43 protein-coding genes, 1 tRNA gene and 1 pseudogene are annotated in these 41,018 nt (G+C 44.2%); 25 read left to right on the plus strand and 20 right to left on the minus strand.

Features of this window, described 5'->3' with window-relative positions; all coding sequences use genetic code 11:
- The 7 genes and pseudogenes from ACQEXT_RS19140 to ACQEXT_RS19170 all read left to right on the plus strand — a co-directional run.
- A pseudogene (locus ACQEXT_RS19140) lies at positions 1–441 on the plus strand (electron transport complex subunit RsxC); the annotation flags it as partial.
- On the plus strand, positions 441–1,487 hold the full coding sequence (gene rsxD, locus ACQEXT_RS19145) for an electron transport complex subunit RsxD (protein ID WP_426953227.1): 1,047 nt from the start codon (positions 441–443) through the stop codon (positions 1,485–1,487). The pseudogene ACQEXT_RS19140 and the gene rsxD, both read left to right, overlap by 1 nt.
- Positions 1,488–1,496: 9 nt before the next feature.
- A complete protein-coding gene (gene rsxG, locus ACQEXT_RS19150; RefSeq protein WP_426953228.1) occupies positions 1,497–2,132 on the plus strand; it encodes an electron transport complex subunit RsxG in 636 nt (211 codons plus the stop codon).
- Positions 2,125–2,817, plus strand: coding sequence for an electron transport complex subunit E (locus tag ACQEXT_RS19155; RefSeq protein ID WP_138973628.1), 693 nt, complete (start codon positions 2,125–2,127; stop codon positions 2,815–2,817). The genes rsxG and ACQEXT_RS19155 overlap by 8 nt, the downstream gene beginning before the upstream one ends.
- A 54-nt stretch (positions 2,818–2,871) precedes the next feature.
- A complete protein-coding gene (nth, locus tag ACQEXT_RS19160) occupies positions 2,872–3,513 on the plus strand; it encodes an endonuclease III (protein ID WP_426953229.1) in 642 nt (213 codons plus the stop codon).
- A 12-nt stretch (positions 3,514–3,525) separates the two neighbouring features.
- Positions 3,526–3,942 (plus strand): lactoylglutathione lyase, encoded by a 417-nt coding sequence (gene gloA, locus ACQEXT_RS19165; protein ID WP_269376200.1) that lies wholly within the window; start codon positions 3,526–3,528, stop codon positions 3,940–3,942.
- Between the two features lie 116 nt (positions 3,943–4,058).
- Positions 4,059–4,496 (plus strand): DUF2753 domain-containing protein, encoded by a 438-nt coding sequence (locus tag ACQEXT_RS19170; RefSeq protein WP_426953230.1) that lies wholly within the window; start codon positions 4,059–4,061, stop codon positions 4,494–4,496.
- A gap of 66 nt (positions 4,497–4,562) precedes the next feature.
- Here ACQEXT_RS19170 and motY read toward each other — a convergent pair whose 3' ends face one another.
- Positions 4,563–5,408, minus strand: coding sequence for a flagellar protein MotY (gene motY, locus ACQEXT_RS19175; RefSeq protein WP_426953240.1), 846 nt, complete (start codon positions 5,406–5,408; stop codon positions 4,563–4,565).
- A 236-nt stretch (positions 5,409–5,644) separates the two neighbouring features.
- Between motY and rnt the strand changes: the two genes are divergently transcribed.
- Both rnt and ACQEXT_RS19185 read left to right on the plus strand, forming a co-directional pair.
- Positions 5,645–6,304 (plus strand): ribonuclease T, encoded by a 660-nt coding sequence (rnt, locus tag ACQEXT_RS19180; protein WP_138972075.1) that lies wholly within the window; start codon positions 5,645–5,647, stop codon positions 6,302–6,304.
- Between the two features lie 28 nt (positions 6,305–6,332).
- Entirely contained in the window at positions 6,333–7,658 is a 1,326-nt protein-coding gene (locus tag ACQEXT_RS19185; protein ID WP_426953231.1) for a Na+/H+ antiporter family protein, read from the plus strand.
- Positions 7,659–7,722: 64 nt separating this feature from the next.
- On the opposite strand, the gene bamC is transcribed toward ACQEXT_RS19185, so the two are convergent.
- Positions 7,723–8,748, minus strand: a complete 1,026-nt coding sequence (gene bamC / locus ACQEXT_RS19190; RefSeq protein ID WP_426953232.1) for an outer membrane protein assembly factor BamC — start codon at positions 8,746–8,748, stop codon at positions 7,723–7,725.
- 55 nt (positions 8,749–8,803) lie between these two features.
- Positions 8,804–9,682 carry a 4-hydroxy-tetrahydrodipicolinate synthase gene (gene dapA, locus ACQEXT_RS19195; RefSeq protein WP_138972072.1) on the minus strand — a complete coding sequence of 293 codons (879 nt, stop codon included), beginning with the start codon at positions 9,680–9,682 and terminating at the stop codon, positions 8,804–8,806.
- Positions 9,683–9,982: 300 nt separating this feature from the next.
- Here dapA and ACQEXT_RS19200 point away from each other — a divergent pair, with 300 nt between their 5' ends.
- Together ACQEXT_RS19200 and bcp are read left to right on the plus strand one after the other, a co-directional pair.
- Positions 9,983–10,525, plus strand: coding sequence for a glycine cleavage system protein R (locus ACQEXT_RS19200; protein WP_138972071.1), 543 nt, complete (start codon positions 9,983–9,985; stop codon positions 10,523–10,525).
- A gap of 122 nt (positions 10,526–10,647) precedes the next feature.
- Positions 10,648–11,118, plus strand: a complete 471-nt coding sequence (gene bcp, locus ACQEXT_RS19205; protein ID WP_138972070.1) for a thioredoxin-dependent thiol peroxidase — start codon at positions 10,648–10,650, stop codon at positions 11,116–11,118.
- Positions 11,119–11,482: 364 nt separating this feature from the next.
- On the opposite strand, the gene ACQEXT_RS19210 is transcribed toward bcp, so the two are convergent.
- The 5 genes from ACQEXT_RS19210 to ACQEXT_RS19230 all read right to left on the minus strand — a co-directional run bounded on the left by ACQEXT_RS19210 (position 11,483) and on the right by ACQEXT_RS19230 (position 17,116).
- Positions 11,483–12,427: an OmpA family protein gene (locus ACQEXT_RS19210; protein WP_331418120.1), complete on the minus strand. Its 945-nt coding sequence runs from the start codon at positions 12,425–12,427 to the stop codon at positions 11,483–11,485.
- A gap of 6 nt (positions 12,428–12,433) precedes the next feature.
- A complete protein-coding gene (locus ACQEXT_RS19215; RefSeq protein ID WP_331418119.1) occupies positions 12,434–13,441 on the minus strand; it encodes a hypothetical protein in 1,008 nt (335 codons plus the stop codon).
- Position 13,442: 1 nt separating this feature from the next.
- On the minus strand, positions 13,443–14,147 hold the full coding sequence (locus ACQEXT_RS19220) for a fimbria/pilus periplasmic chaperone (RefSeq protein WP_331418118.1): 705 nt from the start codon (positions 14,145–14,147) through the stop codon (positions 13,443–13,445).
- Positions 14,147–16,483: a fimbria/pilus outer membrane usher protein gene (locus ACQEXT_RS19225; protein WP_331418117.1), complete on the minus strand. Its 2,337-nt coding sequence runs from the start codon at positions 16,481–16,483 to the stop codon at positions 14,147–14,149. The genes ACQEXT_RS19220 and ACQEXT_RS19225 overlap by 1 nt, the downstream gene beginning before the upstream one ends.
- A gap of 105 nt (positions 16,484–16,588) precedes the next feature.
- Positions 16,589–17,116 (minus strand): hypothetical protein, encoded by a 528-nt coding sequence (locus tag ACQEXT_RS19230; RefSeq protein ID WP_331418116.1) that lies wholly within the window; start codon positions 17,114–17,116, stop codon positions 16,589–16,591.
- A gap of 591 nt (positions 17,117–17,707) precedes the next feature.
- Here ACQEXT_RS19230 and ACQEXT_RS19235 point away from each other — a divergent pair.
- The 3 genes from ACQEXT_RS19235 (at position 17,708) to ACQEXT_RS19245 (ending at position 18,568) form a co-directional block, all read left to right on the plus strand.
- Positions 17,708–17,911, plus strand: coding sequence for a hypothetical protein (locus ACQEXT_RS19235; RefSeq protein WP_426953233.1), 204 nt, complete (start codon positions 17,708–17,710; stop codon positions 17,909–17,911).
- Positions 17,912–18,003: 92 nt separating this feature from the next.
- The gene (locus ACQEXT_RS19240) at positions 18,004–18,243 is read left to right on the plus strand and encodes a hypothetical protein (RefSeq protein ID WP_331418114.1); all 240 of its coding nucleotides are present in this window, start codon (positions 18,004–18,006) and stop codon (positions 18,241–18,243) included.
- Positions 18,244–18,262: 19 nt separating this feature from the next.
- On the plus strand, positions 18,263–18,568 hold the full coding sequence (locus ACQEXT_RS19245; protein ID WP_138973081.1) for a hypothetical protein: 306 nt from the start codon (positions 18,263–18,265) through the stop codon (positions 18,566–18,568).
- A 139-nt stretch (positions 18,569–18,707) separates the two neighbouring features.
- Here ACQEXT_RS19245 and ACQEXT_RS19250 read toward each other — a convergent pair whose 3' ends face one another.
- The 3 genes from ACQEXT_RS19250 to ACQEXT_RS19260 all read right to left on the minus strand — a co-directional run bounded on the left by ACQEXT_RS19250 (position 18,708) and on the right by ACQEXT_RS19260 (position 22,078).
- On the minus strand, positions 18,708–20,579 hold the full coding sequence (locus ACQEXT_RS19250; protein ID WP_331418112.1) for a methyl-accepting chemotaxis protein: 1,872 nt from the start codon (positions 20,577–20,579) through the stop codon (positions 18,708–18,710).
- Between the two features lie 206 nt (positions 20,580–20,785).
- A complete protein-coding gene (locus ACQEXT_RS19255; RefSeq protein WP_138973083.1) occupies positions 20,786–21,850 on the minus strand; it encodes an AI-2E family transporter in 1,065 nt (354 codons plus the stop codon).
- Positions 21,851–22,078: a sulfurtransferase TusA family protein gene (locus ACQEXT_RS19260; protein WP_138973084.1), complete on the minus strand. Its 228-nt coding sequence runs from the start codon at positions 22,076–22,078 to the stop codon at positions 21,851–21,853.
- A 235-nt stretch (positions 22,079–22,313) separates the two neighbouring features.
- On the opposite strand from ACQEXT_RS19260, the gene ACQEXT_RS19265 reads away from it, so the two are divergent.
- The 4 genes from ACQEXT_RS19265 to ACQEXT_RS19280 are packed head-to-tail and all read left to right on the plus strand — an operon-like array spanning position 22,314 to position 25,131.
- Positions 22,314–23,768, plus strand: coding sequence for a M48 family metalloprotease (locus ACQEXT_RS19265; RefSeq protein WP_426953234.1), 1,455 nt, complete (start codon positions 22,314–22,316; stop codon positions 23,766–23,768).
- Between the two features lie 18 nt (positions 23,769–23,786).
- The gene (arsC, locus tag ACQEXT_RS19270; protein WP_331428389.1) at positions 23,787–24,131 is read left to right on the plus strand and encodes an arsenate reductase (glutaredoxin); all 345 of its coding nucleotides are present in this window, start codon (positions 23,787–23,789) and stop codon (positions 24,129–24,131) included.
- Entirely contained in the window at positions 24,128–24,700 is a 573-nt protein-coding gene (gene wrbA / locus ACQEXT_RS19275) for an NAD(P)H:quinone oxidoreductase (protein ID WP_138973087.1), read from the plus strand. Before arsC ends, wrbA begins: the two co-directional genes overlap by 4 nt.
- Before the next feature lie 2 nt (positions 24,701–24,702).
- The gene (locus ACQEXT_RS19280; RefSeq protein WP_269376212.1) at positions 24,703–25,131 is read left to right on the plus strand and encodes a DUF2069 domain-containing protein; all 429 of its coding nucleotides are present in this window, start codon (positions 24,703–24,705) and stop codon (positions 25,129–25,131) included.
- A 41-nt stretch (positions 25,132–25,172) separates the two neighbouring features.
- Here the strand turns inward: ACQEXT_RS19280 and ACQEXT_RS19285 are convergent, their stop codons facing one another.
- On the minus strand, positions 25,173–26,450 hold the full coding sequence (locus tag ACQEXT_RS19285; RefSeq protein WP_426953235.1) for a DUF2066 domain-containing protein: 1,278 nt from the start codon (positions 26,448–26,450) through the stop codon (positions 25,173–25,175).
- A 261-nt stretch (positions 26,451–26,711) separates the two neighbouring features.
- On the opposite strand from ACQEXT_RS19285, the gene ACQEXT_RS19290 reads away from it, so the two are divergent.
- Complete coding sequence (locus ACQEXT_RS19290) at positions 26,712–27,956, plus strand: uracil-xanthine permease family protein (protein WP_269376214.1); 1,245 nt, start codon at positions 26,712–26,714, stop codon at positions 27,954–27,956.
- 151 nt (positions 27,957–28,107) lie between these two features.
- On the opposite strand, the gene ybaK is transcribed toward ACQEXT_RS19290, so the two are convergent.
- From ybaK to hemA, 8 genes are all read right to left on the minus strand, one after another.
- On the minus strand, positions 28,108–28,581 hold the full coding sequence (ybaK, locus tag ACQEXT_RS19295; RefSeq protein WP_269376215.1) for a Cys-tRNA(Pro) deacylase: 474 nt from the start codon (positions 28,579–28,581) through the stop codon (positions 28,108–28,110).
- Positions 28,582–28,668: 87 nt separating this feature from the next.
- A complete protein-coding gene (gene ushA, locus ACQEXT_RS19300) occupies positions 28,669–30,330 on the minus strand; it encodes a bifunctional UDP-sugar hydrolase/5'-nucleotidase UshA (RefSeq protein WP_331418107.1) in 1,662 nt (553 codons plus the stop codon).
- 386 nt (positions 30,331–30,716) lie between these two features.
- Positions 30,717–31,568, minus strand: a complete 852-nt coding sequence (gene kdsA / locus ACQEXT_RS19305; RefSeq protein ID WP_269376217.1) for a 3-deoxy-8-phosphooctulonate synthase — start codon at positions 31,566–31,568, stop codon at positions 30,717–30,719.
- 45 nt (positions 31,569–31,613) lie between these two features.
- Positions 31,614–32,423 (minus strand): SirB1 family protein, encoded by an 810-nt coding sequence (locus ACQEXT_RS19310; protein WP_331418124.1) that lies wholly within the window; start codon positions 32,421–32,423, stop codon positions 31,614–31,616.
- A gap of 35 nt (positions 32,424–32,458) precedes the next feature.
- On the minus strand, positions 32,459–32,842 hold the full coding sequence (locus ACQEXT_RS19315; protein ID WP_269376219.1) for a SirB2 family protein: 384 nt from the start codon (positions 32,840–32,842) through the stop codon (positions 32,459–32,461).
- A gap of 12 nt (positions 32,843–32,854) precedes the next feature.
- Positions 32,855–33,715 (minus strand): peptide chain release factor N(5)-glutamine methyltransferase, encoded by an 861-nt coding sequence (prmC, locus tag ACQEXT_RS19320; protein ID WP_426953236.1) that lies wholly within the window; start codon positions 33,713–33,715, stop codon positions 32,855–32,857.
- 4 nt (positions 33,716–33,719) lie between these two features.
- Entirely contained in the window at positions 33,720–34,808 is a 1,089-nt protein-coding gene (gene prfA, locus ACQEXT_RS19325; RefSeq protein WP_426953237.1) for a peptide chain release factor 1, read from the minus strand.
- 47 nt (positions 34,809–34,855) lie between these two features.
- Positions 34,856–36,112, minus strand: coding sequence for a glutamyl-tRNA reductase (hemA, locus tag ACQEXT_RS19330; protein ID WP_426953238.1), 1,257 nt, complete (start codon positions 36,110–36,112; stop codon positions 34,856–34,858).
- 160 nt (positions 36,113–36,272) lie between these two features.
- On the opposite strand from hemA, the gene lolB reads away from it, so the two are divergent.
- From lolB to ACQEXT_RS19360, 6 genes are all read left to right on the plus strand, one after another.
- Positions 36,273–36,887 carry a lipoprotein insertase outer membrane protein LolB gene (gene lolB / locus ACQEXT_RS19335; RefSeq protein ID WP_331418102.1) on the plus strand — a complete coding sequence of 205 codons (615 nt, stop codon included), beginning with the start codon at positions 36,273–36,275 and terminating at the stop codon, positions 36,885–36,887.
- Positions 36,884–37,756 (plus strand): 4-(cytidine 5'-diphospho)-2-C-methyl-D-erythritol kinase, encoded by an 873-nt coding sequence (ispE, locus tag ACQEXT_RS19340; protein ID WP_426953239.1) that lies wholly within the window; start codon positions 36,884–36,886, stop codon positions 37,754–37,756. Before lolB ends, ispE begins: the two co-directional genes overlap by 4 nt.
- Positions 37,757–37,785: 29 nt before the next feature.
- A complete protein-coding gene (locus ACQEXT_RS19345; protein ID WP_138973101.1) occupies positions 37,786–38,730 on the plus strand; it encodes a ribose-phosphate pyrophosphokinase in 945 nt (314 codons plus the stop codon).
- A 139-nt stretch (positions 38,731–38,869) separates the two neighbouring features.
- Positions 38,870–39,460: an aminoacyl-tRNA hydrolase gene (gene pth, locus ACQEXT_RS19350; protein WP_138973102.1), complete on the plus strand. Its 591-nt coding sequence runs from the start codon at positions 38,870–38,872 to the stop codon at positions 39,458–39,460.
- 10 nt (positions 39,461–39,470) lie between these two features.
- Positions 39,471–40,562 (plus strand): redox-regulated ATPase YchF, encoded by a 1,092-nt coding sequence (ychF, locus tag ACQEXT_RS19355; RefSeq protein WP_269376226.1) that lies wholly within the window; start codon positions 39,471–39,473, stop codon positions 40,560–40,562.
- A 268-nt stretch (positions 40,563–40,830) separates the two neighbouring features.
- A tRNA-Met gene (locus ACQEXT_RS19360) sits at positions 40,831–40,907 on the plus strand.
- Positions 40,908–41,018: the final 111 nt, after the last annotated feature.

Genomic DNA, 41,018 nt, shown 5'->3' on the forward strand with positions numbered 1-41,018 from the left:
GTTGCGGCCGCTATCGCTCGTGCTAAAGCACGTAAGGCGCAGCAAGACAGTGGCGAAGCTGACAAACCTGCACAAGATGAATCTGCTGATGCTGGCGATGCGAAGAAAGCCGCCGTTGCGGCCGCTATCGCTCGTGCTAAAGCACGTAAGGCGCAGCAAGACAGTGGCGAAGCTGACAAACCTGCACAAGATGAATCTGCCGATGCTGGCGATGCGAAGAAAGCCGCCGTTGCGGCCGCTATCGCTCGCGCTAAAGCACGTAAGGCGCAGCAAAATAGTGCTGAGACTGAGCTACCATCTGAAACACCTCCGGAACCATCTCAGGAAAGCACGACAACCGAGCAAGATCCTAAGAAGGCAGCGGTTGCCGCGGCTATTGCCCGAGCTAAAGCTCGTAAAGCACAGCAAGAACAACAAAAACAATTTGAGGAGAAAGAGTAGTGGCCTTTTTTATTGCCAGCTCACCCCATGCGCACAGTCGTAGAAGCACTCCTGATCTTATGAAATGGGTCGCGCTTTGCGCCCTACCCGGTTTGGCTGCCCAAACCTACTTCTTTGGTTGGGGAACCATCATCCAATTGATGATGGCAATTGTGATTGGTTTATCGTTAGAAGCCTTGGTGATGGTCGCTCGAAAGCGCCATCCTATGTCTGCCTTGAGAGACAACAGTGCGTTAGTCACGGCTTGGCTATTAGCCATCGCGATTCCACCTTTGTCTCCTTGGTGGGTGATTACCATTGGCCTTATCTTTGCCATCATCATTGCAAAACATTTGTACGGTGGTATCGGTCAAAACCTGTTTAACCCAGCTATGGTTGCTTACGTTGTACTGCTGATTTCATTCCCAGTACAGATGACCAGTTGGATCTCTCCAGCCGAGTTACAAGCCACACCAATCTCCAGTGGTGATGCATTATCGCTGATATTTACAGGCCTAAATTTAGAAGGGCTATCGCTGCAGCAAATTCGTAGTGGCATTGATGGTATTACCATGGCGACGCCACTTGATGCCTTTAAAACTTCACTTTTAGCCGGCCACACGAGCAGCGAAGCTTTGAGTCAACCTCAATTTAGTGGTCTGGCTGGCATTGGTTGGGAGTGGGTTAACCTCGCCTATCTCGCTGGTGGACTATTGCTAATTAAACTAAGAGTCATTAATTGGCACATCCCAGTAGGTTTTCTGATCGGTTTAACGCTAATCAGCAGCCTATTTGCGCTGTTTATGCCTGGCACAACCGCTTCGCCTATCGTACATCTGTTATCTGGTGCAACCATGGTTGGCGCCTTCTTTATCGCAACCGATCCCGTTTCAGCGTCTACAACACTTAAGGGGCGTCTCATCTTCGGTGCTTTTATCGGTGCTATGGTGTTTATTATTCGCAGTTGGGGTGGATTCCCTGATGGTGTGGCGTTCGCTGTACTGCTTGGCAACATGTGTGTACCTCTGATTGATTACTACACCAAACCAAGAACTTATGGGCATTAAGGTTACGTCATGTTAAACGCTATTCGAAAAAATGGTGCCGTACTGGCTATTTTTGCCTGCGCTTCTACAGGTGTGGTGGCACTGACAAACTATCTGACTAAAGATCAGATCAACTTGCAGCAACAGAAACAATTGCTATCAGTACTCAATCAGGTGATCCCTCACGATCTGCACGATAATGAGCTCTATAAGGCCTGTACTCTGGTCAATAGCCCACTTCTGGGCACTGATGCTGACATGCCTGTGTACATGGCGACACTAAATGGTCAACCTTCCGCTATGGCAATTGAAGCTATCGCACCAGATGGCTATAACGGAGCGATTAAAATCATCGTCGGTATCAAACAAGATGGTGCGATTTCTGGTACTCGTGTTCTTAGCCATCAAGAAACACCTGGGCTTGGTGATAAAATTGATCTACGCATCAGCGACTGGATTTTAGGGTTTGCGGGTAAGTCTTTGACTGATAGCAATCAAGCCGATTGGAAAGTTCGCAAAGATGGCGGTCAATTTGATCAGTTTACCGGTGCAACCATTACACCACGAGCCGTTGTGAAAGCGGTCAAAAAGACGGCTGAGTACGTCAATACTCACCGAGATCAAATACTGGCTCAGCCACTCACATGTGGAGGCAACAATGAGTGATCATAAAACACTGATTAAGAACGGCATGTGGGATAACAACCCTGCGTTAGTTCAACTTCTTGGTCTGTGCCCACTGTTAGCGGTCTCTTCTACCGTGACCAACGCACTTGGACTTGGAATCGCAACGCTATTGGTGCTGGTTGGCTCAAACGTCACCGTATCATTAGTCCGTGATTACGTGCCTAAAGAGGTACGTATTCCGGTGTTTGTGATGATCATTGCCGCATTGGTGACTTGCGTGCAGTTGTTGATGAACGCCTATGCTTACGGTTTATACCTATCACTAGGCATCTTCATCCCTTTAATTGTGACCAACTGTATCATCATTGGTCGCGCTGAAGCTTTTGCGTCGAAAAACGATGTTCTGCCCTCTGCACAAGATGGGTTTTGGATGGGCTTAGGCATGACGAGTGTACTGGTGGTGTTGGGTGCTATGCGTGAGATCATCGGTAACGGCACTCTATTTGATGGTGCAGATTTGCTATTGGGTGAATGGGCAACATCTTTGCGCATAGAAATTTTCCACTTCGATAACAGCTTCCTACTGGCGCTGTTACCACCGGGTGCCTTCATCGGCGTGGGACTACTGATCGCAGCGAAAAACGTCATCGACAAACAAGTCCAAGCTCGTCAGCCAAAACAACAAAAACAGACTATTGAACGAGCTCGCGTAACCAACCAATAAAAAACCGCGCATTCTTTTATTCGCGTGGCATAAAACACTGGAAAGCAGCCTCAAATGAACAAAGAGAAACGAATACTAATACTGGAACGCTTGAGGGAAGATAACCCGAACCCTCAAACAGAGCTGAACTGGAACACACCTTTTGAGCTTTTAATTGCCGTTCTGTTATCAGCACAAGCAACGGATGTCAGTGTCAACAAAGCCACAGACAAGCTCTATCCGGTTGCAAACACGCCACAAGGGCTGCTCGATCTCGGTGTTGATGGCGTCAAGGAGTACATTAAGACCATCGGTCTGTTCAACTCCAAAGCCGAAAATGTTATCAAGACTTGTAAGATCTTAATCGAACAGCACGGCGGCGAAGTACCTGAAAATAGAGAAGCGTTAGAAGCACTGCCAGGGGTGGGACGAAAGACCGCCAACGTCGTTCTCAATACCGCGTTTGGCTGGCCAACAATTGCTGTCGACACTCATATCTTCCGCGTTGCCAACCGCACCAAGCTTGCAATGGGGAAAAACGTTGACCAAGTGGAAGAGAAGCTACTCAAAGTTGTGCCTAAAGAATTCAAACTCGATGTTCATCATTGGTTAATCCTCCATGGTCGCTACACTTGTGTAGCACGCAAACCACGTTGTGGCAGCTGTATCATAGAAGACCTTTGTGAATTTAAAGAAAAAGTATATCCAGAAAACTAGGAGAGCATAACAATGTCAAATGGACGCATCTTACACACGATGCTTCGTGTTGGGGACTTAGATAAATCAATCAAGTTTTACACTGAAGTAATGGGAATGCAGCTACTTCGTACTAATGAAAATAAAGAGTACGAATACACGCTAGCCTTCATTGGCTTTGGTGACGAATCTCAAGGCGCTGTGATTGAGCTGACCTACAACTGGGGAACGACGGAATACGACCTAGGAACTGCATTTGGACACATCGCTATTGGCGTCGACGACATTTACTCAACTTGCGATGCGATCAAAGCTGCAGGAGGCAATGTGACTCGTGAACCTGGCCCTGTTAAAGGCGGTACAACGCATATCGCATTTGTTAAAGACCCAGATGGTTACATGATCGAGCTGATCCAAAACAAGCAAGCCTCTGCAGGTTTGGAAGGCTAAAACGCCCTAGCATCAATCCAACATTAGGACAGCAACTTACTGTCCTAATTTTTAGACTTTACTTGATAATGATTATCACTTAATCTCTAACTGTTCGCACCGAGGAGATTGATAACATGGGCATTACCGAATGGGAGAAGCATACCTTGCTGGCTGATCTAGCCATGAGTGATGATGACCATCTACGTGGCATACTTCATTACCAACAAGCGCTCACTCTGAGTGAACGTATTAGTGAGCAAGACGAGGTCGATGTAGAAGATCGTTTGATGATTTCAGTGATATCGTGCCACAACATGGCGATGTTCTGGCGCAATATTGGCGACGAGAAATATGAACTGAAGTATCTCCAACTAGCATCAGAAAAAGTACTGACTCTCGTCCCACAATGCCCAAATACCCAGTGCGATGCTTTCATTGACTCGATGGGATGCTGTAAGAAAGCCCTGATCGAATTTATGAAAAGACACCCTAATCCAAACATCGCTAGAATGGTGCAAGATATTGATACTGCTACCAATTGTAACCTGATTGCTAAATTCAGATTAAACTGATCTGGTGCCCTCAATAGCTAAAAGCCAGCAATATGCTGGCTTTTAGCTGTTGAATTGCTCAGCGGTTTAAACCTGAGTACGACCCAAGGATATAACGACACGGCGGTTTCTGTCTTTGCCAATTGGTGATGAGTTATCATCAATCGGTCGACGTTTACCATAACCTTGAACCCGGATACGATCTTCCGGCAAGCCTAACGACTTAAAGTATTCTTGCAACACTTCTGCACGTCGTTCCGATAAGTTTTGGCTCGAACTCTTACTATCATCGGCATCGGTATAGGTTGAGACAAGCACTAAATCGATATCTTGGTTGTGCTTAATATATTCAGCAATTTGCGCCAAGCGTTTCTGTGACTGTTTATTTAGCTCTACGCTAGTACGGTCATAGTGAAGAATAGTAAATGCGATATCTTCGAAGCTGTAAGGCAGTAAATTGGCAATACAATCACTAAAGACATTGTAAGAACGTTGGAAAAGCACCGATGAGAGTGCAACCTCTATTCTTTCGTCACGGCTGCGCCATTCTTGATAACTGAATGTCGGGTATCGCCCCTTCTCTAACTCACCCAGAATATTCCACGCAGTTTGTCCGCCAACATAGCCATCAAACTGTTGGAAAAAGCGGATACTGGTTATCCGGTCGGCACCTTCTCCTGGTCGCCATGCTGGAGGCATAGAGACAAGGCTAACATCACGAGTTTGCCCCATAGGGCGTTTCATCTTGAGCTCAAAGTCGAGATTGATTTTCTTACTGGCGTAAGAAGAAAACACCGCATCACCATAATTGGGGATAGGATGTACGAGCCGACATTCCAATGGTGTATTGGCAACCATTTGCCACGTCGATTGCTGAGGCTTTGCAACATACTGCTTATCCAACGCATACGCTTGGACAGTAAACGCTGTCATGGACAAGGCTAAACTGGTTGCAAACAACTTCTTCATACGATACTTCTTCTCTTAGCTGAACTCTGGCGAGGTGGCTTTTGCCGCTCGATCGCCCGCGACAAATACAATGCAAAAATCTAGCCAACACATTTGTATAGTACAAATTTCCAATGTTTCTTTTTCAATCAGCATTAACGGTTTTTCTTGCTGAAAGAATCTGCAATAATGCCTGCCCTGTCACATAATACGAAGCACACATGACTATAGAAAACGAAGCATTGACGCTAAAAAAACGATTCCGTGGTTACTTTCCCGTCGTTATTGACGTGGAAACTGCGGGATTCAACGCCAAAACAGATGCCCTACTGGAAATCTGTGCCATTACTCTAAAGATGGACGAAAACGGCGATCTTGTCCCCGCGTCAACCATTCATTTTCATGTCGAACCTTTTGAGGGCGCTAACATTGAAAAAGAAGCGCTCGACTTTAATGGGATTCGCGATCCATATAGTCCGCTGCGTGGTGCTGTGACAGAAGACCATGCTCTCAAGGAAATCTACAAGCTTGTGCGCAAGGAACAAAAAGCTGCAGATTGTAGCCGCGCCATCATGGTCGCTCACAACGCAACTTTCGATCACAATTTCGTGATGGAAGCGAGCGAGCGCTGCAAGCTAAAGCGTGTCCCATTTCACCCCTTCGCTACCTTTGATACTGCAACACTAAGTGGTTTGGCCTACGGTCAGACTGTTTTGGCTAAAGCGTGCAAAACGGCCGGGATGGAATTTGACAATAAAGAAGCCCACTCAGCTCTATACGATACTCAAAAAACGGCTGAGCTCTTTTGCGGCATTGTCAATAAATGGAAAGCTCTTGGTGGCTGGCCACTCGTTGCATCGGATGCCGAAACAATAAAATAAAAATGTAAACACAACTTACGAGTAAATTATGAACCCTGTTGTCATTTCTGTATGTGTCATGCTTGCTTTAGCACTGATGCGAGTCAATGTCGTGGTCGCACTGACATTCAGTGCTATCGTCGGTGGCTTGGTTTCAGGTATGGAACTGAATCAAGCTATCTCCGCATTTGAAAGTGGTCTAGGTGGTGGCGCTACCATCGCTCTAAGCTATGCAATGCTCGGTACTTTTGCTGTTGCTATCTCTCGCTCTGGAATCACAGACCTGCTAGCAAATAGCGTGATTAAACGTATTCACGGGAAAGAAAACGCATCGGCGTCAACTGGCCTGAAGTATGCGGTGCTGGTTGCATTAGTTTTGGTGACTATGTCATCACAAAACATTATTCCTGTTCACATCGCCTTTATCCCAATTCTTATTCCACCTCTACTAGGCGTGTTTGCCAAGCTAAACCTCGATCGTCGTATGATTGCTTGTGTACTGACGTTTGGTCTCGTTACACCCTACATGGTGCTACCGATTGGTTTTGGCGGTATCTTCCTCAACAACATTCTGCTGAAAAACTTGCACGAGAACGGCCTAGAAAGCGTCGTTGCAAGCCAAGTGCCTGTTGCTATGCTGCTTCCTGCTGCTGGTATGGTTTTTGGTCTTGTTACTGCGATTTTCTTTAGCTATCGCAAGCCTCGCCAGTATAAAGAAACTGAGCTGACTCATGTTGAAGAAGGTCCAAAGGAGATCAACAAGAAAAACGTATTGGTTGCCGCTGTCGGTATTGTTGCCGCTCTTAGCGTTCAGCTTTCAACTGGTTCTATGATTATTGGTGGCCTTGCTGGCTTTATGGTGTTTACTTTCGGCGGTGTGATTGCGTGGAAAGAAACCCATGACGTGTTCACTAAAGGTGTTCACATGATGGCAATGATCGGCTTTATCATGATTGCAGCGGCAGGTTTTGCCGCAGTGATGAAACAAACGGGTGGTGTTGAATCTCTCGTTGAAGCACTTTCAACCAGTATTGGTGATAACAAACCTATGGCGGCACTACTGATGCTGGTTGTTGGTCTGTTGGTAACAATGGGGATTGGTTCATCATTCTCAACCATTCCAATTCTTGCCACTATTTACGTACCACTCGCGGCGGCTTTCGGCTTCTCACCGATGGCCACTATCGCACTTGTTGGTACCGCAGCGGCTTTGGGTGATGCAGGTTCTCCGGCTTCTGATTCAACCTTAGGCCCAACATCTGGTCTAAATGCTGATGGTCAACACGAACATATCTGGGAAACCGTGGTACCAACCTTTATCCACTACAATATCCCACTGATTGTATTTGGTTGGATTGCAGCAATGGTGTTGTAATCACGACAAACACATACAAAAAAAGCTGACCTTAGGTCAGCTTTTTTATTGGGAACAATCGGGATTACCGCGCTTGTTTTTCAACAACCGCAGCCAACACTGGCACCATATCTTCAAGCAGTTTTGCTTCGACTGGCTTACCAGATGAATCGGTCACGTTAATTGAAGTACGGTTACCAAGATCACCAAATAGGAAGGTGTAAGTCCCAGAGTTTAGACCAATTGGTTTGACACCAATATCGTTCCAGAACTGATCATCAGGTGCCGCATACTTCGCTTTGACCGTACCTTGAGATTGGTTACGCTCTTCAAGAGTAAAGCCCATAGTCGGCAGAAGAGTCGGTAGACGGTTCCACAGTACGTTGTATTGAGTTCGAGCAATAATAACAGGGAAGCCACTGCGGTCTGAACCCATTGTGATCGGGATCTGCTTCACTAACTGTTCTGCTTTACGAGCTGCTTCTTCACGTAAGTCTAGGTCATAACGAGCCGTCACTAAGTTAGTCATCAGCGCGTTGTAACGTTCTTTGTTAGTAGCAGTAACAGGTAGCTTTTTACCTGCTTCACGCCAATCAATTAGAGAAATACGAAAGCCATGACGGCCATCAGCAACGACGCGCTCAATTTGGTAACGTGCGCCAAGCTCAACGTCCTCGTCTTCAGACATCCAGCTTACCCAATCCGTCTCTATACGTGTTGAAGTCTGTTCGCGAATCGCTATGTTTCGCTCTTGCAGCATCTTCTCTGCGGTTTGCCAAACTTTCTCAACTTCATCTTCACGGAGTAGCCAAAGTGTCGTTTCACCGCGCCTACGTTCAGCTCTTGCACCCGGAATCAATTCTAATACTTGCTGAGGAGGACGAATATCAACCTCTTTACCCACACCACCAGAAAACTCCCCCTGAGGAATTTGATAGTTAGTGTAAAACTGCGGAGTTGCCCCTTCAGCCAACTTCCACTCTTGCATCGGTGCCGTATTTAAGTATTCAAAGTCATCCTTAGCCTGACGACGTTGTGTCGCACTGCCTGAACATGCACTTAAAACAAAAACAGCTAGTGAACTGACGACTAGCTGGTGAGACAATTTCATTGAAACTCCTGATACTTGTAAGCCGGAGCATTGCTCCGGCCATCCATATTCAAATTTAGTAAATGCAAGCTTCCGTCATTGCTTGAGCCACAGTCGGGCGAGCACTTTCAGATAGCTCTGTCAGTGGCAGACGCAAACTACCATGTTCAATCAGGCCTAGTTTATGCGCTGCCCACTTGACTGGAATTGGGTTCGACTCGATAAACAGGTTTTTATGTAAAGGCATCAAGCGTTGGTTAATAATTTCCGCTTCTTCGTACTTACCTTCACGAGCCAGTTTGAACATTTTCGCCATGTCTGCGGCTGCAATGTTATTGGTTACCGAGATAACACCATTGCCACCCTGTTTAACGAATTCCAAACCTGTTAGGTCGTCACCACTTAGTAAGATAAAATCTTCGCCACAAAGTTCACGGTGAATTGCAATTCTGCTTAAATCGCCTGTCGCATCTTTAAGTGCAACAATATTTTCGATTTCAGACAAACGCGCCACTGTTTCTGGCAGTAAGTCTACCGCAGTACGGCCTGGTACGTTGTACAAAATTTGTGGTACATCGCTCTCTTCTGCGATGGCTTTGTAGTGCTGGTACAAACCTTCTTGCGTTGGTTTGTTGTAGTAAGGCGTAACACTTAAACAACCTGCAATCCCTGAGTTGTTTAGTAGACGGCTGAATGTGACAGACTCGTGCGTTGCATTTGCACCCGTTCCAGCAATAATAGGGATTCGCCCGTCAGCAAATTCGACCGACTTCGTCACGACCTTGACATGCTCTTCAATAGTCAGCGTTGCCGATTCACCGGTCGTACCGACTGCTACGATGCCATCGCTGCCCGCTGCAATATGGTACTCCACCAGCTTCTTCAGGCTCACGTAATCTACTTCGCCATCATGATTAAACGGTGTAATTAACGCTACAATACTTCCTGAAAACATGTCTTTCTCCCTAATTTAGATACTTATCGCATGGTACTGTAAGGCGATTGATAAAGACAAGCACTTAGATGCGCTTAAATCACCTAAATGAATGAATATTTATTGGATGTTAGAACTCTGGCAACATACTCCTTCTATTTTCCGCCGTGTCAGTACTAAGTGAAGAATTCGGTGCTCGTTGTCGATCCGATTAAAGCAGACTCAATTCGGTAACAAAAAGCGTTGTCTGGCGCATTTTTCTCACTCGCTTCTGTGCTAAGCTCTCTCATTAATAAAAACAACTTTGATAAAAGTGAACCTATGACTCAACATCTAGTGATTACTGCGGTAGGAACAGATCGCCCGGGTGTCTGCAACCAAGTTGTACACCTAGTCACTCAGTCTGGATGCAATATTGTTGACAGTCGTATCGCCCTATTCGGCAATGAATTTACTCTCATTATGTTACTTTCAGGTAACAATGCTGCCATCACTCGGGTAGAAACGACCCTTCCCCTGCTTGGTCAAGAGCATGATCTGATCACGATAATGAAACGCACATCTACTCACGCTTATCTAGAAAACGCCTACACGCTTGAAGTGTTTGTAGAATCGGCTGATAAGCCTGGACTGACGGAAAAATTTACTCACTTTTTTGCTCAAAAAGAGATCGGTTTATCCTCGCTCAGTGCTCAGACCATAGATAAAGCCAAAATCGATGCGGCGTCAGATCAATTTCACATTGCCATCACGGCTACCGTTGGGTCCGAGTGTAACCTGATGCAATTACAAGAAGAGTTCGACACGCTTTGCCGTGACCTAGAGGTACAAGGCTCACTTAATTTCATAAAAAATAGTCAATAAGGCGTGTCATGAACACTCGGCTTTGATGTGATGGACGCACACTAACAAAATAAAGGCTCAAAACACGGCGTAGGGGTTCACTCTACGGCGGATATAATATATTAGAAAATAAGGAAAAACCGATGGCAATTGAAACTGGACAAACAGCACCAGATTTTACCCTGAATGATCAGGACAATAACCCAGTGACACTATCTGAGCTTCAAGGAAAAAAAGTACTGCTCTACTTCTACCCACGCGCTTCAACACCAGGCTGCACCGTTCAGGCTCAAGGATTACGTGACAATAAAGCTGAACTGGATGATCACAATGTTGTGGTTCTTGGCGTCAGTCCTGACGCCCCAAAAAAGCTAACCAACTTTATCAATAAGCAAGAGCTGAACTTCACGTTGCTAGCCGATGAAGAACACGCTGTTTGTGAAAAGTACGGTGTTTGGCAACTTAAGAAGTTTATGGGTCGTGAAAATATGGGAGTTGTTAGAACCAGTTTCCTAATTGATGAAGCTGGTAACCTCGAACATGTATTCCAAAAATTCAAAACCAAAGATCACCATGAAGTGGTACTAGATTACCTAAACCAGAAGTCAAAATAGCTTTGTGGCAAGACAGACGCTAATGTGCATTAGTTCCGACTAGATCTGACACTTTAATTTGAAAAAGGGCCTTGCTGAGCTTATCTAACGTAACCGAGGCTTAAAGTACTTCGTTATTTGCTAACACGGTTTCATACAGTGAACGACTGTGGTCGGCATGAGACTGCAATGCCCTTAAATAAATGACTAACTAGCGAAAAACTGGCCTTGAAATATTATTATGCTCAGATGAACGGAATCATGGCGATTGTCAAAGCTATAAATAAGTTTATAGGATTAGATATAATCGTCGAAAGTTAACGGCTAGCAATATGTTGCATTTTTAATATTCTAGCTTTCTTGAGCAATAACGCATATTTTTCTACTAATCATTTGAGTAAATAATTTTGATTTCAACACGGCGATTAGTGGCCATACCTTCCTCAGTATCGTTTTCAACCAGAGGATTTTTCTCTCCTTCAAAGTTGACACTAGTCAATTCATCCTCTAAGCCTAGATTCACAATTAAATCTGCAACACGGTACGCTCTTTTTTTGCTCATAAGTAAATTGTAAGAGTCATCTCCATTAGAATCGGTATGCCCAGTCACAACTATATTAAGTATCTTACTTCTATCAACACTGTTTAAAAATTTTATTACCTTGCTGTTTTCTTCAGCACTGTAATATGATGAATTTTTAGGAAATAACACATAACCCGTTTGCTCGGAAAAAACATTTTCCTTCACATAACTTTCGTACTGGTGGTCATTTCCTTCGAAGGCGATGGTTTTTGACTCTTTAATTATCTCATTACTTTCCCTTTGTTTAGAGTTCAAATTATAACTGAATTCAATAAAAGATGAGAGGTAGTCCATCGTATGTCCATCCTCTCTAGGTTGATCGTATTGATAACCAAAAGAAATTCTGGAATTGCTGTCAAAGAAATACGTAAGGCCTAAGGTTAATTTAGGGTAAAAAGAGTCAAATCTATTGTTAGGGGAAGCATGGCCTATCCCCAACGATGTGTAAGCAGTGAGGTTTTCCCTAATATCAAACATATCAAACTTAAATGCTGCACCAATATCATATATATTATCTACGGCCACTGAAGGTAGCTTACTTAAAGTCAGATTGATATCCACACGGTCATATATTCTGGAACCATAAAGCAGCCCATAAGAGAATCCAGAATTCGAGACTAATGCCAAGTCATCATCTTTCGGAACAAATTTATTAAACTTTACGCCAATATAACCATCGCTTGCATATGCTGACGATAACATCATATATATCATCAACGATAAAGTAGTGTGGAATAGCTTATTCATGTTAGTTTACTTCACTGTTAAAGTCACAACAATCGTTGACCGCTTAATACCTGGTTGTGTACCAAAGAAATTTGTAGTAATTAGTAACGGAATATTCTCTTCACTATTTGCGGGGATTGAAGGAACCAATTCCGGTGGAAATTCAGTTCCATCTAGCGGCACATCTACATTAGCGGAAGTATGCTTAATGGCGTAAAATGCATCACCTAACCTACCTATGGTAGTAGAGAGAGTATTGTCAGCCGTGAAAGAAATAGAATACCTAGAGCTATCGATATCAACTATATTTGGGTTAAATATATTGAAAAAGTTGATTTCTTTAGTCTTAGGGTTGCTATCAGTAGTGGTACCAGAAAGAATAATATTTTCATTATTAAACGATAGCCTTGGCGTTTCAATAGAGTTATATATCTTAATAGTGCCTCCGGGCCACCGTCTGCTTGAACTAGTTCTAAGACTGCCACTACTAACACTTAATTTGAAAATATCTTTGTTTGGTATCACTTTGGTGAAAGTTTGGGGAGTATGGGCAGTTTTTATCAGTGTAGTAACTAAAGCTACAGGATGAATTGCTGAAACATCCCTTGCACATAAAGCGCCTCCTGGCGTGACATTACAAGTCACCAAGTTAATTCTTCCAAATCGGTAAGTTTTAAAGTCCACTCGTGTTTTTACTGCCAGATAATCGTTTATTTTATATACAACACTACCATCAAATCTTATGGGATAAAGTGAATATGGATGCCCAAGGGCTGAAGCATAAAAATTATCTCTAGTATTACAAGTTAATAAAAACTTGCTAGGATCACTCGTCTGAGATGCTTTTAATCGAGTTGTCATTAGTTCAGTTCCAATAGGTATGCTATTGAAAGTTGAAATATCAGCCTCATAGTTTAGATATTCATCTGCGATCCATATAATCTTATGAATTGTATCATCTGCATTTGCCCCACAAGTAGCGTAGCTAGGTAAAGATATAACTATCAAGAATGCAAGAGTAATCAATCGAATCATTTTATCGTCTTCCTGTTATCGTGTAGCTCTTGGTCGCACCCCAGTCATCTATTGCGTTAATAGTCAATGAATCTATCGACGTAACACCTTCTTGTGACCAAGTAACTTCGCTAAACGGTGGAAAGACAGCGAGGTCACTTACAACACTATCCGGAGCCAGTATGTCTTTATTACTGTCATGAATTGTCATCTTTGTAAGAGCAAAATGAAAAGGTGTAGGGTTGTATAGTGTTATAGAGTTTTTATTATTGATAAAATAAATTAATTGCTCTGCCAAGTACCTATTCTTAGAGATGGATGACGGTCTATAAAATAACTTTACCTTCGTATTCATACTTATCACCAGCGAGTTAGCTGAATAGTTCTGAATAATAGGAATTTCTTGCGCTTCAATCCAAAATAAGCTCTCTATATCCTTAGCTAAACTTTCTTTGTTTAAAATTTTCAATCTGACAGCTTGTGCCTTTCCACTATCTATTTTAAATACTGGAGGAGAAGCAACAATTACTGGACTATCTTGTCCATCACTTTTAATATCACTATTTATGCTAACCACGCCAGCGGTTCTTTGTTCGGATTTATTGATAATATTTAACCTCAACAACTTGTCACTTTCATCGAAAATATACCTAGTACTATCTAATACAAAAGCAGCTTGACTATACATAGAGATTGTGGAAATTATAAAAAATAATGATATACGCATCAATTTATGCACCTCGCATTTTGAATTTTATCTATGTTTACCTTCAACTGTGTCATGTCGATCTTGCAATTCTCACCTAAAGCCCCCTCAATATATACTACTTGATTGAGCTCCTTGGCTGTAATAATGATGAGGTTCCCATTACCATATCCAATTTGCTTGCCTTTACTATCTATTGCTTTGGCTCCATTTTTTAAAATACCATTCTCTCCAACTATATTAATGTAGTAGTTATAGACAGGTGTAACACTTGATTTTTTATATACTACCGCACCTCTTACAGGTTTAGATTCAAATGAACTATCTGATAGATCTACGTCAGTCTCTATATTTCGATAATCGAGGTCAATTCTATTTGTGGCATATGGTTGTAATGAGACAAGTGCAATGCCGTTTTTATTTGTAATCGTTCTTTTGATACGTACGTTTGGCAGATCCTCAACTTCGATGACAGCCAAGGTTTCTTGATTCGTTGATGATAGTCCTACCCCAGTTTTCTCGGTCCAGTATACGTTCCCTCTTACAGAACCACTAAAATGATAATCTGATTCACCATTTCCATGGTCCTCATAATAGGTGGATAGCGAATAATTCGATATATTATTTCGTGCTTGATGTCGCATTGAAAATCGCTTTGTATATTCATTATCAAAGTAGGATAGATTTGTAGAGTTCCTATCACCGTCGACAAAGGATGCAGAAACGGTTCGACTTATTCTATCTTCACTAAATGACGAGGATAAATTATACATCTGGTTTCCGTTATCATTTGTTAGTCCTAAATTTACTGTCAGGAGGAATGAGTCACCAATATTATCTTCGTAATAACTTGCATTGACCGATGTTTGAACGTCGTAAATTTTCATCGAACTTGAAATTGTGACCCCTTGTTTATTGTACTCTTGGCCCCAATAACTCTCGTTCCATAGCGATGCCGAAATATTTGATTCAAGTATTCTTGAAGATACTCTCCCCTCATAACGCGATTTTGGCTTGTCATACTTATTCAATATATAGCCATAATCAGAAAAGCTCAGGTAGTCCTCATCTTTGTAGTAGTAACTCAACAATTGAAGATTTGTTACGTCACCCAGCGATCTAGAATATTTTATATTAAAAGAGTTCCCTCTCTTTTTATTTTTATTTTCATCAACATAAATTGAGTGATTTATAAATGTAGAAACTGCTCCTACGCTACCGAATTGTGAAGAAAAAGAGAGTCCACCCGATAAGTATCCGTCACTCAATAAAATTTCACTTCCCCAAGTGATGTAGTCGCTACCTTGATAATATCCAGCACTTAAAAATAATGGTTCATCTTTAACATTAATATTTTCCAAACTTAGTGAGCTCTGTTTGTAGCCTAGCGAAATACTATAATCACTTGAATTTGGTCTCATTAGCTCAGGTATAATGGTTACAGGATATAATTCTGTACGTCTTCCCCCTTGCTCATCATATATTACGACCTCAATATCACCGGTAGATACAGGTCTAAGATTCGTGATAACATAAGGACCAGATGGATATTTATCTTGAAGTAGTAAAACTCCATTTTGGAAAACTTTAATTACTGAAGAACTATCTAAATTACCTGAAATAATTGGGGAGTAACCGACCCAACTAGAATTTTTCATGCTTTCTGAGCTCGACAGGTCCAAACCAAGGAAACTAAATGAGTTATTCATTTCACTTGTAGACTGTAATTGTCCGATTGACAAATATGATTGTATACTTGGAATTGCTTGGTATGCACTAGCCGAAGAAAAATACATCGAGTTCTTATCCATTGACACTTTAAGGCTAGCGACCCATTTATTATAGTTAATTGTAAAATCAGCATCGCCAAAGTAATCTAGATCACCTTTGAAACCGTCATAAATAGATCCATGATATGACATCCTGACAGCGTTAATGCCAAAATCATAGTCAGTTATTTCTTCATCTTTCTTAAAGTAGGCTTGTGGTATATTTAATTTAATTTGCGCATGATGTGCATCTATTTGCAATTGCGTGTGTGTTTCTAGCGCTAGATAATAACAGTCGTATTTCTCATTGTAATATTGAACATAATATTCCTGATAGTTAATCCCGCGTAGAGCTCTATTTGACTCTAACCATTTTAAATCAAAGCAAATTGATTTTTTGCTTATTTCAAAATCTCTTACAATAAAACTATGACTACCTATATATTCACCATTGACATAGACATCGAGGATGTTATCGCCCTGAAATAGCTCAAAATCATTCGATAAGTATTGCTTGAATAATTCATTTTCTATTTGGGACAAATCAAAATATGAAGTGTTTTCTCGATATTCATTTGCGTGTGTCATACTTATGTTAAATAATATAAGTATCGTTAGAAGCCGAATCAACAAAGCTTGCCTCCAAATCAGCGAGCTCGAGGAGTTTTCTCAAGCTCGCTGCACCTATATTATTTACTTATATGCCACTGTGTACGATATAGTACTAGCGTACGTACCAGCCGTAGCTCCTGCTTTCAGTTTGGCCGAGAAAGCCATTGATGCAGCAGCCCCCGTTGCTTCACTTGCAGCAAATGCGACAGTCGGATTCAGGGAGTTAATCACTGTAGAGCCCGCTGCTGGTTTTGCCGTCAGCTCTACGACTGAGCCTACCGCGCTACCGTTTTCATTTCTTATACCTTCCCCACTAAGAGCAGAGCCACCCCAAGTAACGTCTGCTCCAAGCATGTTAGCGCCTGTTAATGAAGCACATGAGCTAGTAGGATCTGGCTTTAGTTCAAACGAGACTTCAGAGCCTACTCCGTTCACTGGAACCACACCTAGTTCTACCACGTTGCCTGATGCATCAGCGCCAGCGACAAACAGTTCACAAGTTTGTGTGGTAACACTACCCATTAAAGTGATTTGTCCTTGGTTGGCATACGTAAGATGGGATGCAGATAGTAATGTGACAAACAATAGAGAATTAATTTTTTTATTCATAGAAGCCTCTTGAGCAATTTGTTACTAACGATAATGTTAGGCCGCCATAGTAATTATTTTTATTTATTCCGTATGTCAGATGTTTTGGGTAAATTATGTAAGAATATTCTTTAGTCACTTATCAAAGAAGGCAACTGTCCTAAAAATCTCTATTCGTTGGTTTTCGACAAATAACTTTCGATGAATCTAGGCTTTGTCATTACATAATTCGATTAGAAGACATGGTAGGCGCTGTTTTACGCGATGCATTGCAGTATCCGATAAAGAGAATGTTTTTCCTCATCAACAAAAAAAGGTCCACAAACCGCTGGGGATTAAGGCTTTATGTACTGCTTCCAGTTAGTTGTTTTGTAACGAGGTTTAGGCATGAGACTGCGGCGATTGATGAGGGGATGCCGTTTGGATTGTAGCTTCTTGATTTCGTTCCATCGATTTAACCAAAAAAACTAGATAACAAACAAAACAAGATTAACCCTACAAATGAACACACATACTCCTACACGCATCATGGAAAGAAGCTTGTTATATTCAGGACATCATATGGCTTAGAACTACAACTGCTATTGATACTTTTAAATCATGGGAGAGTGCATGAATAGTAAGAATAGAAAAAATCTAATCGAGACTCAGGAATGGGTTAATAGCTTAGTGGCATCAGACTTGAGTAGAGAACAGGTGCTAGAATCGATTATGGAAGAAATATACACCAACATAGAGATTTTAAATCTCAAAATGCAAGATTTAAAATCAATGATGAACGATAGAAAATCGCACCAAAAGGAACGCATCAAATAATTAAACTTGGTAGTAAAACCAATTTAGCCAGTGATGATTTTTACATATCGTATCTGGGCTAGATCATATATAAACAGAAGAAGCCAGGGAAAATGGATAAGTTCAAATTTCAAGTATTAACAACATTAATTTTATTAATCGTAGCCATTATAACCTCTTTGGTTGCAGTGAATTTTTTAGCGTTTAAAGAAGAAAGTGTTTCATTAACAAAAGAAATTATTAACGAAAAAAACAATACAATAGAGAGGGTACTTTATGAAGGTTTCGACAACTATCTAGATAACTTAAATAGTGTGAGTTTCGCGTCATCAGAAATTTTTGATGGTGTATAAAAGCAATAAGGTACCTCTTATGTATTGGTTAGAAGTTTGTAATAATGAAGAAGTAAAAAGGCTTAATGAAGTTACTATCGCTTGCTTCCAAGACGACATTAAGTTGTTGGTTGAGAATAAAAGTGACTTACCAAAACTTGAAAGAACTCTTTATAAGTTAAAGGGCGCTGCGTTGTGTTTAGATATGGATGACCTAACTCAAGCTATTATTGTGACTGAATACAAAATCATGCTTGGCCAAGTATCTGGATTAAAACAAGACATTGATTTACTGGCTGTTATGATGAGAGATAAGATCAATCTGTTAGATAAATATCAATCCTAACTAAAGTGTAAGTGCATGACAATTCGATTGTTTTTATAGCATTACCAAAATTTTTTATGACAAGTGTGTGCTTGGAGAAACGTCAAAATCCAAATAAAAACGCCAGCGAACTCGCTGGCGTTTTTGTTGCAGTTCGACTCTAAACGATAAACTTGTTCAGAATCGCATCCTGTTCACGTACATTCTCAGTCTGAACCTGCATCGCCATATTGGCTTCTTCGGCTGCATCGGCAACCTGAGTAGACAAATCTTTAATCTTAACCGTATTGGTATTGATCTCTTCCGCTACGAGGCTCTGTTCTTCCGCTGCGGATGCAATCTGCATGTTCATATCAGAGATACGCTGAATGGCCTCACGGATACGTTCCAATGCACCGTTGGCAGCTTGCGCTTTGTCTACGGCATCAATCGCAGTGTTTTTACTCTCATTCATTGCCGCCGATACCGAGCTAGCACCTGCTTGAAGCTGTTCAATCATGCTGCGAATTTCAGTGGTTGATTCCTGAGTGCGCTGCGCTAGAGTACGTACTTCATCTGCCACCACGGCAAAACCACGACCCGACTCACCAGCACGCGCCGCTTCGATTGCTGCGTTCAAAGCAAGTAAGTTAGTTTGGTCAGCAATATCGTTGATAACCTTTAGAATGGTTTCGATATTCGCAGTCGCAGACTCTAATCCCTGAACCTCTTCGACAGCTTGGTCGATACGAGCAGACAGCATATCGATCGATGCGGTCGTGGCACTCACAACAGATGAACCATCTTGGGTTGCATCATCGGCTTCTTTGGCTGCACCTGCCGCTCCTTGAGCGTTGTTTGCGACTTCCGTTGCCGTCACCGCCATCTCATGCATTGCGGTAGCCAATTGCTCAAGTTCATGGAGCTGACTTTGCATTGCCGCAGCCGACTGTTGAGAGCCTTGTACTGTCATTTCGGTGCCGCGCAATATCTCAGCACCAATCGCTTTAGATTGCTGAATCTGCTTCTGCAGGGTTTCGGTAAAGGTGTTGAACCCTCCCGCCAGTTCAGCAAATTCCTTATCGGTGTTGGTATCTAGACGTTTAGTCAGATCTCCTTGTCCTGACGCTACATCCTTAATCGCTTCGTTAAGTGTTGCTAATGGACGCATCAGTACTTTGATCAAGAAGCTCAATACAACCACACTCAAGATCACACCGATAACCACATAGATAATTGAGCTGTTACGCATGTCTGAAATGGCTGCAAAGGCGATCTCTTCATCCACAACCGCACCGATATACCAGGTCTCTGAAGGGACTTTCTGGAAGCGTACCATCAATTGGACACCGTCCTGTTCGAGTCTCTGAGTGCCTTCTTGTACTTTAGCTTGTGGTAAATACTTGGTTAGATTCTCGCCGTTATTCGCCGTATCAGGGTGAGCAATAGTAGTGCCATCCGCTGTGACGATAAACAGATAACCCGCATCAAGAAGGTTGATGCTGTTTACAAGGTCGGCCAATCCACTGAGCTCCATATCGTAGAACATACCTGCCATAAACTGACCATTCTCTTTCACTGGAGTACCAATAGAGATGATCACTTTCTTGGAAGAGACGTCAACGTAAGGGTCAGTAACCACTAAACGACCTTGCGCTTTCGCATCCTTAAACCAAGGGCGAACACGCGGGTCATAGTCAGGGCCGGCTTCCCAACCATCGTCATTCTCAACGACAAAACCATCCGCTTCATAGCCGAAGCCTACCGCAAGGAAACTTCTTTTTAGATTTGGCTTTTCTAGAATCTCTTTCACCAGTTGGCGATTCTGTGGATCAAGCTCGATCACTTCGGTGGTGGATTGAGCAAGAGACTTCTTACTCTCCATTTCTGATACCACCGTATTACTGACACCTTTAACCATTTCGGTCAGGCTAGTATCAACCAGATCTTCAACTTCATTTTTAACAGTACGTAATTGTTGAATAGACAGCAGTGTAACGGTGACCAATAGCAGTGCAGACGAAGCAGCAACGATTTTTTGGCTAAATCTCATAGGTTCCCTCAATTTGATAGCAAACTTATAGTTATTGTTGTAATTATAGTTATCGCCCGACTTAACGTTTACTTAAGAAATTTCCTACATTTTCTCTATTAAGTAAATTCCACAACAGACGAAAATGCCAACAACTGCACAAATAAAAAGCCCCGAGAACATTTTCTTCGGGGCTTTTTATGTAACCGATTTCACTAAATCTTTATTTATACGGGTATTTCTTCATCGTGGCTTGGCAATGCATTCCATACAGCTTTAACCAGAGTCGCCAGCGGGATGGCAAAAAAGACCCCCCAGAACCCCCATAGTCCACCAAAGACTAAAACCGCGACGATAATCGCGACAGGATGCAGGTTGACCGCTTCAGAAAAAAGCACAGGAACCAACACGTTGCCATCTAGTGCCTGAATAATGCCGTATGCCACAAGTAACCAGTAGAACTGAGGCGTTAATCCCCATTGGAAAAGGCCGACTATCGCGACAGGCACAGTCACTGCCGCAGCACCGATATAAGGTATAAGTACCGAGAAGCCGACAGCCACAGCCAGCAATACTGAATAACGCAGATCCAGTAGTGCAAAAGTGATATAGCTGACACTGCCGACGATTAGGATTTCCATTACCTTACCGCGAATGTAGTTTGAGATCTGCTCATTCATCTCGTGCCACACTTTGGTCGCCAAGCGGCGATTGCGCGGCAAAACACCACTCGCCATCTCAATCATTTCCTCTTTATCTTTAAGTAAGAAGAAAACCAACAGCGGCACTAGGATAAGATAGACCCCTAAGGTCGCAAGACTGACGAGAGAAGCCAAAGAACCTTTAACAACGCTTTCACCCATACCAATCACTTGATTCTTTGCGTTGGTAACCACTGACTCTACAATCTGGAAGCTATCCAGCTCTGGGTATCGTTGTGGGATTTCGGCAATGAAGCCTTGTAATCCAACATACATGGTCGGAATGTCGTTAATTAAGTTGCCTACCTGCTGCCAGATCGTTGGAACCAGACCAAAAATCGCGACGAGCATTAAGCTGGTAAAACCCAAAATCACCAAGATCACCGCAAGTGTCCTCGGAATACCTAAACGCGACATTTGCACCACAGGCCACTCAAGTAAGTAAGCCAAGACAATCGCAACAAGCAAAGGCGCAATAAGGTTGCCAAAGAAATAAATGGTAATGAAGCCAAATAGAAGAATTGCTACAAGACTCACTGCATGTGGATCAGAAAAACGTCGTTTATACCAACGACTCACCATTTCAAACATTCAATACAATTCCTTAGTCACTTGCATAGAGTAATAACCATTCATTTGTTCACAATTCAATTGAAACAAATGTTTTTTAAGAAAACGGGTAATATCATTCATTGAACTGCTATCACTGATCAGAATTTGAACGTTGTCACCGGGATTCAGCCCTTTAGTGTGACGCTTCGCAAGTAAAAGCGCCATGGGGCACCGCTCTTGGCGTAAATCCAAAATATTAGGTTCCATTCTCTCGCCCGATGCTTAATATTACGGTTAGATATTGTATAGTGTTTTTTTCCAACCGTCAGTGCAAATAGTAATGATCAGCTCACAGTGGCCAAACGACGAAGTAGGAACCTTAGCACTGTTCTCTGACGTGACCGAGAAACCATCTTACTTTTCGAGTGTCCAAGCGTATGGTCAACTGACTAAAATAAACCACTTAGTGATTTATAAATCAACGGGGTATCATCTTTAATATATGTTTAAACGTATGCGTTCTTTGGCCTGCTTGTCTGTTGCAGCCGCTTTAATCGCTCCTGCTCCTGCACTGGCCAACAACCTTGATCTTCCGGATATTGGCACTACCGCAAGCAGCACGCTCACCATTGCCCAAGAAATGCAGTATGGTGACGCCTATATGCGTATGCTACGCAACAGTAAACCGATCGTTAATGACCCCGTGCTCAACGAGTACATCGACAGTTTGGGACATCGCTTGGTCGCCAATGCCTCTGACGTGAAAACCCCGTTTACCTTTTTTATGATTCGTGATCGTAACATCAACGCCTTCGCGTTTTTTGGTGGTTACGTCGCGCTACACTCTGGGTTGTTTCTTCATGCTCAGAGCGAAAGTGAACTTGCCTCGGTAGTTGCTCACGAGATTGCGCACGTTACTCAGCGGCACTTAGCACGAAGCATGGAGGAGCAAGCAAGACGCTCTCCTGCAACAATGGCCGCTCTTGCCGGTTCACTTTTACTGGCTATTGCAGCACCAGAAGCAGGCATCGCTGCGATAACCGCGACAACCGCTGGTAGTATTCAAGGCCAAATAAACTATACCCGTAGCAACGAAAAAGAAGCTGACCGCTTTGGTATCAATACCCTTTCGAAAGCAGGCTTTGATGTCAACGCCATGCCGCGTTTCTTTGGGCGTCTAGCAGAAGAGTATCGTTACGCGAGTAAACCACCGCCGATGCTACTCACCCACCCACTGCCAGAAGATCGTATTACCGATACCCGAGCTCGTGCTCAAAATTATCCCGCCACAAGAGTCGATCCATCATTGGACTACCATCTCGCTCGTGCGCGAATTGTTGCCCGCTACGCTGGTATCGATGCGAAGGCTGCACAAGATTGGTTTAATCGTGTAGAAAAAAAGGCCGCTCCAAGTGTTCAGGTTGCGTTTCAGTACGGCAAAGCGTTAGTGCACCTTGATAACAAGGAGCTGGATCAAGCGAGTACGATCCTTCATAAGCTGTTTGAACAGCAACCGAACAATCGCTTCTACCTTGATGCGATGTCAGATCTCTATATTGCTCAGGGCAAAGCCGACAAAGCCGAAGCCATGCTGTTGAAAGCGTTGCAAGCCGCTCCCAACAATGCGGTGATTTCTATTAACTACGCGAATGCACTGCTTAAACAAGACAAAAATGCTGAAGCGGTAAAAGTTCTGCAACGCTATACCCATGACAATCCAAATGATGTGAATGGTTGGCACCTATTATCGGAAGCAAGCATCCACTTAGGGTTCAGCGATGAGGATCTCGCTGCGCGCGCAGAGATTCTCGCTTTGAAAGCGAACTGGAACAAAGCTATCCAATACTATACACAAGCTAGTCAACTCGCAGAGCTTGGCAGTTTAAAACAAGCAAGATACGATGCTCGAATCGACCAGCTAATGGTTCAGCGTGACCGTTTCTTAGCACTACAATAATTAAATGGAGATTACTCTATGTCAGTCGTGATTTATCACAACCCTCGTTGCTCAAAAAGCCGTCAGACTCTTGCTTTGTTGGAAGAGCGTGGTATTCAGCCAGAGATTGTCACTTACCTAGAAACACCACCAAGTGTTGACCAACTGAAGACACTGATGTCTCAGCTTGAACTCACTGACGTCCGTGACATGATGCGCACGAAAGAAGACATCTATAAAGAGCTTGATCTCAAGTCAGCAGACGATGAGACCTTATTCAAAGCGATGACCGAAAATCCGAAACTGATTGAGCGTCCAATTGTGGTTGCGAATGGCAAAGCGAAACATGGCCGCCCACCGGAGCAAGTTCTCGATATTCTATGAGCTGCCAAATCGTTATTCTCTATTACAGTCGCCACGGCTCAACACGAGCGATTGCGCGACAAATAGCACGTGGGGTGGAATCCATCCCACAGTGTGAAGCGGTACTAAGAACCGTTGATGAGCTGGAATCTTCGTACTCTGATCCCGCCGATCCAACCATCACTCTGAATGAGCTTAAACAGTGCGACGGTTTGGCGATGGGAAGTCCAGTTTGGTTTGGCAATATGGCGGCTCCGCTTAAACACTTTTGGGATAAGACCACGCCTTTGTGGGTATCTGGGGATCTCATCGATAAACCAGCTTGCGTATTTACTTCCTCCTCCAGCATGCATGGCGGTCAGGAGACAACGCTGCAAAGCATGATGCTGCCTTTGCTTCACCACGGCATGATGATCTTAGGCATTCCCTATTCTGAGCCTAAGCTTCATTCTACACAGTCAGGTGGCACTCCCTATGGGGCTACGTCGGTGAGCACTTCTAACTCGGCACTCAGTGACGATGAAATAGAACTCTCTCAACAACTTGGCAAGCGCCTCGCGCAAACCGCTTTAAAAATGAAGGACCACTAAATATGCAAGAGATGCAACCCACAACAAAGCTGTATCGTCTGTTGGCCTTGTTTGGCAATCTCGCACTGTTGGCATGGATCGCACTGTGGCAGCTCTCTTTGTCGCCCCATCCTCATATTGGCAGTACAACATTGGCGATAGCTTGGGCAATCCCACTCTTGCTTCCCCTCCCCGGCATTTTGGCCGGTAAGCCATACACGCACGCTTGGGCCAACTTTGTTCTTATGCTCTACTTCCTGCATGGTTTTACCATTCTCTATATCGATGATGGGGAACGTTGGCTGGCGGTGGTCGAGTTACTTCTGACTACCATTGCATTCTTTGGCAACATTCTTTATGCCCGTACAAGAGGTAAAGAGCTAGGGATGAAATTGAAGCGCTTATCTAAAGTCGAAAAAGAAGAAAAAGCCCGATTTGAGGCAGATAAATAGAAATAAAAAAAGGGTCTGAATAATCAGACCCTTTCTTGCTGCTATTGAATAACAGTGGCACTGCCGTCGTTGACCGTTTTATCCCCTTCAGCATCAAGGCCCGGCTCAGTCTCTGGGACAGGCGCAACGTACTGATAAGGCTTACCCTGCCATTCAAAGACTAGAATCATCTCTGTCGCAATCACTTCTGGCTCTGGGGTCACTTGAGCCTCAGGCGATACAACGGATTCAGTTTGAACGACAGAGTCGCTACTTTGAGTCGCTGAATCTGCCCCGAATTCGCTATCCACTGGTGGTGCTTGTGGTGTCAATACTTGCGGCATATCCGTCACGCTTTCACGTTGAACGAGATCACCAAGACGGCGGACTTCCTGTTCAAACTCTTGCTCAGTCGAAAGCAGATGAACATTGAAGGTCACTTGGTTGCCCTGAATTTTCAAGATATCAATGGACGCCACCGAGCTAAGCTTCTTGAGCTGGTTCTCTAGTGTGAAGAAGCCAACCGCATCATTTAGTTCTGTAAAACGTACTTTAATTGCTTGTGATGACTCACTTGCAACCACCACGGCACTCTTCTTCGCGTAGTAGTCACTGATTTGGTTGATCATTTTGTCAGCCGCATCCGAGCCGTTATTTGAGCCGGACAACGGAGCTTGGCGCGTCACGCCAATACTTGCAGGTTTTTGATCGTATAAGGTCCAACGAACACTGTTACCTTGAGCTCGAACTACCAACACCGCATCGACTGGGTAGCGCTGACTGGCTTGACCGACTGGCTGAATGAATCCACCCCACAGATCTGAAACAGCAACACCTGTGATATCGTCAAAATCACCGACAGGCACCGTTAGCGGTAAGCCTCGTTTCTCGGCTTGAGCCTGCATTTGAGTAAGTACTGTAGAGCTAGAGTGTTCCCAAATAATGTTTCTATCGGCCGGCCCTTCTTCAACCAACCACACTAATAAGTTCGCGCGCGCTGCTGGCCAAATCGGTAACTGAGCCTGACTTAGTAAAGAACGAATATGCGGAGCACTAAAGCCCATACGCAATGTTTGTTCACCATTCGCCTGACCATAGCTCAGTTGGGCTAGATATTGGGCACTTTGCTGTAGTGCTTTTTGAACGACAGGATTGGAAATCGCTTCACGATCACCCGAGGCTTTTACAATCACCTCTTTCATACCTTCTGCACGAGCTTGAGCATCGGCATTCTCAACCGTTTGGTCTAGAACAACTTCAGTACGGTATAGGTCAACATTGGTCAGAGCCATCGCTGGTGAAGCCATCATTCCCAAAACGAGCAAAGCTAATTGGCGCATACACTTCCTAACATCAGTTTTTTTACACGTTAAAGGTCGATGATAAGCAACTATCGGGGTCGGAGCAACTAAAGGTCTAGGATATCGTCGTCAAACTCGACTTTCTCGTTTGAATACATAGTGGCCATCTATGAGTAATTCGCAAAATATTTGATCGAGTTCAGATTGCAAACGTTTGGCATAATGCTAAAATCCCGCGAATTTTATTTTTGTCGAGTGATTTACATTACTCGTCGCTTCGCTACTTAAAGGAATGACAACATGAAAAATGCCATTCAAGGCGTTCAAATGCTCTTCGTCGCGTTTGGTGCTCTGGTTCTCGTACCACTACTGACAGGCTTAGATCCAAGTGTCGCACTGTTCGGAGCCGGTGTCGGTACCCTACTTTTCCAAATGATTACTCGCCGTAGCGTTCCTATTTTCTTAGCCTCTTCTTTTGCTTTTATTGCACCTATTCTTTACGGTGTTCAAGCATGGGGCGTTCCAGCAACCATGGGTGGCCTAATGGCTGCTGGCTGTGTGTATGTAGCGATGGGTGCTTTGATTAAAGTTCGTGGTGTTGAAATCATCCATAAGCTTTTACCACCCGTTGTTGTCGGTCCTGTGATCATGGTTATTGGCCTTGGTCTAGCGCCTGTAGCAGTGAATATGGCACTAGGTAAAGTGGACGGTGCTCAAGTGATTGATGCGAACGCTTCACTGGTTATCTCTGTGGCTTCACTCCTTACAACTATCGCTCTAAGCGTTTTCGCTAAAGGCTTTTTAAAGCTGACTCCTATCTTAGGCGGTATCGTTGTAGGTTACTGTTTGAGTCTCGGCTACGGTATTGTTGACTTTACTCCTGTTCATCAGGCAGCTTGGTTCGCACTACCTAACTTCACTTTCCCTGAGTTCAACATTAACGCTATCCTATTTATGATTCCTGTTGCCATTGCCCCTGCGGTAGAACACGTGGGTGACATGCTAGCAATCTCAAATGTGACTGGTAAAAACTACGTCAAGAAACCAGGTCTACACCGTACAATTACTGGTGACGGTATTGCGACGATTGCCGCCTCTATGGTTGGCGCTCCACCAAATACAACCTACTCAGAAGTCACTGGCGCCGTCATGCTAACTAAAGCATTCAATCCAGTGATAATGACTTGGGCTGCAATTGCAGCGATCGTTTTGGCATTGGTTGGTAAGTTGGGCGCGGTTCTACAAACTATCCCTATGCCAGTAATGGGCGGCATCATGATTCTGCTGTTTGGCTCAATTGCTACTGTCGGCTTGAATACACTAATCAAAAACAATGTTGACCTACATAAATCACGTAACCTAGTCATCGTCGCCATCACTTTAGTGTTTGGTATTGGCGGTATGGCTTTCGGTGTTGGCGAATTTAGCCTTCAGGGTGTGAGCCTATGTGGTATCGTTGCGATTCTTCTTAACCTATTGCTACCAAAAGATCTTGGCGAAAACCATGTTGTGGATAACGCCCAGATGGAAGAAGAAGTGAAATAGACTCAAGAGTCGAGAGTTAAAGAAATTGAGAGGGTTGGCGTTTTTCGCCAACCCTTTTATTTAGACGGACGATTATTCAATCCTGTCAGCACAAGAGCTGCCGGCCATTTTTGCAGTCACAACGGCAGACCTTCGCCTCACGACCAACTTACTAAATACATAACTCAACAAACTGAGCACGAGTCAGCATCGCCAAATCACGGGGAGCCAACTCTATTTCCAAGCCGCGCTTACCAGCACTGACACACATGGTCTCTTGCTCTTCAGCACTAACATGAATAAACGTTGGTAGAGCTTTCTTTTGCCCCAACGGACTGATCCCCCCCACCACATAGCCAGTCGTTTTCTGAGCAATGTCTGGATCGGCCATATCTGCTTTTTTCGCTTTCGCCGCTTTGGCTGCCAACTTTAGATTAAGTTTTTGATCGACAGGGATAATTGCTACAGCCAAATTCTTAGCTTCACCGTTGAGACTAAATAGTAGTGTCTTAAAAACTTTGGCTGGATCTTGGCCTAGCACTTCCGCAGCCTCTAGGCCGTAGCTATCAGCTCGAGGGTCATGTTCATATTGATGAATGGTGTGTGCGACCTTTTTCTTTTTCGCGAGATTGATTGCAGGAGTCATACTCCCTCCTGTTCTGGTATAGAAACAAAAAGCGCCACTCCGAAGAGTGGCGCTTTAGATTAAAGATAATAATCCGTTGTCGTCAACTTACTTATAAACAATCTCACCTGAAGGTGCATATTTGTTTACGTCTACAGGGCTATTTGCTTGTAGGTACTCTTTTAGCACTTCAGCGTCAACGAAACCTGTGTTCACGTAACCTGGATGATCACTTACTTTAGGGTAACCATCACCACCAGCTGCGTTGTAGCTTGGTACTGTGAAGCGGTAAGTTTCGTCGAGACGAAGCTGTTTACCACCGATGAATACGTTAGAAACTTCACCGTTCGCCACTGTCATAGAGATGCCAGCGAACTGAGCGTAAGCACCAGAATCCACAGGTTTAGTCGCTACTACGTTTAGGTAGTCCAGCACTTCTTGACCAGACATATCTGTGTAAGTCAGGATGTTGGCAAATGGCTGTACAGTGAGTACATCTTTGTAAGTCACGTCGCCTGCTTCGATTGAGTCACGAACACCACCAGAGTTCATCACTGCGAAGTCCGCTTTAGCACGCTCCATGTGAGCAGTTGCAATGAGACGACCTAGGTTAGTTTGCTGGAAGCGAACTACGTTACGGTCACCTTCAAGCTTACCGTTTGTCTCAGCGATCTTAACGTTTAGCTGAGCTTGGCCTTGCTCTTGGTATGGACGTAGGAAATCAAGAAGCGCTTGATCTTGCGCGATTTCATCTTCGATAAAGACGCGTTCTTTCTTACCGTCAATTTCAACTTTCTTCTTCAGGTTAACTGGGATTAGATCGTAGCTCACCATTTGAAGCTCACCGTTACGGAATTCGTAATCAGCACGACCTACGTATTTACCCCACTCGTGAGCCTGAACAATGTAAGTACCGTTTTGCATGTCTGGCTTACATTCGTCAGAAGGTTTGAAGTTTTTCTTCACAACGTTTGGCGCTTCCATACATACTGGCTCTTGCGAGTGACCACCAACGATCATGTCTAGAGAACCTTCGTCTAGGTAGCGAGCTAGCGCTACGTCACCCGGTGCGTTTACGCCACGTTTGCCATCTTCATAGTGACCCATGTGAGTAACAGCGAAGATCAGATCTGGTTTCTCTGTTTTCTCAAGTTCAGCGATCAGTTTCTTCGCTTCTTCTTTTGGATCGCGGAAATCGATGCCACCAATAAATTCTGGGTTACCGATTTTTGCAGTGTCTTCAGTAGTTAGACCAATAACAGCAATCTTGATGCCTTGCTTGTTGAACATCTGGTAAGCCTGGAACATACGTTCGCCAGTCTTTTTGTCGTAGATGTTCGCTGAAAGCATTGGGAAATTCGCCCACTCTTTCTGCTTGAATAGCACCTCTAATGGGTTATCGAACTCGTGGTTACCTAGTGCCATAGCATCGTAACCAATTTTGCTCATACCTTTGAAATCTGGTTCCGCATCTTGTAGATCAGACTCTGGCACACCCGTGTTAATATCACCACCAGATAGAAGTAGCGAGCTACCGCCTTCAGCTGCGATTTCAGCGCGAAGTTCGTCAATAAGAGTCTTACGAGCAGCCATACCGTACTCACCATATTTGTTCTGCCAGAAACGACCGTGGTGGTCATTCGTGTGAAGAACTGTCAGCTTATACGTTTTATCTGCTTCCCACTCGTGTTGTGGTGCTGTTGCACAACCAGCTAGAGTTGCCAGAATTGCTGCGCTAATTGCGCTTTTTACGATCAGGCCTTGCTTCATTGTCATACCTTTTGAACTTTTTGGGTTTCCACTGCTTTTTATTACTGCTCTGTATGAATAGACAGACTTGAAGATTAAAGTGCTGAAAGAGCAGTAAAACTTGAACTAGTTTAAATTAACCACACTTACCTGACAGCCTGATTTCATATTTATGTAGGATAGATCACCATAATCCGCTATCGAATGTGTAACAAATCATCAAAGTTGCATTTGATTTATCAAATGATCACAAGCAATCGTTTGTCTGTGAGATAAGCCCCGTGCTTGCAATGGTGTGACGGTTAGCGTTTACTCAACACATAGTGAAAACATGATCAATAATCCTATGCTTTTGAGATAAAAAAAGGCTGGTTCAACAACCAGCCTTTACAAAAAACTTCATCGACTTATTTAATATCGATGTGCTCAAAACCTTTGATTAGGTCATCCAATGCTTTCATCTGAGCAAGGAAAGGTTCTAGCTTGTCGAGTGGCAGTGCCGACGGACCATCACAACGCGCTTTTTCTGGATTCGGGTGTGCTTCGATAAACAGACCTGCGATACCTGTCGCCAGACCTGCTTTAGCCAGTTCGACCGTTTGTTCACGACGACCGCCTGATGCAGCACCAGAAGGGTCACGCATCTGCAATGAGTGAGTCACATCAAAGATGATTGGGCTACCATTTGATGCCTGTTTCATCACTCCGAAACCTAGCATATCAACCACAAGGTTGTCGTAACCGTGGCAAGAGCCGCGCTCACATAGAATGACATTGTTGTTGCCACACTCTGCAAACTTTTCAACGATGTTACCTACCTGACCTGGGCTCATAAATTGTGGTTTCTTAACGTTGATGACCGCACCTGTTTTCGCCATCGCTTCAACTAGGTCGGTCTGACGTGCAAGAAACGCTGGCAACTGGATAACGTCAACCACATCCGCAACAGGCTGAGCTTGTGCTTCAGTATGAACATCAGTAATGATCTTAACGCCAAAAGTGTCTTTCAACTCTTGGAAGATTTTCATCCCTTCTTCAAGACCAGGACCACGGTATGAGTGTACCGAGCTGCGATTTGCTTTATCGAATGATGCTTTGAATACGTATGGAATGCCTAATTTCTCAGTTACCTTTACGTAGTGTTCACAAATCTGCATCGCTAGATCGCGTGACTCAAGAACGTTCATGCCTGCAAACAGCGTAAACGGCTTGTCGTTTGCTACTGGAATGTCACCTACGTGAACAATTTTCTGTTCCATTTTATTCTCTCTATTTCGATATCTGCCAACGGCTAAACATTGGACTTAATGTAAGGTCACCTGAGTTTCACTCATGGCGTAAACTTGATTCTTCAACAATTCAGCCCCCGGATCATCAGGGCACTGGTCGATAAAATACTGATAGTCATTCAACGCGATTTGATGGCAGTCAAGCTGCTGATATATAAAGCCACGATCGCGAATCTCATAGGGATCATCGGGCGCGAATGTCAGCGCTAGATCGGTACACTTCAATGCCAGAGTATAGCGCTCTTCGCGCAACAGAGCACTTTTCAGCAAGGCTAACCAGCGGCCAATAATCGTTGGGTTGTCAGTCTCTTTTAAATGTTTTGTCTCTAGCTTCGCCAATGGTCCTTTGTGACCAATAAGCCAAGCACCCAAGGTGTGTTCAGAAACATACTCGCCATTAAACGGATTAACGTATAACGGCTTTTCGTTATACCACTCTAATTTGAGTAGGAACTGAGTCGGGAAAGTGACCCCTACTAAAGGAAAACCCAGCTTTCTCGCAAGGTACAGCAAAATCGCCCCCAGGCTAACTGGAATTCCTTTACGACTTTGCAGGACTTTATCGATAAAGCCATTGTCTGAATGAAAATAGCTCTCTCTATCGCCGCGAAACTCCCACTGATAGTAGAAGAGTCGCAACAAGGCGTCAAAACGCTGCTTGTCATCAAATTCATGGACAAGTGCAATTTCGGCTTCTTGCACCAAACGATTGAGCTCTGCTTTCGACCACTGAACATCAGTCTGAGGATTGATCGCTTCATTGAGTACTAATGCGCCTTCAACCAGCTCCATCGCATCAAAGTCTTCATCAAACAATTCAAACATATCGGTTGTCATAACTATATCAACCTAAATAACCATTAACCAAAGAACAGAGGTGTTTTAGTTACCGCGACTTTGCCAGCCATCGCTAACCAACCTAAAGCACCGAAGAATGAAAATGTTCTTAGCAACTTGTTTTTACCGAGTTTTAGAGCAAAAAAGCCCAGTGCGATGTAAGCGAGTACACACGTAATTTTTTCTGTCAGCCAAGCAGATTCAGGTGTAAACGGGATAAAGCCCGTGATCATAATCAGGCCGATACCTGATAGCAGTAAACAGGTGTCGTTGATGTGTGGAAATACCTTAAAGAACTTCTTCTCTAACAGGTTTGAATTCGCCATCATCATCGCAAATCGAACCGACAGAAGCGTCGCACTAATAACAATCGTTAACAGATGGAAATGCTTTAAACCTTCGTACATTGATAATCTCTCTTACTTCACTGATGAGAACTGACCGATCGTTACTCGATCGTTGTCACCATAGTCCTTGTAGGTAGCCACTTGGTCGTAGCCAAGTGATATTAGTAATTCCCGTACAGCCTCGCCTTGTTCGAAACCATGTTCAAACATCAGCCAACCTTGTTCGGCTAGGTAGTCACGCGCTTTAGTTGCAATGTGCTTGATATCGGCCAACCCTTTCTCTTCAGCCACCAGCGCACTGAGTGGTTCGAAACGCACATCTCCTTGAGTCAGATGTGGGTCTTCTTTCTCGATATAAGGTGGGTTGGACACAATCAAAGCAAACTCTGTACCAGTCGGAATCGGATCAAACCAGCTACCGGCCATAAAACGCGTGTTAGATATGTTGAGCGCATCAGCATTTGATTGAGCCAATTGCTGAGCCTCTGGTTTTAAATCGACGCCCCACACTTGTCGCTTAGGCAGTTCAGAGGCAAGTGCAAGCGCTATAGCTCCGGTTCCCGTCCCTAAGTCCAAGATATTACCTTGATGATTTGAGGCTTTATCCAGTGCAATTTCAACCAGTCGTTCAGTATCCGGTCTTGGGATTAAAGTACTTGGCGAGACCTTTAGTGGCAATGACCAAAACTCACGTTCACCCACAATGTACGCGACTGGTTCACCCGCAAGCCTACGTCCCAGCAAGACTTGAAACGCCGTCAGTTCTGACGAGGATAAGATTTTATCCGGCCATGTAAGTAAGAAGGAGCGCGGTTTGTCGAGAGCGTGGCAAAGAAGTACCGCGGCATCAAGAGAGGGCGAATCACTGCCACTCTCTTGAAGTTGCTGGACGGCCTTTTTTAGTGTGCTTTCAACACTGTTATCAGCCGACATGGAATTAGTTGCTCTCAGCCAGTGCAGCAAGTTGGTCTGCTTGGTGTTCCTGAATAACAGGATCAATCAGACTTGCAAGATCGCCTTCCATCACTTCATTGAGACGGTAGATAGTCAGGTTGATACGGTGGTCTGAAACACGACCTTGTGGGTAGTTGTAGGTACGAATACGGTCACTACGGTCACCTGAACCTAGTAGGTTACGGCGCGTATCAGAAACTTCTGCGGCACGTTTTGCTTCTTCAGCCTGAATAATACGTGCAGCCAGAACGGCCATTGCTTTCGCTTTATTCTTGTGCTGAGAACGCTCGTCCTGACACTCAACCACTGTACCTGTTGGTAAGTGAGTGATACGGATTGCTGAGTCCGTGGTGTTAACGTGCTGACCACCCGCGCCCGATGCACGGAAAGTATCGATTTTCAGATCCGCCGCTTTAATTTCTGGAATTTCAGCTTCTGGAACTTCAGCCATGACGGCAACGGTACATGCCGAAGTATGTACACGACCTTGCGATTCTGTTGCAGGAACACGTTGAACACGGTGACCGCCCGACTCAAACTTTAGTACCCCATATGCACCATCACCAGACACTCTAGCGATCATCTCTTTGTAACCGCCATGCTCCGCTTCGTTTGAAGACATAACTTCAACACGCCAGCCTTTTTTCTCTGCAAACTTGCTGTACATACGGAAAAGGTCACCAGCGAAAATACCCGCTTCATCGCCACCCGCACCAGCGCGGATTTCTAAGAAACAGTTACGATCGTCGTTTGGATCTTTAGGAAGAAGAAGGATCTGTAGCTCATCACTCAGACGTTCAATCGCCTTTTTCGCTTCTTTAATCTCTTCCTGCGCCATTTCGCGCATCTCTTCGTCGTCTTCATTCGCCATCTCTTCAGCAGCAACGAGATCTTCTTGAGCTTGCTGATAAGCTTGGAAACACTTAGTGACTTCCTCTAGTTGAGAGTACTCTTTTGACAACGCACGGAATTTATCTTGGTTACCGATCACATCAGGATCGCCCAAAAGATGTTGAACTTCTTCGTAACGCTCAACCAGTGTTTCTAACTTAGTTAAAATAGAGGCTTTCATAGTTTTCTTTAACTCGGGGGTTTAATGAAGTCTGACACTCGTAATGATTACGAGTTCTCTAGACCTAAACTTTGTCTAATGGTAGCAAGCCGTGCAGGCTCACCCTTCTCTGCGGCACTTTGTAAGGCGCGAGTAGGCGCATGAATTAATCTGTTCGTCAGTTTGTTGCTGAGTTCAAGCAAGACTTTCTCAGCATCAGTACCCGCCGCAAGAGACTGTAGGCTTTTGCTCAGGAGCTCTTCACGAATTTCATTGGCGGTTTGACGATATTCTCGAATACTGTCTACAGCCTGAAGAGAGCGCATCCATGACATAAACGCCGCGCTTTCTTCACTGACGATCGCTTCCGCTTGAATCGCTTCAATCTTGCGTTGTTCAATATTACTATCAACAATAGACTGCAAATCATCTACTGTGTACAGGTAGGCGTCATTCAAATCACCCACTTGTGACTCAATATCACGTGGCACGGCAATATCAACCAAAAGCATGGGTTGGAAACGGCGAGATTTTAACGCGCTTTCTACCATACCTTTACCTATGATAGGCAAAGGGCTCGCGGTAGAACTGATCACGATATCTGCTCGTGATAGATGTTCGGGAATCTCAGGCAAGCCAATAATCTCTGCCCCAAACTGCTCAGCCAACGACAATGCGCGCTCTTTGGTTCGGTTAGCAACAATCATCTTAGTACAGCCATTGCCAGCAAGATGCTTAGCGACCAACTCGATGGTCTCACCCGCACCAACCAACAACACTGTCGACTTTTCTAACGATTCAAAAATATGTTTCGCAAGTGTACAAGCTGCATATGCAACGGAAACGGCATTGCCACCGATATCCGTTTCAGTCCTCACGCGTTTCGCTACCGAAAAAGCCTTCTGGAATAATTTTTCCATCGACGAATCAACCGCTTTGTTGTCACGCGAATCTGAATACGCTTGCTTAACTTGACCCAATATCTGAGGTTCACCCAACACCAGTGAATCCAACCCGCACGAAACTCGCATTAAATGACGTATTGCGGCTTGTTCCTCATAGATGTAGAGACTGGGTTTTAGATCTTCAGGGCTAACCTGATGGAATTGCGACAACCAATCGATAATCTTGCTTTTACCACCACCTTTTACATCGCAATAGATTTCGGTGCGATTACAGGTAGAAATGATGACGCTGCCATTCACAGCAGGGTTATGGCCAAGCTGTTGTAATGCTTCAGGTAACTTATCCGGACCAAAAGCGACTTTTTCACGCAGTTCGACTGAGGCCGTATTGTGGTTGATACCTATAGCAAGCAAAGACATGTATCTTGGATTCTCTGATTCAGATATGGACAAATAAGGTCGGAATTTTACTTGATGCCCCCGTTTATTGAAAGGGGAATAAGGATATGTTTTCTTGAGTTCGTGATTTCAGTGATATAGTGAGGCCTAACTTTGGGCAAAACTGGATAAATAATCAGCAATGACGAAACATTTTCGCTCTCTTGTTATTCTACTTGCAGGCTTATTTTTGCTTAATGGCTGTGCCACCATAGAGAGCACAACGAACGTAGAGTGGCAAACTCATCAGCAAAGATTGGCATCAATCGACGCTTATCAATCTACGGGCAAACTGGGCTATATTTCTCCCGAACAAAGACAATCACTCAATTTCCAATGGTCATACTCCGCCGATTTGACCCAATTGAGGTTAACCACTTTTCTTGGTCAAACCGCTCTCAACCTAAAAGCCACTCCGCAAGGCGCTACCGTTGAGACCTATGATGACCAACGCTATTCAGCTCCGACATCTCAAGCACTGATTCAACGCTTGACTGGCTTAAATATCCCGGTCGAACAGCTCAATGACTGGATGCTGGGTCGCCCCACTCAAGCTGACGATTATCAATTAAGTGAAACCAATACTCTCGCCCGCCTAACCAAACAAGTGGGTCTACAAACTTGGCAACTCGACTATCTCACGTATCAGGATGTCCAATACGGGGGAACGGCGTTACCGCTGCCAAAAAAAATCAAACTCACACAGGGCAATATCTCTATTAACCTGTTTATTTCCAACTGGAACCTCAGCGAATGATCACGGAAACCACTCATTGGCCTTCTCCGGCAAAGCTTAACCTATTTCTTTATATCACTGGTCGTCGTGACAACGGTTACCATGAACTGCAAACCCTGTTTCAGTTTCTCGATCATGGCGACGATCTAACCATTACCGCCAATGACTCTGGTGAAATCACCCTCTCACCAGAGATCCCGGGCGTACCTCTGCATGACAACTTGATCTGGAAAGCTGCAACAGCCTTACAATTAAAGTCAGGCTGTCGCTATGGAGCTCATATTGAGCTGAACAAAGTGCTGCCTATGGGCGGTGGTATCGGTGGTGGTTCATCGAACGCAGCCAGCACGTTAGTAGCGCTGAACTTTTTGTGGCAAACCAACTTATCTGATGATGAACTTGCTGAAATTGGACTGAAGCTCGGTGCCGATGTGCCAGTCTTTACTCGCGGGTTTGCCGCGTTTGCAGAAGGTGTCGGTGAGCGACTGACCAAGGCAGAACCAGAAGAAAAATGGTACTTAGTGGTAAGGCCAAATGTATCGATTGCGACAGTCGACATTTTCACTCATCCGCAACTGACAAGAAACACACCAAAACGTGAGCTGGCAACACTTCTTGACAGCCATTACGGAAACGATTGCGAAAAAATTGTTCGAATGCTGTACCAAGAGGTTGATAAGCAACTTTCATGGCTGCTACAATACGCGCCGTCGCGACTTACAGGGACAGGATCATGCGTTTTTGCCGAGTTTTCGAGCAAAAATGAGGCAGAAGCTGTTCTTGCTAAACTCCCAGACACCGTCTCTACTTTTATTGCTAAAGGCAAGAATCTTTCTCCTTTGCACGAGACGCTGGCTAAGTATCGCTTAGCCCACAAACAATCTATTTAAAAACTGGACGCAACCCTGAGGTTTCCACCGTGCCTGATATGAAGCTATTTGCTGGTAACGCTACACCTGAACTAGCCCAACGTATTGCTGATCGTCTATACATCTCTCTTGGTGATGCAACTGTTTCTCGTTTTTCTGATGGCGAAGTCGCTGTTCAAATTAACGAAAACGTTCGTGGTAGTGATGTTTTCATCATTCAATCGACTTGTGCACCAACTAACGACAACCTAATGGAACTTGTAGTGATGATTGATGCAATGCGCCGCGCTTCAGCGGGCCGTATTACAGCAGTTATCCCTTACTTTGGTTACGCTCGCCAAGACCGTCGTGTACGTTCTGCTCGTGTGCCAATCACTGCTAAAGTTGTTGCAGATTTCCTTTCTAACGTTGGTGTTGACCGCGTTCTTACGATTGACCTTCACGCAGAGCAAATTCAAGGCTTCTTCGATGTACCTGTAGACAACATCTTCGGTACTCCAGTTCTTCTTGAAGATATGCAAGCACGTGGCCTAGAAAACCCAGTTGTGGTTTCTCCAGACCTAGGTGGTGTTGTTCGTGCACGTGCAACCGCTAAAGCGCTTGGTGATATCGATATCGCTATCGTTGATAAGCGTCGCCCTCGCGCTAACGTATCAGAAGTAATGAACCTAATCGGTGATGTTGAAGGTCGTGACTGTGTTATCGTTGACGACATGATCGATACAGGTGGCACACTATGTAAAGCAGCTGAAGCGCTTAAAGAGCGCGGTGCTAAGCGTGTATTCGCTTACGCAACGCATGCTGTATTCTCTGGTAACGCTGCACACAACATTGGCAACTCAGTACTAGACCAAGTTATCGTAACTGACTCTATTACTATGTCTAAAGAGATGGAAGCAACTGGCAAGGTAACAACACTAAGCCTTTCTCGCATGCTAGCTGAAGCGATTCGTCGCATCAGCAATGAAGAGTCAATCTCAGCCATGTTCAACTAATCGAGCCTTCGATTAATCAGTTTTAAAAGCACCCCTCTCTGGGGTGTTTTTTTATTCCCCCTATATCCTCATCTCGCCCGTCGGCAGATTTATATGCTATGATACTGCGCTTTTTGAGATTCCAAGAGAGATCCTAGCCTTGAGTCAACCTATCAAACTTCTTGTCGGCCTTGCCAATCCGGGGCCTGAATACGCTAAAACTCGTCACAATGCGGGTGCGTGGGTAGTAGAAGAGCTCGCACGTATTCATAACGTGACGCTGAAAAATGAAGCTAAGTTTTTTGGCCTTAGTGGGCGTATTATGGTTAACGGTCAGGATCTCCGCTTACTCATCCCAACGACTTTTATGAACCTTTCAGGTAAATCAATTGCTGCGGTAGCGAAATTCTACCAAATTAAACCTGAAGAGATCATGGTCGCACACGATGAATTGGATTTACCTCCAGGCGTCGCTAAATTTAAGAAAGGCGGTGGTCACGGTGGTCACAACGGCCTACGCGATACCATCAGCAGACTTGGGAACTGCAAAGATTTCTATCGTCTAAGGATCGGTATTGGTCATCCTGGACATAAAGACAAAGTTGCCGGCTATGTATTAGGCAAAGCACCGGCAAAAGAACAAGAGCTTCTTGATGCAGCGGCAGATGAATCTGTTCGCTGTCTGGACATTCTGATTAAGGATGGCCTTTCAAAAGCACAAAACCGTTTACACACGTTCAAAGCTGAATAAGGTTACTATCATGGGTTTTAAATGTGGCATCGTTGGCCTACCAAACGTTGGTAAATCAACACTGTTCAACGCACTCACTAAAGCTGGCATCGAAGCGGCTAACTTTCCGTTCTGTACCATCGAGCCAAACACAGGTGTTGTACCTGTGCCAGATCTACGTCTAGATGCACTAGCAAAGATCGTTAACCCACAAAGAGTACTGCCGACAACAATGGAATTTGTTGATATCGCAGGCCTTGTAGCGGGTGCCTCTCGCGGCGAAGGTCTAGGAAACAAATTCCTAGCAAACATCCGTGAAACTGACGCGATTGGTCACGTTGTGCGCTGTTTTGAAAACGAAAACATCGTTCACGTTGCTGGCAAAGTATCACCAATCGAAGATATCGAAGTGATCAACTTAGAGCTTGCAATGGCAGACTTAGATTCATGTGAACGCGCCATTCAACGTAATGCTAAGAAAGCTAAAGGCGGCGATAAAGACGCAAAATTCGAACTGACTGTTCTTGAAAAGCTACTACCTGTACTGTCTGAAGGCGGTATGGCACGTACAGTTGAGTTGTCAAAAGAAGAACTAGCGGCTGTTGGTTACCTAAACTTCCTGACTCTAAAACCAACCATGTACATCGCCAACGTGAATGAAGATGGTTTTGAGAACAACCCGTATCTAGATGCTGTTCGTGAATACGCAGAAAAAGAGAACAACGCAGTAGTTGCTGTGTGTGCGGCAATTGAGTCTGAGCTTTCTGAGCTTGAAGACGAAGACCGTGAAGAGTTCCTTGCAGATATGGGCATTGAAGAACCAGGTCTTAACCGCGTGATCCGTTCAGGTTACGAACTACTGACTCTTCATACTTACTTCACTGCGGGTGTTAAAGAAGTTCGTGCTTGGACTATCCCTGTAGGTGCAACAGCGCCTCAAGCCGCAGGTAAGATCCACACTGATTTTGAAAAAGGTTTCATTCGTGCCGAAGTTGTTGGTTATGATGACTTCATCCAGTTCAATGGCGAAAGTGGCGCGAAAGACGCAGGTAAATGGCGTTTGGAAGGTAAAGAATACATCGTTAAAGATGGCGACGTTGTTCACTTCCGTTTCAACGTTTAATTTCCATCCAAGTCTTTGACTTTAAAAGCCAGCACAATTGCTGGCTTTTTTACTGCCGCAACCTGCAGAAATAAATAAAACCCACAATCTAATGTCATTTTGTTATCAGTTTTCGATCATTAACACGCCTCTTTGTTTAAAAAGAAACCGAACAGTTGATTTCTAGGGATTTATTCAAAAAAACTATTGACGACTTTGCCTCAACTTCGCATAATGCGCGCCGTTCCCGACGATAAGGTAACGAGTCGAAAAGAACGAAACATGGTATGGCTACGTAGCTCAGCTGGTTAGAGCACATCACTCATAATGATGGGGTCACAGGTTCGAATCCCGTCGTAGCCACCATTCCTAAGCGTTTTTAAATGAAAGCTTTTAGGAAAAGATGCGGAAATGGCGGAATTGGTAGACGCACCAGATTTAGGTTCTGGCGCCGCAAGGTGTGAGAGTTCAAGTCTC

The organism is Vibrio sp. TRT 29B02 (assembly GCF_050113655.1).
GTDB lineage: Bacteria > Pseudomonadota > Gammaproteobacteria > Enterobacterales > Vibrionaceae > Vibrio.

Bases quoted from the DNA above. Each gene is read 5' to 3' on its own strand.
- rsxG (WP_426953228.1), top strand. From the start codon at position 1,497: ATGTTAAACGCTATTCGAAAAAATGGTGCCGTACTGGCTATTTTTGCC.
- ACQEXT_RS19155 (WP_138973628.1), top strand. From the start codon at position 2,125: ATGAGTGATCATAAAACACTGATTAAGAACGGCATGTGGGATAACAAC.
- nth (WP_426953229.1), top strand. From the start codon at position 2,872: ATGAACAAAGAGAAACGAATACTAATACTGGAACGCTTGAGGGAAGAT.
- gloA (WP_269376200.1), top strand. From the start codon at position 3,526: ATGTCAAATGGACGCATCTTACACACGATGCTTCGTGTTGGGGACTTA.
- ACQEXT_RS19170 (WP_426953230.1), top strand. From the start codon at position 4,059: ATGGGCATTACCGAATGGGAGAAGCATACCTTGCTGGCTGATCTAGCC.
- motY (WP_426953240.1), bottom strand. From the start codon at position 5,408: ATGACAGCGTTTACTGTCCAAGCGTATGCGTTGGATAAGCAGTATGTT.
- rnt (WP_138972075.1), top strand. From the start codon at position 5,645: ATGACTATAGAAAACGAAGCATTGACGCTAAAAAAACGATTCCGTGGT.
- ACQEXT_RS19185 (WP_426953231.1), top strand. From the start codon at position 6,333: ATGAACCCTGTTGTCATTTCTGTATGTGTCATGCTTGCTTTAGCACTG.
- bamC (WP_426953232.1), bottom strand. From the start codon at position 8,748: ATGAAATTGTCTCACCAGCTAGTCGTCAGTTCACTAGCTGTTTTTGTT.
- dapA (WP_138972072.1), bottom strand. From the start codon at position 9,682: ATGTTTTCAGGAAGTATTGTAGCGTTAATTACACCGTTTAATCATGAT.
- ACQEXT_RS19200 (WP_138972071.1), top strand. From the start codon at position 9,983: ATGACTCAACATCTAGTGATTACTGCGGTAGGAACAGATCGCCCGGGT.
- bcp (WP_138972070.1), top strand. From the start codon at position 10,648: ATGGCAATTGAAACTGGACAAACAGCACCAGATTTTACCCTGAATGAT.
- ACQEXT_RS19210 (WP_331418120.1), bottom strand. From the start codon at position 12,427: ATGAATAAGCTATTCCACACTACTTTATCGTTGATGATATATATGATG.
- ACQEXT_RS19215 (WP_331418119.1), bottom strand. From the start codon at position 13,441: ATGATTCGATTGATTACTCTTGCATTCTTGATAGTTATATCTTTACCT.
- ACQEXT_RS19220 (WP_331418118.1), bottom strand. From the start codon at position 14,147: ATGCGTATATCATTATTTTTTATAATTTCCACAATCTCTATGTATAGT.
- ACQEXT_RS19225 (WP_331418117.1), bottom strand. From the start codon at position 16,483: ATGACACACGCAAATGAATATCGAGAAAACACTTCATATTTTGATTTG.
- ACQEXT_RS19230 (WP_331418116.1), bottom strand. From the start codon at position 17,116: ATGAATAAAAAAATTAATTCTCTATTGTTTGTCACATTACTATCTGCA.
- ACQEXT_RS19235 (WP_426953233.1), top strand. From the start codon at position 17,708: ATGAATAGTAAGAATAGAAAAAATCTAATCGAGACTCAGGAATGGGTT.
- ACQEXT_RS19240 (WP_331418114.1), top strand. From the start codon at position 18,004: ATGGATAAGTTCAAATTTCAAGTATTAACAACATTAATTTTATTAATC.
- ACQEXT_RS19245 (WP_138973081.1), top strand. From the start codon at position 18,263: ATGTATTGGTTAGAAGTTTGTAATAATGAAGAAGTAAAAAGGCTTAAT.
- ACQEXT_RS19250 (WP_331418112.1), bottom strand. From the start codon at position 20,579: ATGAGATTTAGCCAAAAAATCGTTGCTGCTTCGTCTGCACTGCTATTG.
- ACQEXT_RS19255 (WP_138973083.1), bottom strand. From the start codon at position 21,850: ATGTTTGAAATGGTGAGTCGTTGGTATAAACGACGTTTTTCTGATCCA.
- ACQEXT_RS19260 (WP_138973084.1), bottom strand. From the start codon at position 22,078: ATGGAACCTAATATTTTGGATTTACGCCAAGAGCGGTGCCCCATGGCG.
- ACQEXT_RS19265 (WP_426953234.1), top strand. From the start codon at position 22,314: ATGTTTAAACGTATGCGTTCTTTGGCCTGCTTGTCTGTTGCAGCCGCT.
- arsC (WP_331428389.1), top strand. From the start codon at position 23,787: ATGTCAGTCGTGATTTATCACAACCCTCGTTGCTCAAAAAGCCGTCAG.
- wrbA (WP_138973087.1), top strand. From the start codon at position 24,128: ATGAGCTGCCAAATCGTTATTCTCTATTACAGTCGCCACGGCTCAACA.
- ACQEXT_RS19280 (WP_269376212.1), top strand. From the start codon at position 24,703: ATGCAAGAGATGCAACCCACAACAAAGCTGTATCGTCTGTTGGCCTTG.
- ACQEXT_RS19285 (WP_426953235.1), bottom strand. From the start codon at position 26,450: ATGCGCCAATTAGCTTTGCTCGTTTTGGGAATGATGGCTTCACCAGCG.
- ACQEXT_RS19290 (WP_269376214.1), top strand. From the start codon at position 26,712: ATGAAAAATGCCATTCAAGGCGTTCAAATGCTCTTCGTCGCGTTTGGT.
- ybaK (WP_269376215.1), bottom strand. From the start codon at position 28,581: ATGACTCCTGCAATCAATCTCGCGAAAAAGAAAAAGGTCGCACACACC.
- ushA (WP_331418107.1), bottom strand. From the start codon at position 30,330: ATGAAGCAAGGCCTGATCGTAAAAAGCGCAATTAGCGCAGCAATTCTG.
- kdsA (WP_269376217.1), bottom strand. From the start codon at position 31,568: ATGGAACAGAAAATTGTTCACGTAGGTGACATTCCAGTAGCAAACGAC.
- ACQEXT_RS19310 (WP_331418124.1), bottom strand. From the start codon at position 32,423: ATGTTTGAATTGTTTGATGAAGACTTTGATGCGATGGAGCTGGTTGAA.
- ACQEXT_RS19315 (WP_269376219.1), bottom strand. From the start codon at position 32,842: ATGTACGAAGGTTTAAAGCATTTCCATCTGTTAACGATTGTTATTAGT.
- prmC (WP_426953236.1), bottom strand. From the start codon at position 33,715: ATGTCGGCTGATAACAGTGTTGAAAGCACACTAAAAAAGGCCGTCCAG.
- prfA (WP_426953237.1), bottom strand. From the start codon at position 34,808: ATGAAAGCCTCTATTTTAACTAAGTTAGAAACACTGGTTGAGCGTTAC.
- hemA (WP_426953238.1), bottom strand. From the start codon at position 36,112: ATGTCTTTGCTTGCTATAGGTATCAACCACAATACGGCCTCAGTCGAA.
- lolB (WP_331418102.1), top strand. From the start codon at position 36,273: ATGACGAAACATTTTCGCTCTCTTGTTATTCTACTTGCAGGCTTATTT.
- ispE (WP_426953239.1), top strand. From the start codon at position 36,884: ATGATCACGGAAACCACTCATTGGCCTTCTCCGGCAAAGCTTAACCTA.
- ychF (WP_269376226.1), top strand. From the start codon at position 39,471: ATGGGTTTTAAATGTGGCATCGTTGGCCTACCAAACGTTGGTAAATCA.